Source organism: Mesorhizobium sp. 131-3-5 (assembly GCF_016756575.1).
Taxonomy (GTDB): domain Bacteria; phylum Pseudomonadota; class Alphaproteobacteria; order Rhizobiales; family Rhizobiaceae; genus Mesorhizobium; species Mesorhizobium jarvisii.
In genome coordinates this window covers 57,672-115,342 of the sequence record NZ_AP023256.1, presented here as the reverse complement: position 1 = coordinate 115,342, position 57,671 = coordinate 57,672, and the positions used below count along the sequence as shown (strand labels likewise).

The 57,671-nt window shown below is 59.7% G+C and carries 47 protein-coding genes and 3 pseudogenes (1 of these 50 only partly in view); 31 read left to right on the top strand and 19 right to left on the bottom strand.

The window, feature by feature from the left end:
* Positions 1–377 precede the first annotated feature (377 nt).
* The 3 genes from JG747_RS36125 to JG747_RS36115 all read left to right on the top strand — a co-directional run bounded on the left by JG747_RS36125 (position 378) and on the right by JG747_RS36115 (position 4,088).
* Positions 378–1,037, top strand: coding sequence for a response regulator (locus JG747_RS36125; RefSeq protein WP_199202032.1), 660 nt, complete (start codon positions 378–380; stop codon positions 1,035–1,037).
* Between the two features lie 283 nt (positions 1,038–1,320).
* Positions 1,321–1,635: a DUF982 domain-containing protein gene (locus JG747_RS36120; RefSeq protein ID WP_199202031.1), complete on the top strand. Its 315-nt coding sequence runs from the start codon at positions 1,321–1,323 to the stop codon at positions 1,633–1,635.
* Between the two features lie 374 nt (positions 1,636–2,009).
* Complete coding sequence (locus tag JG747_RS36115) at positions 2,010–4,088, top strand: sensor histidine kinase (RefSeq protein ID WP_244748525.1); 2,079 nt, start codon at positions 2,010–2,012, stop codon at positions 4,086–4,088.
* Between the two features lie 126 nt (positions 4,089–4,214).
* Here the strand turns inward: JG747_RS36115 and JG747_RS37465 are convergent.
* A pseudogene (locus JG747_RS37465) lies at positions 4,215–4,355 on the bottom strand (sigma-70 family RNA polymerase sigma factor); the annotation flags it as partial.
* Between the two features lie 298 nt (positions 4,356–4,653).
* On the opposite strand from JG747_RS37465, the gene JG747_RS36110 reads away from it, so the two are divergent.
* Both JG747_RS36110 and JG747_RS36105 read left to right on the top strand, forming a co-directional pair.
* Positions 4,654–5,178, top strand: coding sequence for a YciE/YciF ferroxidase family protein (locus JG747_RS36110; RefSeq protein ID WP_019863975.1), 525 nt, complete (start codon positions 4,654–4,656; stop codon positions 5,176–5,178).
* A gap of 630 nt (positions 5,179–5,808) precedes the next feature.
* Positions 5,809–6,297 carry a hypothetical protein gene (locus tag JG747_RS36105; RefSeq protein WP_202362425.1) on the top strand — a complete coding sequence of 163 codons (489 nt, stop codon included), beginning with the start codon at positions 5,809–5,811 and terminating at the stop codon, positions 6,295–6,297.
* A gap of 147 nt (positions 6,298–6,444) precedes the next feature.
* On the opposite strand, the gene JG747_RS36100 is transcribed toward JG747_RS36105, so the two are convergent.
* Positions 6,445–7,275, bottom strand: coding sequence for a PRC-barrel domain-containing protein (locus JG747_RS36100; protein ID WP_342215596.1), 831 nt, complete (start codon positions 7,273–7,275; stop codon positions 6,445–6,447).
* 311 nt (positions 7,276–7,586) lie between these two features.
* Between JG747_RS36100 and JG747_RS36095 the strand changes: the two genes are divergently transcribed.
* The gene (locus JG747_RS36095) at positions 7,587–9,365 is read left to right on the top strand and encodes a PAS domain S-box protein (protein ID WP_199202029.1); all 1,779 of its coding nucleotides are present in this window, start codon (positions 7,587–7,589) and stop codon (positions 9,363–9,365) included.
* 413 nt (positions 9,366–9,778) lie between these two features.
* Here the strand turns inward: JG747_RS36095 and JG747_RS36090 are convergent, their stop codons facing one another.
* The gene (locus tag JG747_RS36090) at positions 9,779–9,964 is read right to left on the bottom strand and encodes a hypothetical protein (protein ID WP_027047917.1); all 186 of its coding nucleotides are present in this window, start codon (positions 9,962–9,964) and stop codon (positions 9,779–9,781) included.
* A gap of 556 nt (positions 9,965–10,520) precedes the next feature.
* On the opposite strand from JG747_RS36090, the gene repA reads away from it, so the two are divergent.
* The 5 genes from repA (at position 10,521) to JG747_RS36065 (ending at position 15,198) form a co-directional block, all read left to right on the top strand.
* Positions 10,521–11,723, top strand: coding sequence for a plasmid partitioning protein RepA (repA, locus tag JG747_RS36085; RefSeq protein ID WP_019863972.1), 1,203 nt, complete (start codon positions 10,521–10,523; stop codon positions 11,721–11,723).
* Between the two features lie 77 nt (positions 11,724–11,800).
* Positions 11,801–12,766 (top strand): plasmid partitioning protein RepB, encoded by a 966-nt coding sequence (gene repB, locus JG747_RS36080; protein WP_019863971.1) that lies wholly within the window; start codon positions 11,801–11,803, stop codon positions 12,764–12,766.
* Between the two features lie 153 nt (positions 12,767–12,919).
* Positions 12,920–14,125, top strand: a complete 1,206-nt coding sequence (gene repC / locus JG747_RS36075) for a plasmid replication protein RepC (protein WP_199202028.1) — start codon at positions 12,920–12,922, stop codon at positions 14,123–14,125.
* 168 nt (positions 14,126–14,293) lie between these two features.
* Positions 14,294–14,683, top strand: coding sequence for an MbcA/ParS/Xre antitoxin family protein (locus JG747_RS36070; protein WP_027047916.1), 390 nt, complete (start codon positions 14,294–14,296; stop codon positions 14,681–14,683).
* Entirely contained in the window at positions 14,680–15,198 is a 519-nt protein-coding gene (locus tag JG747_RS36065; RefSeq protein WP_019863968.1) for an RES family NAD+ phosphorylase, read from the top strand. Before JG747_RS36070 ends, JG747_RS36065 begins: the two co-directional genes overlap by 4 nt.
* A gap of 39 nt (positions 15,199–15,237) precedes the next feature.
* Here JG747_RS36065 and JG747_RS36060 read toward each other — a convergent pair whose 3' ends face one another.
* Positions 15,238–16,362, bottom strand: coding sequence for a site-specific integrase (locus JG747_RS36060; protein WP_199202027.1), 1,125 nt, complete (start codon positions 16,360–16,362; stop codon positions 15,238–15,240).
* Between the two features lie 297 nt (positions 16,363–16,659).
* Between JG747_RS36060 and JG747_RS36055 the strand changes: the two genes are divergently transcribed.
* On the top strand, positions 16,660–17,616 hold the full coding sequence (locus JG747_RS36055; RefSeq protein ID WP_199202026.1) for a DUF1403 family protein: 957 nt from the start codon (positions 16,660–16,662) through the stop codon (positions 17,614–17,616).
* Between the two features lie 2 nt (positions 17,617–17,618).
* Complete coding sequence (gene scpB, locus JG747_RS36050) at positions 17,619–18,338, top strand: SMC-Scp complex subunit ScpB (RefSeq protein WP_199202025.1); 720 nt, start codon at positions 17,619–17,621, stop codon at positions 18,336–18,338.
* A gap of 259 nt (positions 18,339–18,597) precedes the next feature.
* Here the strand turns inward: scpB and JG747_RS36045 are convergent.
* Positions 18,598–18,831, bottom strand: a pseudogene (locus JG747_RS36045) (hypothetical protein); the annotation flags it as partial.
* 469 nt (positions 18,832–19,300) lie between these two features.
* Between JG747_RS36045 and JG747_RS36040 the strand changes: the two are divergent.
* Together JG747_RS36040 and JG747_RS36035 are read left to right on the top strand one after the other, a co-directional pair.
* Positions 19,301–20,560: a metallophosphoesterase family protein gene (locus JG747_RS36040; protein WP_199202024.1), complete on the top strand. Its 1,260-nt coding sequence runs from the start codon at positions 19,301–19,303 to the stop codon at positions 20,558–20,560.
* Entirely contained in the window at positions 20,557–24,027 is a 3,471-nt protein-coding gene (locus JG747_RS36035; protein WP_199202023.1) for an ATP-binding protein, read from the top strand. The genes JG747_RS36040 and JG747_RS36035 overlap by 4 nt, the downstream gene beginning before the upstream one ends.
* A gap of 184 nt (positions 24,028–24,211) precedes the next feature.
* On the opposite strand, the gene JG747_RS36030 is transcribed toward JG747_RS36035, so the two are convergent.
* Entirely contained in the window at positions 24,212–24,439 is a 228-nt protein-coding gene (locus JG747_RS36030; protein ID WP_199202022.1) for a hypothetical protein, read from the bottom strand.
* A 551-nt stretch (positions 24,440–24,990) separates the two neighbouring features.
* Between JG747_RS36030 and JG747_RS36025 the strand changes: the two genes are divergently transcribed.
* The 4 genes from JG747_RS36025 (at position 24,991) to JG747_RS36010 (ending at position 26,928) form a co-directional block, all read left to right on the top strand.
* A complete protein-coding gene (locus JG747_RS36025; protein WP_199202021.1) occupies positions 24,991–25,470 on the top strand; it encodes a YidB family protein in 480 nt (159 codons plus the stop codon).
* Positions 25,463–25,885: a DUF4112 domain-containing protein gene (locus tag JG747_RS36020; protein ID WP_199202020.1), complete on the top strand. Its 423-nt coding sequence runs from the start codon at positions 25,463–25,465 to the stop codon at positions 25,883–25,885. The genes JG747_RS36025 and JG747_RS36020 overlap by 8 nt, the downstream gene beginning before the upstream one ends.
* Before the next feature lie 121 nt (positions 25,886–26,006).
* Positions 26,007–26,258 carry a GlsB/YeaQ/YmgE family stress response membrane protein gene (locus JG747_RS36015; RefSeq protein WP_199202045.1) on the top strand — a complete coding sequence of 84 codons (252 nt, stop codon included), beginning with the start codon at positions 26,007–26,009 and terminating at the stop codon, positions 26,256–26,258.
* A gap of 193 nt (positions 26,259–26,451) precedes the next feature.
* Positions 26,452–26,928: a YciE/YciF ferroxidase family protein gene (locus JG747_RS36010; RefSeq protein WP_064982071.1), complete on the top strand. Its 477-nt coding sequence runs from the start codon at positions 26,452–26,454 to the stop codon at positions 26,926–26,928.
* Positions 26,929–27,089: 161 nt separating this feature from the next.
* On the opposite strand, the gene JG747_RS36005 is transcribed toward JG747_RS36010, so the two are convergent.
* Positions 27,090–27,248: a hypothetical protein gene (locus JG747_RS36005; protein WP_202362424.1), complete on the bottom strand. Its 159-nt coding sequence runs from the start codon at positions 27,246–27,248 to the stop codon at positions 27,090–27,092.
* A 703-nt stretch (positions 27,249–27,951) separates the two neighbouring features.
* Here JG747_RS36005 and JG747_RS36000 point away from each other — a divergent pair.
* From JG747_RS36000 to JG747_RS35990, 3 genes are read left to right on the top strand one after another with little or no spacing between them, the layout of a single operon-like run.
* Complete coding sequence (locus tag JG747_RS36000; protein ID WP_019863758.1) at positions 27,952–29,901, top strand: PrkA family serine protein kinase; 1,950 nt, start codon at positions 27,952–27,954, stop codon at positions 29,899–29,901.
* A 19-nt stretch (positions 29,902–29,920) separates the two neighbouring features.
* A complete protein-coding gene (locus JG747_RS35995) occupies positions 29,921–31,231 on the top strand; it encodes a YeaH/YhbH family protein (RefSeq protein WP_199202019.1) in 1,311 nt (436 codons plus the stop codon).
* A gap of 12 nt (positions 31,232–31,243) precedes the next feature.
* Positions 31,244–32,779 (top strand): SpoVR family protein, encoded by a 1,536-nt coding sequence (locus tag JG747_RS35990; RefSeq protein ID WP_199202018.1) that lies wholly within the window; start codon positions 31,244–31,246, stop codon positions 32,777–32,779.
* A gap of 159 nt (positions 32,780–32,938) precedes the next feature.
* Here JG747_RS35990 and JG747_RS35985 read toward each other — a convergent pair whose 3' ends face one another.
* From JG747_RS35985 to JG747_RS35975, 3 genes are all read right to left on the bottom strand, one after another.
* Positions 32,939–33,349, bottom strand: a complete 411-nt coding sequence (locus tag JG747_RS35985) for a hypothetical protein (RefSeq protein WP_019863754.1) — start codon at positions 33,347–33,349, stop codon at positions 32,939–32,941.
* A 644-nt stretch (positions 33,350–33,993) separates the two neighbouring features.
* A complete protein-coding gene (locus tag JG747_RS35980) occupies positions 33,994–34,440 on the bottom strand; it encodes a pyridoxamine 5'-phosphate oxidase family protein (protein ID WP_199202044.1) in 447 nt (148 codons plus the stop codon).
* A 522-nt stretch (positions 34,441–34,962) separates the two neighbouring features.
* A complete protein-coding gene (locus tag JG747_RS35975) occupies positions 34,963–35,175 on the bottom strand; it encodes a hypothetical protein (protein WP_199202016.1) in 213 nt (70 codons plus the stop codon).
* 411 nt (positions 35,176–35,586) lie between these two features.
* Between JG747_RS35975 and JG747_RS35970 the strand changes: the two genes are divergently transcribed.
* Complete coding sequence (locus tag JG747_RS35970) at positions 35,587–37,779, top strand: FdhF/YdeP family oxidoreductase (RefSeq protein WP_244748523.1); 2,193 nt, start codon at positions 35,587–35,589, stop codon at positions 37,777–37,779.
* Here JG747_RS35970 and JG747_RS35965 read toward each other — a convergent pair.
* Positions 37,733–38,692: a c-type cytochrome gene (locus tag JG747_RS35965; protein ID WP_244748522.1), complete on the bottom strand. Its 960-nt coding sequence runs from the start codon at positions 38,690–38,692 to the stop codon at positions 37,733–37,735. The genes JG747_RS35970 and JG747_RS35965 overlap by 47 nt on opposite strands.
* Before the next feature lie 840 nt (positions 38,693–39,532).
* On the bottom strand, positions 39,533–39,916 hold the full coding sequence (locus JG747_RS38005; RefSeq protein ID WP_199202015.1) for a response regulator: 384 nt from the start codon (positions 39,914–39,916) through the stop codon (positions 39,533–39,535).
* A 440-nt stretch (positions 39,917–40,356) separates the two neighbouring features.
* Between JG747_RS38005 and JG747_RS35955 the strand changes: the two genes are divergently transcribed.
* The 3 genes from JG747_RS35955 (at position 40,357) to ligD (ending at position 44,120) form a co-directional block, all read left to right on the top strand.
* On the top strand, positions 40,357–40,845 hold the full coding sequence (locus tag JG747_RS35955) for an Hsp20 family protein (RefSeq protein WP_199202014.1): 489 nt from the start codon (positions 40,357–40,359) through the stop codon (positions 40,843–40,845).
* 243 nt (positions 40,846–41,088) lie between these two features.
* The gene (locus tag JG747_RS35950; protein ID WP_199202013.1) at positions 41,089–41,241 is read left to right on the top strand and encodes a hypothetical protein; all 153 of its coding nucleotides are present in this window, start codon (positions 41,089–41,091) and stop codon (positions 41,239–41,241) included.
* A gap of 227 nt (positions 41,242–41,468) precedes the next feature.
* Complete coding sequence (gene ligD, locus JG747_RS35945; RefSeq protein ID WP_199202012.1) at positions 41,469–44,120, top strand: DNA ligase D; 2,652 nt, start codon at positions 41,469–41,471, stop codon at positions 44,118–44,120.
* 122 nt (positions 44,121–44,242) lie between these two features.
* Here the strand turns inward: ligD and ku (JG747_RS35940) are convergent, their stop codons facing one another.
* The 5 genes and pseudogenes from ku (JG747_RS35940) to JG747_RS35920 all read right to left on the bottom strand — a co-directional run bounded on the left by ku (JG747_RS35940) (position 44,243) and on the right by JG747_RS35920 (position 50,231).
* The gene (gene ku, locus JG747_RS35940; protein WP_199202042.1) at positions 44,243–45,052 is read right to left on the bottom strand and encodes a non-homologous end joining protein Ku; all 810 of its coding nucleotides are present in this window, start codon (positions 45,050–45,052) and stop codon (positions 44,243–44,245) included.
* A gap of 11 nt (positions 45,053–45,063) precedes the next feature.
* Positions 45,064–45,930 (bottom strand): non-homologous end joining protein Ku, encoded by an 867-nt coding sequence (gene ku / locus JG747_RS35935; RefSeq protein WP_199202011.1) that lies wholly within the window; start codon positions 45,928–45,930, stop codon positions 45,064–45,066.
* A 329-nt stretch (positions 45,931–46,259) separates the two neighbouring features.
* A complete protein-coding gene (locus JG747_RS35930; RefSeq protein WP_199202010.1) occupies positions 46,260–47,114 on the bottom strand; it encodes an alpha/beta fold hydrolase in 855 nt (284 codons plus the stop codon).
* A gap of 582 nt (positions 47,115–47,696) precedes the next feature.
* A pseudogene (locus JG747_RS35925) lies at positions 47,697–47,968 on the bottom strand (WGR domain-containing protein).
* A gap of 1,267 nt (positions 47,969–49,235) precedes the next feature.
* Positions 49,236–50,231: a L,D-transpeptidase family protein gene (locus tag JG747_RS35920; RefSeq protein WP_019863674.1), complete on the bottom strand. Its 996-nt coding sequence runs from the start codon at positions 50,229–50,231 to the stop codon at positions 49,236–49,238.
* Positions 50,232–50,977: 746 nt separating this feature from the next.
* Between JG747_RS35920 and JG747_RS35915 the strand changes: the two genes are divergently transcribed.
* On the top strand, positions 50,978–51,265 hold the full coding sequence (locus tag JG747_RS35915; protein ID WP_244748521.1) for a DUF427 domain-containing protein: 288 nt from the start codon (positions 50,978–50,980) through the stop codon (positions 51,263–51,265).
* A gap of 873 nt (positions 51,266–52,138) precedes the next feature.
* On the opposite strand, the gene JG747_RS35910 is transcribed toward JG747_RS35915, so the two are convergent.
* Entirely contained in the window at positions 52,139–52,342 is a 204-nt protein-coding gene (locus JG747_RS35910; protein ID WP_199202041.1) for a CsbD family protein, read from the bottom strand.
* A 490-nt stretch (positions 52,343–52,832) separates the two neighbouring features.
* Here JG747_RS35910 and JG747_RS35905 point away from each other — a divergent pair, with 490 nt between their 5' ends.
* From JG747_RS35905 to JG747_RS35890, 4 genes are all read left to right on the top strand, one after another.
* A complete protein-coding gene (locus JG747_RS35905; RefSeq protein WP_199202007.1) occupies positions 52,833–54,113 on the top strand; it encodes a calcium-binding protein in 1,281 nt (426 codons plus the stop codon).
* A gap of 592 nt (positions 54,114–54,705) precedes the next feature.
* A complete protein-coding gene (locus tag JG747_RS35900) occupies positions 54,706–55,095 on the top strand; it encodes a hypothetical protein (protein ID WP_064982017.1) in 390 nt (129 codons plus the stop codon).
* Positions 55,096–56,133: 1,038 nt separating this feature from the next.
* A complete protein-coding gene (locus JG747_RS35895) occupies positions 56,134–56,877 on the top strand; it encodes a DUF4142 domain-containing protein (RefSeq protein WP_199202006.1) in 744 nt (247 codons plus the stop codon).
* A gap of 21 nt (positions 56,878–56,898) precedes the next feature.
* Positions 56,899–57,498, top strand: a complete 600-nt coding sequence (locus JG747_RS35890; protein WP_019863684.1) for a hypothetical protein — start codon at positions 56,899–56,901, stop codon at positions 57,496–57,498.
* A gap of 57 nt (positions 57,499–57,555) precedes the next feature.
* Here JG747_RS35890 and xth read toward each other — a convergent pair whose 3' ends face one another.
* On the bottom strand, positions 57,556–57,671 hold the final stretch of the coding sequence (gene xth, locus JG747_RS35885; RefSeq protein WP_064982020.1) for an exodeoxyribonuclease III. Its footprint extends 676 nt past the window's final position; 116 of the gene's 792 nt are visible here — the last part of the coding sequence; its start codon lies off the right edge, out of view — the gene reads right to left on this strand; the stop codon is at positions 57,556–57,558.

Sequence of the window (57,671 nt, the reverse complement as noted above, 5' to 3'; positions counted from 1 at the left end):
GGCATCTGGTCGGCATGCCTCGCAAGCGACCGACCGGTGTCGGGGACTTCCAATCGTTGCGCTCCCGCCCACCGGCGCGTTTCTAGTCCCCGATTATAGGCGCTATGCGCAGGATCGACATGCTAGCGCAGCAGCGGCCGGCAATCACACCCCTGCCAGTCTCTGTTGTGGCAATGCACAGCCAAGACCCTTGGCCTAACCGGCTTAGCGGCGGCGCGGAGACTTCAAATAACCCCGTAGTTTTAGCCGTTCAGAGACGATTAGTTGTGTATGGTTTCAGATTGGGCGCCGAGAGAAGGCTAGAGGCATCGCGCGGCCATTTGAAATTGGCCGCAAGGCACGCGATTGGTGATCAGTCTTTCGGTCGAGGAGCAAGCATGATTGGCACTATCCGCATCGCTATTGTCGACGATCATCCGCTGTTTCGCGAAGGCGTGACGCGCAGCCTGTCGGAGATCGGAGGTTTCGAGATCGTCGGCGAAGGCGCGACAGCGCAAGATGCCGAACGCATCGCCTCGACGATGCAGCCTGACATATTGCTGCTCGACATCTCCATGCCGGGTGGCGGCCTGTCCGCGGTCGCAAGCATCCTTGCCGCCCATCCCGCCCAGAGGATCGTCATGCTGACCGTTTCGGAGACCAATGCCGATGTAACCACGGCGCTGAACGCAGGCGTGCAGGGCTATATCCTCAAGGGCGTCGGATCGCGCGCGCTCGCCGACATCCTGCGCAATGTGGCTGCCGGCGAGGGCTACCTTACGCCGACGCTGTCGGCACGGCTGCTTTCCGATCTCCAGTCCCCGCAATCTGCCAACGGCGTGGCGGACCGGTTGCGGCAACTGACTGAACGGCAGACGGAAATCCTGCGGCTGGTGGCGGAGGGGCTCAGCAACAAGGAGGTTGCCTTGCGCCTGGAGCTGCAGGAGAAGACGGTCAAGCACCACATGACCGGGGTGCTGTCCAAACTCAATGTGCGAAACCGCACGGAAGCGGCGCTCATGATGCGCGAGACGCGAGACCACCAAAGGAGCCAGTGATAGAGCAGTTTCGCGCGTCTCCTCGAAAAAACGCCTTGAGCTTGATCTCTTAGAGCCAGGGTGTCCGGGATGGAATCAAGAGGGAAAAGACGCCTCTGGCGACTGCAATCCGGTGCCGTCGAGGTTCAGGCCAGTCCTCTCTCGAGGTCCTCTTGAACAGAGCGCCATCGTTCCCAATCTTTCTTGATGTACCGAGCGCGGTGCCACGTGACGTATCAGAGGGATGGTCCCTGGTGCCTAACTGAGGAAGCACGATGGTCTGCCTTAGGTTCAGGAGGTGGCAATGGAAGGCGATATGTTCAATCAGCCGATCTTTGTAATCGACGAGAGCAATGTTGCCCGCAAGATCTCTTCGCTCATGGATGCAATAGAGTTCCTAGAAGAATGGCCTGTCGAACGGCATGGGCTGCTCCATGCGGCGGCTTCTGACGCCTGTTATTCTGCCTATGATGGGCGAACGTCGGTCGAGGCGGCGCGCAAGGCCTTTGCAACTTGGGTCCATCGGGTGAGGGTGATAGAGATTGTGCCCGCAGCTCCGGTGTGGATGACAGAACCTGAGATTGGCAAGGCCGCCCCTATTCAAGAAGGTCAAGTCTAAATTGTGCAAACGTCGGCGCAGGCAGATCGATGCCCATGCAAAGCTCCAATATCGGTTGCCTTGGGACCCTTGTACGCGGCTCCGATCCTACTTGGTTTCGTATGGTGCTTGTCGGGAGACCTCCTGCAGTACCGTTTTCGCTTCATAAGAGACGGCAGACAAAGCTTGGACTCCAGCATGCGTTTGAGAAAACTGGTGCAAATTTTTCCCTCCGCATTTGAGCGCTGACTGCGCCTGTCTTCACTTGCCTGAGGCAAGTGGTGGTTCGACGCGCAAGACACTTCTGAAGCGGGCAAGGCCCTGTTTGCGCCGGCGGGAGAGTCTTAGAGGCTTCCGTCATGCCACGCTAGCCCAAAAGGCTTTCCAACATTCGCTTGAACAAGCCTTTGCTGTTCGGCGCCTTGGCACTATGGTTGGCATCATCCAGAGGCGGCGGAGGGTTCGGCTTGCAACCTCGATCCGTTCGATTGCACCTGCTTGGACTGATCGCTGCTGCGATCGTGCCGGTCTGGTTATTTGCGGCCTATTTGCTGGTCCAATTCGCGCTTCGGGAGCGAGACCGCATCGAAAACGAAGCTGTGCAGACGGCCAGGCAGGTTTCGCTCGTGGTTGAAGGCGAGCTCTTCAATCTCCAGACGGTCCTCAACGGCTTGTCAAAATCGGCTGCTCTTTCCAAAGGCGATTTGCAGGCCTTCCACGACCAAGCGGTCAATCTAGTATGGGGTACTGACCGTGTCATCGTCCTACGCGATCTCGGCCGCAACCAGCTGATGAACACCGAAATTGGCTACGGGACTAGGCTCCCACCCGTAGAACCGATCACCGACCATGACCGCCAAAGGTTGCAGACTTCGGGTCTTTTCGTCAGTGATGTCTTCGCCGCCGCGGGGTCGAAGGACTATCGCGTTGCCGTCGGTGTGCGGGTGCCGGCTCCCAAAGGCGAGGACCTTATCCTTTCAATATCTGTCCCGACTTCGCGCATCCGCAATGTAATGATGCCGGCAGTGCCAGAGGGCTGGACGGTCGGGGTTGGAGACCGTGAAGGCCACTTCGTGGCCCGTTCCAAGTTGCATGAGGAGATGACCGGCAAGCCCGGATTGCCCGAATATGTTGAGAAAGTTGTCGGGCGGTCCGGCAGCTTTACATCTCGCAATCTAGAAGGCATCACTCTTCTGGCTGGCTACTACAGGTCTTCGTATTCCGATTGGTTCTTTACAGCCAATTTGCCGCTCTCAACGGCAAAGGCTCCGCTCTGGCGCTCCTTAATCGCAATTTGCGGTATCGGCCTTCTGTCGCTGCTTGTCTCCATGGCGCTGGGATATATCTTCGCCAAACGCTTCATCGGGGCTACGGCCCAACTGTCGGCGCGCGCCCAAGCGCTGGGCCACGGACAAAAGGTCGAACCTCTGCACTCCTCAATCGCCGAGTTTGCTACCATTGCCGATGCAATGGTTGATGCAGAGCGGGCCATTGCCACACGCAGAACCGAGTTGGAAGCGGTCTTGGATACTGTGCCTGCAGCAGTATGGTTCACCTATGATCCGAAAGCGCTTCAGGTTATCCGGAACCGCTTCGCGGCTGAACTGATGGGTTTGCCGACAGAAGCGTCAAAATCCTTTGGCCAGCCAGAGCACGTAATCGACACAGTGGCGGTTAAGGATGGTCATGTAGTCAGCCGAGAGGATCGGCCGCTGAGCCGTGCAATGCGCGGAGAACTGGTCGACCAGGAAGAGTTTGCTTACACGCTCCCGTCGGGGGTCGAACGCTTCCTGCTCTCAAGCGCACGGCCAATTCGCCATCCCGGTGGCGCGATCCTTGGCGCAGTACAAATCAGCCTGGACATTACCGAGCGCAAGCGCGGCGAAGAGCACCGAAAACTGCTGGGCAATGAACTTAACCACCGCGTCAAGAATACGCTTGCCGTCGTCCAATCCATTGCGGCTCAGACCATCCGCAATGCCACCAGTTTGACCGAGGCGCAACGAACACTTTCTAGCCGACTTATCTCGCTGGCAAAGGCACACGACCTCCTCACGCAGCAAAACTGGAGTGGGGCTGACCTGAATGACCTGATTTTGGGATCGATCATGCCGCACGCCCCGATTGAGCGATTCCAAATCAGCGGCGAGCCGGTGTGGCTCCCGCCGAACATCGCCCTTTCGGTAGCTTTGGCATTTCATGAGCTTACGACCAATGCGATCAAATACGGGTCGTTGTCGAATCCCACGGGCCGGGTTTGCATCCGCTGGAGTCTCGTCAGTCACAAGCAGCATCGCTGTCTAGATCTGGATTGGCGCGAGACGGGAGGTCCACGCGTTGGCCCAGGCGGCCGCAAGGGCTTCGGGACACAGCTCCTCGAGAGGGTATTTGATTCCGACAAGTCAGGCAGCGTAGCGCTGAAATTTGAAGAATCGGGATTGATCTGCGAGTTTCGGGTAATCTTGTCTCATTAGATGGATAAGTGAGCGGACCGAGGAAGCGGTCGTCACGGCCGAACGAGCGCACCGCCCAATTGCGCCCACAGTCGATCACAGTCTCTTGACCTAAGACTTGGAGTTCCCGGTTCGCCATAGCGTGGCAATGCTGGCGAGTCCCTTTGTCAAGGTCTCCTGCACGAGTTCGTCGGCGTCGTCGGGGATGCGGCAGAAGGTGCGCGCAAAAGCCCGCAGGGCAGGTATGAGATCAACGATTGAAACCTCGTTGGTTCTCTCATCGGCCAAACGGTACCTTTCGGATGACACCGGCGAGCTCCAAAGGCTGTCCAATCTAGGCCCCTTAATGCAGGGGAATTTGGATCGTTCCTCAGCTCGCGACACCTCCTGGAAATTTACCAACGGGTTCGCATGTTGAACGTCAAAACCGGCGCTGCCCGGCATGAACTCCCTGGCTGTTCGGAGTCCGCGACGTCAAGTCGCCCAGCAAAAGGCCGACCCCCGTCAATTGCTGTGGGAACCTCGCGGGCCCGATGAAGTTGGGAACCTTACCCGCAACGGGTTCACGAACAAGGAGAACATCGCAATGGCAGCTACGAAGAAGGCAATCGCCAATAAAGGCCTTGAGGACATGTTTCTCGATGGCCTGAGAGATATCTATTATGCAGAGAAAAAAATCCTGAAGGCGTTGCCGAAGATGGCAAGGGGCGCGGAGGACCAGCAGGTCACCGCCGCCTTTGAAAAGCATCTTGCGGAGACCGAAGGCCAAGTCGAACGGCTGGAAGAAGTATTTGAGATTCTCGGCACGGCGGCCCGAGGCAAGACCTGTCCGGCCATCGATGGCATACTCGAGGAAGGATCCGAGATTCTCGAGGACTACAAAGGCTCGGTCTCTTTGGACGCCGGGCTGGTTGGCGCCGCGCAGGCCGTCGAGCACTACGAGATCGCCCGCTATGGCACTTTGATTGCGTGGGCGACATCTCTTGGTAGGGATGACGTCGCGGAACTGCTCAACGCCAACCTGGAAGAAGAAAAAGCCACCGACGAAGCACTGACGTCGCTTGGCGAGGCGGGCGTGAACGACCGAGCTGCCGAACAGCAGGCCGCCTGATCCGGTCATTCGAGGGGTCCCGTTTGGGGCCCCTCCCCGCCGGATTCGTTTCGTAGGCCATTCCGCGTCGACGGACATCCTCCACGTAGGCCCGGGGCAGACGCGATGAGACAAACGACCATCGGCTCACCTAGTAGTCGCGGTCGACGCCCAGTCCTTGCGCCACGGTCGCTGGCGGAAGTCATCTCGTCGAGGCCCTTTTCGGTAGCAGGACTTACCGGCAGCACGGTCCCGATCGACTTTCCGGCCTGGCAGACCCTGCACCGTCCGATGCTTAACGCAGATTGCGCCGGCCGCCGCGAACAACCCGCAAATAAAAACAGCCTGCGACTTTCTCCGAGGTGTGGCGGCACCGAGGCTGGTATCGGACGCCCAAAGGGAACTTACCCTCGGGGTCTACGTTCAATGCCGTGCGGCGTCTTTCCTGGTGTCGCCGCTGGCATGCTCGGCCCGCGCTGTGCTGGGAGCGCGGGCCACCCAGGACACTAAAGGCGCGGCTCGACTGACCAATGCGGCTTTCCAGCCCCGGCGCGAGGAAGCGGCTATTCCCTTCTGCGTCCAAGCCAGCTGACTGCGCGATCGGAGCCTTTCATGCAGAGCGTGATTCGTGGTGCCAAAGGATCTAGCGCCTTGAAGCTCGACAACGAAGTTCCCCACACCTCCGAGGAGGTGGATGATCGCGTCCTGGCTGACGTCGTGACGGCACTGTATAGGCGCGTCAACATTAGCCACGACTACGACATTCCATATATTGCCGGCTACAGCGACGACGCGAAGACCGTCTACATCGACCGGCACCTGCCCCGGATACTGTCTTGGAGGGGACGGAACTTCAGGCTAGCGCGGTTCTTGGTAACGCACGAAGTCGTCGAAAAAGCCTTGCTCGACGAGCTACGGCTCCACTACCTGCACGCGCACCAGATTGCGTTGCGCGCCGAGCGCGACGCCGTGCGAGGGGCGGGTCTAGCATGGCGAGCCTACCAACGATTGATGAAGGCCCATGAAAAGCCAATCGACCAGGAAAAGCTGACACGCGTCCCGGCCGACTTGGATCTGACGCCATACGAGGATTTGGACGACTTCAGGACGCTTGAACGGCTTGTCAGAGCGGCGCACTGATGGAAGACGAGTCTTGGAGGAAGCGCGGTACCTCGCCTCCGAAGTTTCGCGAAGCGCAATACTATTCGCCCCCCGAATGATCACCCGCGACCCGGTCGGTACGAACCGGGCCGCGAAGATCTACTCAACGGATAGACCAAAGAAACTTTAGTTTGCAATCATCCGTTGTTTGTCGCGCGCGCTTGCGTAAGTGCCTTTTTCATAGGCCGGCTGCGCATTGAACTGCTCTTTTGTAAAATTCGTATATAGGTACCTATTTCCCGACTTGTCCGTCATGAACTTGAGGTTGTCCATGCCAATGGCCACCTCCTTGGCGCCTATCCCGAGGAACCCACCGACATCGATAAGGACGGCGTCGACTTTCTTGTCGCCCGTCAGGACAACGTCGCCGATCTTTCCAACCTTGACGTCGTTGGCGCCATAGACAGTCGTGCCGACCAGATCCTCGGCCCGGACCTTGTCGATCGGGACGGCGGTCAATGCCGTCTTGTCGACCGCCCCGGTGGTGGTTGAGTCAGGCGCCACTGTCGTTGGCGCGGGGGCTGTGTTGGAAGCCGTGGTTGGATCGTAGGCCTTCGAATCGAAGTTCGGCTGAGCCTGGAGATCTTCCTTGGTGGTCTTGATCACGAGCCAGCGCTTGCCGTCCTTTTCGGCCCACTGGGCCTTGTTGAAGTCGAAAGCGACATTCTTTTCGCCGATGCCGAGAAAGCCCCCGACGCCGATGATGAGCGACTGGGCCTTGCCGTCCTTCGCAAGGAGTACGTCATTGACCTTGCCGATCGTCTGAGCATTAGCATCCGTCCCGTTATAAACTGAAGCGCCGATTATTTTGGAAGCAAGGCTGCCATTTGGGGCAACCGCGGCGGTTGTCGCAGCATTGTTATCCGCGGGCGCCGATGTCACGATGTTCGCGGCAAAGGCCCCTGAGGCAATAAGGGTTGCAAGTGCGGTGGCGGCAGCGAGAGTTTTGTAGCTCATTGTGGTTATCCTTTGTGTGGTTGTCGCGCGCGCCCTGCCCGTTTTCCAGACAGGACGGCAACTTGATGCATCACAACGGAATGCGTTGATCGAGGTTCCCACGACACCCGGCAGCCGAAGAAGGGGTCCCTGTCAGGCGCTGGCCCGAGGAAATGGGGAGCCCCCTCAGCACAAGTTGCGCGCATATCGAGAACGTTCCGCCAAGTCGTGCTTCACCCCTGAAGGTGGGTTCTTGGCAAATCGTATGCAGGCAGCGACTTGGAACGATCGTTTATACGGCGCGTTAGGTCCGGTTACGTCGGGGACCTGTTATGAGTGAACTGCCGCTGACTGAACTACCACAGGCGGGAACGGTCCCAGACAGTAACCTCGACTATCAGGATTTTTTTGAAAACGGGGCCATAGCGCTCCATCTGGTGAGCGCGGATGGCCTAATCTTGCATGCCAACAAGGCGGAGTTCGATCTCCTAGGTTATCGTCCAGAGGACTATATCGGCCATGACATTACGGAGTTTTATCCCGACCGGGACGTTATCGTCGACATTTTGAGTAGGCTTTCCCGTGGTGAGAAGATTGCCAGATACCCGGCGCGTTTGCGAGCCAGCGATGGATCCATCAAGCACGTCGAACTCACGTCGAGCGGTCACTTCCGCGACGGTAAGCTGGTCAACACCAGATGCTTTACCGTCGATGTAACCGACCTTGAGCGGACGCGCAAAGAACTCAGGCGGCAGGACAACACCTATCACCAGATTCTCGATGGCCTTCCGGTCGCCATCTACACGACTGACCAGAATGGGATCATTACCTACTACAATCGAGCCGCTGCCGATCTGGCAGGGCGGGAGCCTCAGGTCGGCAAGGACAAATGGTGTGTCACGTTCAAGCTGTTCACCACCCACGGCAAGGAGCTGCCGCACGACGAATGCCCGATGGCGATCACCCTCAAGGAGAACCGGCCGGTCCGCAACCAGCAGGCTGTAGCGCAGCGTCCCGACGGGTCCTTTTTTCCGTTCATGCCCTACCCCACACCGCTGCGCGATGAGCAGGGCCGCCTCGTTGGCGCGGTGAATATGCTGCTCGACTTGACGGACCGCCAGCGTGCCGAAGAAACCAGGCAGCACCTTTCGGCGATCGTGGAATCCTCATTTGACGCTATCATCAGCAAGGATCTCAACGCGGTCATAAAGAGCTGGAATAGAGGCGCCGAAAAGCTCTTTGGCTATTCCGCCAGCGAGGCGATCGGCAAGTCGGTCACCATGCTTATCCCTGATGACCACCTGGACGAGGAACCTCGTATCCTCGAGCGCCTCCGCCGTGGGGAGCGCGTCGACACATATGAAACGATACGTCGGCGCAAGGACGGCAGCCTGGTGCCGGTATCGCTGACCATATCGCCTGTGCGCAACGCAACAGGGCAGATCGTCGGTGCCTCAAAGATTGCGCGCGACATCACATCGGCTAGGGAAAACGAGCAACGTATCCGCACGTTGATGCGCGAGGTCAATCACCGGGTGAAAAACCAGTATTCTGTTATCCTGTCGATGATACGGGAGACCAACAAACGATCGGAGACGCCCAGGCAATTTGAATCGCAGGTGCGCGAGCGCATCATGGCGTTGTCGCGCTCCCACGACCTGCTTGTTTCGGCCGACTGGAAGGGCGCGGCCATCAGTGAGCTGTTGGCGGCGCAGGCCCAGCCATTCCCACGCGGTGAGATCATCAATATGTCGGGCCCGTCGTTTGTGCTTGGTCCCAATGCGGTCCAATATCTCGGAATTGCGTTCCACGAACTCGCGACCAACTCGGCGAAATACGGCGTACTCTCGGGCGATGACGGTCAGATTTCTGTTACATGGAGTATCACGGGTTCGGGAGCAAAGCGGTTGTTTCACCTGACCTGGGCCGAAACCGATGGGCCGCGTGTCGGCACCATCGCACAGGATGGCTTTGGAAGCGTGGTCCTGAAACGGGTTGCACCTGAGGCTGTGGGTGGGCAGGGAAATCTTGAATATGGTCCGCAGGGGATCACATGGAACCTGGAAGCGCCGTTGGCCGGAATGGATCCTTCCGTTGCCAATCAGGACTAGATGCATGAAGTGACCTTCCTGGCGATGGGCATCCTTCACTCGTTTCGCCATGCGGCGTCGCCAGCCGGGACCCGACGCCGCCCTCTATCAAAGTCGGTCTGCCGGCCGTCCAAACGGCTGAGAATTAGAAACCCACTATAAGCTCAGCGCTTGACTGCCAGGAAATCGTCGACGCCAGCTGCGCAGCGGTTGCGTTAAAACGCAGAACCTCGCGCCCGATACCGCCCCTGTCCGAGAGTGAGTCGCCGACAAGACCGGCGAGCCAGCGACGAAGCAGTGGTAACGGCTGTAATCGCGAACTCAATGCCAATGACGGGCGGAAAATCATGCTCTGCTCCACGGCGTCGGAAATGGCCTTGTCCCTGGGCCAGAATCTCTTGGCGCGGCTTCTCCAGATAAAGCGCCCCTGCCCGTCAAAGCGCCGGCCGACAACGGGCTGTTGAGGCCGGAAGCGACAATCCGCGAGGGTCTTCAGGGCCTTTGGCCTTGGCCCGACTATTCTGGCTGCCGTCCAGCACCGGCAGAAGCTCACCCTGGTCGGCGATTGGGCGCTCGATCGCCATCTTCGTCTGCGGCGATTTCGGAATGGCGATCGTCACGCATCATTTGCGTTGCAACGGTATGAGGTCCAGTCGGGCTCAAACTTTTGCGCTATATACCGGCAAATTTCTCATGCCCTAAACGACTGCGGACGTGCCCGTCCCCGTCCCCTTCCCGAACCTTGGCTCTGCAAGAACGCAGCGGCCGCCTTACACATTGGCGACCTTTCGGCATTCGACGCCGCCAGTGCCGAACTGCCGAGACAAATCTTCACACGCAAATCCTGCCCTCCCCGCCAATTTCAAAACCGAGACCTCCGCGACATCCGTCGCTGAATCCGCGTCAACGTAGCGTCCTGGCAACATCATCGCGGCTGCGATCCCGTTGCTTATCGAGTGGTCGCTTCCAGCCCGCGCAAATCTCTGTTTTCAATATCGTTCTGCGGTGTTTTTACTGCGGTAAATTTATGGAGGCGTTGCGCGCGATTGGCCGTTGTCTGGCCAGCGTTAACCTTTTGTTAACCCAAAACTTCTTGCCGGTAAGTCCGAATCGGAGCTTAATGGCGCTTCTTGTGGGCATTGCTAACAAAAAGCGCCAATTCAGGTTTCGACGAGAATGAATGTTTCCATGCGGCTGCCACGTTTCGAGTTCGATGACAAAATCCTCGAACAGGGCGCCGAGATTTCCCGGCGGTTGAACCAGCTTCGGATGGAGAAATTTCCGCCCAATGCGACCAAGACGCTGCGCACATTCTCGATGGCGGAGGTCGCTCACTACCTCGGGGTCTCGCAGAACAATCTGAAGCGTCTGCATCTCGAAGGCAAGGGGCCATTGCCTGACCAAAGTCCTTCCGGCCGTCGCTCCTACACGGCTACACAGATGCTCGAGCTCAGACAGTTCCTGGACCAGCATGGCAGGACCGAAGTCAAGAAATACGTTCCGCACCGCAAGCTTGGCGATAAGCTCCAGGTGGTTGCGGTGGTCAATTTCAAAGGGGGCAGCGGCAAGACGACCACGGCTGCCCACCTCGCCCAGCACCTGGCGCTGACCGGTCATCGGGTTCTTGCGATCGATCTTGATCCGCAAGCTTCGCTGTCCGCACTGCATGGCTTCCAGCCCGAGCTCGATCGCAACCTCTCGCTTTATGAAGCGATCAGGTATGACGATGAACGCAGATCGATCGCGGACGTGATCATACCGACAAATTTCCCCGGTCTCGACATCATCCCCGCCAATCTCGAGCTGCAGGAATACGAGTACGACACGCCACTCGCCATGCAGGACAAAACCTCCAATGCCGGCCGCCAGTTCTTCACGCGCATGGCCAAGGCGCTGTCGGAGGTTGACGACCGGTACGATGTTGTCGTTGTCGATTGCCCGCCCCAGCTTGGCTATCTGACTTTGACGGCAATGTCGGCGGCGACATCGGTCCTCATTACCGTGCATCCGCAGATGCTCGACCTCATGTCGATGAGCCAGTTCCTGCTGATGCTTGGCGGCATATTGAAGACCATCAAGGCCGCCGGCGCCGCGATCGAACTCGACTGGTTTCGCTACCTGATCACGCGCTACGAACCGACCGATATTCCGCAGGCGCAGATGGTGGGCTTCATGCAGTCGATGCTTGCCGGCCAGATCCTGGAAAACCCGATGTTGAAGTCGACGGCGATTTCGGATGCGGGCCTCACCAAGCAGACGCTTTACGAGGTGGAGAAGTCTGCCTTCACCCGATCCACATATGACCGCGCCCTGGAGTCGCTTGACGCGGTGAATGCTGAGGTCGTCACACTCATCCATCGTGCGTGGGGTCGCTCGTGATGGCGAACTTTACGGCAGTAAAAATGGGCTATTTTGTTCGTAAAATCAGATCGCTAGCCTTGTGTGGAGGCGGTTGAATGGCCCGCAAGGATATTTTCGGCAGTGTGATGGGTCCCGTCGCTGCGGTGGCCGATAACAAGGATGTATCGGGGTATGCCGTTCGTGGTGCCTCCCGTTCGATCATGCAATCCTTCGAGGAGCTCTCCAAGAGTTCGGTCGTCGATCTCGATCCTGCCATGGTTGACACCTCGTTCGTCTCGGACCGCCTGGACGAAGACGATCAGGCGTATCAGGAGTTGCTGTCGGCAATTCGGGAAAGAGGCCAGGATTCTCCGATCCTGGTCAGACCGCATCCGGAGGTTTCAGGGCGATTCCAGACAGTATTCGGCCATCGCCGCGTCAAGGTTGCCCGCCAGTTGGGAAGGCCGGTCCGCGCCGTCGTCAAGAAGATGGGCGACGAGGACCATGTCATCGCCCAGGGCCAGGAGAATGCCGCCAGGGCCAATTTGTCCTTCATCGAAAGGACCCTGTTTGCCGATCGCATTCTCAAGCGCGGCCACACCTCGGACACGGTGAAGTCCGCTTTGGCGCTCGATGACACGACCTTCTCGAAGATGCGCTCCGTGACCGGCAATATTCCCGAGCCAGTCATCGTGGCGGTTGGCGCGGCCAAGGCCGTCGGTCGGGACAGATGGTGGCAACTGGCCAAGCTCATGGAGCATCCAGGAAACGCGGGCAGGGCGGCAGACTATGTGAAGAGCGCTGGTTTCGCGGGGCTAAGCAGTGACGCACGATTTGCGCTCCTTTTCGACTTCCTGAGCGCGCCGGCGAAACGCTCGCGGGCTGCGCCCAAGACACGAGAAAAGGACTGGGCGCCGCAGGACAGCTCGGTGCGGGCCAAGATCACCGACACCGGAAAAGTGTTCACGCTTGCCCTGAAAGCGAGGGAAGCCTCGCCGTTCGGTGCTTTCATCACCGAACGGCTGGACGAGCTTTTCGAAGCTTTCCGGCAATCGGAAATGTCAAAGAAAACGGGAGACTGAAACCGCAAAAGAAAAAGGCCCCCGAACGTCGCCGTCGCGGAAGCCCTTCTCGTCTGTAGCAAGCTGAGAATCGCACTTCCCCGAATCACTGTCAAGAGTCGTGGCGCCGTTTCGGCGAGCAGGTTTCTTTTGCCTTCGTGAAAGGTGAGGGAAATGGAGAGTGGGTTTGCGACGACGCCCTTTGGGCGGCGGCCGATGACGCTTGCCTTGGTGAAGGCCAATGCCGCGTCGCGGCAGATTCCGGAAGGGGCCACCGTTGAGAAATGGCAGGTCTACCGGTGGCTATGCGAGGGCAAGTCGATTGTCGGCGTTGGCGATCGTGCCCTGGCGGTGCTGAGCGGGCTGTTGACGTTCTATCCTGACGACCAGATCAGCGAGGAAAACGGCTTGATGGTCTTCCCGTCGAACGCACAGCTATCTTTGCGGGCGCACGGCATGGCCGATTCAACGCTGAGAAGGAACCTGGCCGAGCTCGTGAGTTGCGGCCTGATCATTCGCCGCGACAGTCCGAACGGCAAGAGATTCGCTCGCAAGGGGCAGGGCGGTGCTGTCACGGAAGCCTTCGGATTCTCGTTGGCGCCTCTGCTGACACGGGCCGCGGAGTTTCAGCGCGCCGCCGAGCAGGTCCGCGCCGAGTGCCTGGCGCTGAAATTGATGCGGGAGCGGATCACGCTGCATCGCAGGGACGTCCAGAAGCTGGTCGAGGCGGCGATCGAGGAAGGGGTTCCTGGCGACTGGGGCGGCGTCTGGAGGCGGTTTCGGTCCATCGTGGATGCAATTCCGCGCCGGGCAGGGCGGTCACAGCTTGAAGGGATCGTTGCCGAGCTGACCGTACTCCATGATGAAGTGGATAGGATGCTGGAAAGCTTTACGAATTCCACGAATCCTGGCGGCAATGAGTCCCAAACTGAGCGGCAGCAATCTGATTCAAACACAGACTCCATTTTTGTGTTTGAACCGGCTTTCGAAAAAAGCAGGGCGGCCGTTGAGCCAAGACCGGCACCGGACGAGCGTTTGAAAAGCTATCCGATTGGACTGGTGCTGAGGGCCTGCCCCGAGATTGCGGACTATGCCGTCGACGGAATCGCCAACTGGCGCGATTTGATGCTCACCGCGGCCCAGGTGCGCGGCTACCTTGGCGTTTCACCGTCAGCCTATGAGGAGGCTTGCCATGTGATGGGTCAGGAAGTCGCCGCGATTGTGATTGCGTGTATTCTGCAGCGGGCACAGCACATCAATTCGGCCGGTGGCTATCTGCGCGTGCTGACGGAAAAGGCGAGGGCAGGGGAGTTCTCGGTCGGACCGATGCTGATGGCCGCGCTCAAGGCCAATGGCGCGGCAGCGAGGATGACGGGATGATTGGTTACAGGGTTCTTAGGGCAGGCTGCTCGGCGCTGCTCAAGGGCGCCTGGATAGGTTACGGCATGCGACCACCTATCGCCGGCGGGCTCCCGGGCTTGAAAGCTATCCGGAAATGCCATATCTTTTGCACAAGAAACATGACTCCCGATATGGTGGATAAAGGCTGTGGGCCAAGCACTCAAAATAGCCGAGCAGAATGGGCCTCTCATCTTGTCCTATATGGACCGGAACGGGAAGATTGCGATCGAGCAGGTGGCGGATGGGTTTGGCATGTCCAAGGGTCAGTTGGCCCAGACCGCCGGTCTTGCGCGTGAGACACTCTATCGCTCGGAGCGAAGTGCTGCGGTAAAGACCCAGGGGCGGCTGCGCGAAATGCTCGAGATCATCAGCCGCGTGAGCGATTGGGCGGGCGGCAAGGAACAGGCAATGGCCTGGTATCGGGCTCAGCCGCTTCCGGCATTTGGCGGACGCACTGCCGAAGCGCTGGTGAAGGATGGCAAGGCCGCCGCGGTCCGTGATTATCTCGATCACATGGCCGTTGGTGGTTTTGCGTGAGGTTCGTCAGAACCTGTTACAGGGCACACGATCCACGCTGGGCATTCAAGCCGACTTCCGGTGATGGAGCGGCGATGAGAGGCGCCCGATTCAACCCCAAAGGCGTGCCGGCCCTCTATCTGGGGCTGACAATCATGACGGCGGTCAAGGAAGCCAACCAAGGCTTTGCGCACCGGATCGATCCCTGTGTCCTTTGCTCCTATGAGGTCGACTGCGACGATATCGTGGATCTGACAACGGAAGAGGCCAGGGGTGAGTTCGCCATCGCGCTCGAGGACATGGCCTGCGCCTGGGCAACGGCTCTGGGCGACGCAGAGCGCCCGGCGTCGTGGTCCATCTATGACCGGCTGCGGTCTCGCCATGTTGCTGGAATTGTGGTCCCAAGTTTCGCGCCAAGTGCCCAGGACGAGGATCGTAACCTCGTCCTTTGGGACTGGGGTCCGGACCTTCCGCATAAAGTAACTGTCTTCGATCCGAGCGGCCGGTTGCCGAAGGACCAGTTGTCTTGGTCATAGCGTGCTCGTGGAAGGGCAGGGGAGGGGACTGGTCCCAGCCTATAATCCGCTTGCCTTGGTGAGGTTGACACGGAAACGGTCACGCCGGCGCTGATAGCGGCGGGTCATCTCGGCGGAGGCATGGCCAAGCTGCTTTTGCACATATCGCTCGTCGACCTCGGCCGAGGAGGCCAGACCAGCACGCAGCGAATGGCCTGAAAACTTCATTTCCCGCTCGCTTTCGGACAAATCGCCCCGCACGCCTGCGGCCAGTGCCGCACGCTTGACCAGCCGCGCCACTTCCTGGGCGTTCAGCCGTTCGGCGCCGACGGCCTTGCCTTTACCGGTCACGCGGCGGAAAACAGGCCCGTGCACGATACGCCCGAGCTTCAGCCAGGTCGTCACGGCAACCACGGGGCAGGTGCTGTCGGCCGATCCAAGACCGATTTCGACTTCGCGCCAACCAGTCTTGCCACGCAAGGTCACCAGAATGCCCTTGTCCAAAATCTCGAGCCAGCCGGACGAATCCTCAGTCTGGTCGCGGGCCACGTCGAGGCCGACGATTTCGGAGCGGCGAAGGCCGCCGGCGAAGCCCAGAAGCAGCATGGCCCGGTCGCGCAGACCGCGCAGGGTACCGCGATCCAGCGTCTCCAGCATCGCGATAAGATCCTCGGGCAGAATGGCTTCCTTCTGGGCCGGGGGTTTTGCGTGGGTATTGCGAATGCCGGCAAGCACGGTTGAGATGTGACGATCTTGTCGGTCGAGCGGGAGGCCACGCTGGGCAAAATTCCACGTTAGCGATGAAAGGCGCCGTTCGATCGTCGAAACCGCTTTCCTGTCCCCTCCAGATCCAGAGGCCAGGGCCGTGATATAGAGCCCGACGACCTGCGGATCCGGCGGCATGGTGTCAAAAGACTGACGCCGGCACCACGCCGAGAAATGTTTCCAGTCGGCAGCATACGCACGACGGGTGTTGGTTGAACTCGCCGCCTCGATATAGTCGCGGGCGCGGCCGGCGAGCGCGTCAAGATGGGCGGGAAGCCGCTCCATGCTGTCTGCCATAGGGGAGGGGGCTTTCTCCTGCTTCGCCGGGCGCCCCATCTCCATGACCAGGTCGATGATGTCGGGGAGATCGTCCTCTCCGGAAGCCACAGTGGCGTCCTGACCATCCTCAGTCATTGTCATGCCGCCTCGACATCTGTCTTGGAGAAGGCATTGCCGGCCTGGTGAACAGCCGCTGTCTTGATGATGCCCCGGCGGCGTGCGAGCTCGTCGGCGGGGGCGACGGTTGCGGATTTTGGATGTTCAGGGGCAAGACAGGCTCCTTGGGTCTACCTTTCCGGCAATTTCTACCTGAATCGGCAAGCTTGTCCAGAATGAGCGATAATGCAAGATTATCATCCGTTTTGTCACGCCGACAGGCTGTGCGTTTTGGTGCAACAATCATAGCAAAAAGCGCACCGGCGCTTTACTCTCCAGATCATGATTCGCCTCGATCCCGCGACCGCCAGCTCCTCTGCGCCGCCCTCCGTTCCGGCCTGGGCGATCACAAGCTCCGGCGCGCCGAGCGACGGCGGCGCCGCCTTCCGGGCCGGGGCCGCCCTGGGTGCTCTCGACACGCTCGCCCGCGCGCAGCCTGCATGGGCCGGCGCTTGGCGGCAGCGGCTGGCGCTTAGCTGCGCCGCCGCCAGCATGCGGCTTGCCGGCCGCGCCGAGGACGCCGCCGCCTTGCGCGATGCCTGGCATTTGCGTCCCCCAGGTGGTGATCCCGGCCCCGCCGGCGCCGTCTTTGGCGCCTGGCGGCAGTTGGCCAGGCAGCCGCCCGCCGCTACTGCTGACCGGCTCGGAAAGATACTTGACCAGCTTGGCCTCCATTGGGACGGCGGGGCGCTCGCCGATCTTTGCTCCCAGGTCGAAAAACTAGGGGTATCCCAGCGTCCGGCGCCGTTCGACGCCGCGGCGATCGCCGCTGAGGTCGTCGCGATGCGTCCCGATGCCGAACTCTTTGGCTGGTGGCTCGCCGACCTGGTGCTGGCGCAACGCCTGGGCTGGCCGCAGCCCCTGCCGCTCCTAATGGCGCAGGTTTTTGGACCATCCTTTCGCATCGGGGCCGGCGGTGGCCGGCGCATCCGGCCCGGGGACAAGAATTTTGAGCGGGCGGTTTGCGTCGCGCTCGTTGCTGCCGCCGCAGACGCCTGTCGGTTGGCCGCCGAGCTGGCACGCCGGGCCGAAAGGCTCCTGGCGGTGGCGCCGAAACTGCGCGCCAAAGGCGCTGGCGACGTAATCTTTCTGCTGCTCAGTGAAGACGCCATCTCTGGATCGCTGACGACGAAGAATCTGTCGCGTTTTGCATCGCGGCGGCTGTTCGAGCGGCTGCAACAACTCGAAGCCGTGCACGAGTTGTCCGGCCGCGCAAGCTTTCGACTGTTTGGGCTCTAGCGATGAGCGAGGCCGCCCGATCCGAACGCCCGCGGGGCAAGGATGATGTCCAGCCGATGCTGGTCGACACTGAGCTTGAGCACCTGCCGCAAGAACTTCGCTGGCGCGAATGGATGGGCCGCGTCGAAGCGGTGATCTTCGCGGCAAATGAACCGGTGCCGCGCGAGGTGCTGGCGCGCGTCGTCGGTAAAAGCTGCAATCTTGAGCTGATCATCGACGACATTCGTGCCGAGCTCGCCAGCCGCCCGTACGAGCTGGTTTCGGTCGCCGGCGGCTGGCAGCACCGGACCAAGAAGGTTTTTGGCGACGTCATACACGCCGCCTTCGGCCAGCGAAGCGGCAAGGGGGAAAAAGAGCTGTCGCAGGCGGAGGCGCTTGTCCTCATGTGCATCGGCTATTTTCAGCCGATCACCCGGGGTGAGTTGTCGAGCTTCTTTGGCAAGGAAGTGTCGCGCGATCTGATCGGCGTGCTGCGCGCGCAGGAACTGATCGCGTCGGGGCCGCGCAGCCCGCAGCCGGGCGCGCCTTACACATATGTGACGACCAAGAACTTCCTGTCGCAGTTCGGGCTCGACACGCTGCGCCAGCTGCCGGATTTCGAGGCGCTGGAGGATGCCGGACTGCTGTCGAAGGACAAGCTGCTGGCCGGCGATATCCCAGCCGGGCTGGCTAGCGGGGAGGGCGACGGTACGGACGATGTCGTTGGGGACCAAGCGCCGTGACGCGGGCGTCAGCTCATTGTGATCCCAGAGACAGTAGATCACTCACGGCCAGGACGACTGGTCGTGCGGCAGCCGGGGATCGGGATCATGGACCGTGACCTTATCGCCTTCGACAAGATTGGCCCGAACGGGACACATAAAGCGCTTCGATGCCAGGTAGGTTGAAACGACCGCCGTCCATCGCCGCGCCTGCACCGGAAAGCCCATTTGGGTGTCAGATAGCGATGGAAGATCTCGTCGGGGCCGACGCGGGTGACTTTCACCCGCGCGCCCCATTCTCGAGATCCCGGATGAAGGCCAGAACCGCTCCGACCTGACCGTCAGCGACGAGTTCGGCCGCCGTGTGATGGCCATAGTCAGCGATAGGGTCGTTGCGATACCAGTAGATCGCCTTGTCGACGGCGCCGGTGAGCTCCGTCGCGGCCGAGATCTCCTTCACCATTTCGCGCATCCGACCCTGCAAGCGCTCCGATGACGGGTTACGAAGCGTGTTGCCTTGGCGCTGGCCCGAACGGTTCCGCAGCATTTCTGTCCACACGTTTCCTGGGTCGCGAACTGCGCGCTCAATTTGATCGAATGTCGCGGTCGCCGCCGCACCCGTCGCGCACATGCCCGGCCTGTGAAGAACTCGTCAACGCTGGCATGGACGAGTGCGGGCTTGCCATTTTGGCCACGCGCACGGTCGGTTTTCCCTTCGTAGGGTTGTTGGCAGCGACATGGCGATCTCCGAGTTGTTGCGCCGGCTGCATGGTGGGGCGACACTCGAATTGATATCGACCTCCAGCAAGACGCTCGACGATGTCACCACCATCGCCGCGGGGGACCACCCCTTACGGCTTTGGACATCTTGCGGCCAGGACATAGCGGAGTGTACCTCCCTAGAGAACGGCTCAACTAACGCCGTCGTGAAATTCATTCAGCGAGCCGCAGAACATCAGTATGTTCAGCGACCGGAGATCTGAATGGCATTTCGATTCGTACACACCGCCGACATTCATCTAGACTCCCCGCTGCGCTCGCTGGCGTTGCGCAACGCCGAGCTTGCCGAGCTCGTCGGAGATGCCAGCCGCCAGGCATTCACCGCGATCGTGGATTTGTGCCTTGCGGAGCGTGTCGATGCGCTTGTGATCGCCGGTGATCTTTACGATGGCGACCAGACTTCGATGAAGACGGCACGCTTTCTGGCATCCCAGATGGCGCGTCTCCATCAAGCTGGCGTCACGGTCTACATGATCCGCGGCAACCACGACGCCATGTCGCGGATTACGAAGCAGCTTGTGTTGCCCGACACGGTGATCATTTTTGGCGGCCGCTGCCAATCCGTGATCCAGTCTGGCCCTGGGGTGGACGTTGCGTTCCATGGTCTGAGTTTCGCCAGCCCCAAGGCGCCCGAAAGCCTGCTGCCCAAATATGCCGCGCCGCAAGAGGGAGCTGCGAACATCGGCATTATGCACACGAGCCTGGCCGGCTCCCCAGGCCATGACGTTTATGCACCTTGCAGCGTCGCCGACCTGCACGGCCACGGGTTTGAGTATTGGGCGCTTGGCCACATTCACGTTCGCCAGGTGTATTCCGGTGCGAGCGCGCTCGTCATGCCAGGGATTCCTCAGGGTAGGGACGTCAACGAGGCAGGCGAGAAATCGGTCACGCTGGTCACTATCCGCGATGATCGCTCGGTCGAGATCGAGGAGAGGCTCACCAGTGTCGCGCAGTTCGAGCGGGTGAGTGTCGATCTGACCGGGGTGTCGGAATGGGGCGAGGCCATCATTCGTGTCCGAGCAGGGCTGGAGCAATTCCGGGAGGGTGCCAGGTCGCGCTACCTTGTTGCCCGCCTTCGCCTGGTCGGCACGTCTGCCCTTTCATGGTCGCTGATGCGCGACCGGGACTTGGCCGTCGCAGAAGCCGAGCAGGCAGCGGAGCAGGTGGGCGACACCTGGGTGGAGAAGCTGGAGTTTGATCTTTCGGCTTCCGCTGTCGGGGGTTTGGGCAATGTTGCGGATCCCACTTTGGAGCTCGCTCAATCAATGCGCTCCAATGCGAGCTCGGAAGCATTTCGCTCCGAAGCGCGCGAATTCGTGTTGAAGACGATCGCGGACCTGCCGCCCGATGCGCGGCGCTTCGCCGGCAAGGACGAAGCAGGGCTCGAACAGTTTCTCGACGATGTGCTTGCCGGAAGCGTAGACCTGGTCACGGCCCGGCTCAAGGCAGGCGCGACGCGATGAGATTGCGTCGCCTTGACTTGACCCGCTATGGCAAGTTTACCGATAAAGCGATCGACTTCGGGGAGAAGCCGTCTTCGGCCCCGGATTTGCATATCGTCTTCGGCCTGAATGAGGCCGGCAAGTCGACAGCGCTTTCCGCCTATTTGGATCTGCTCTTTGGCATCGAGGAGCGCAGCCGCTATAATTTTCTGCACGAATACAGCTCCATGCGCATCGGCGGGTTGCTGGAATTCGAGGGACGGACGCTTGCCGTCTCACGCACCAAAAGCCGCGGTAACTCCCTGCACGACGCTGAAGGCAGGCCGCTCAGCGAAATTGCCATTTCGGCAAACCTCACGGGCTTGTCCCGCGATGCCTACAGCAGCATGTTCTCACTCGATGACGAGACGCTGGAAGCGGGCGGCAGAGCGATCCTTGAATCGCGTGGCGATCTCGGCAAGCTCCTTTTCACTGCCAGCGCCGGGCTTGGGCATGCCAGCGACGTCCTGGCTGCACTGGATACGGAGGCAGACGGTCTTTATCGCAAACAGGCCCAGAGCACCGAAATCGCCTTGCTGAAGAAGCGGTTCGCGGAGCTCAAGTTACGCAAGGAGGCGATCGACACGCTGGCCTCGACATTCGAGGCGCTCGAGGCGGAAAGGGTGGAAGCACAGGACAAGTATGACCGCAGCCTGGCTGAACGCGCGGTCTTGTCGGCGCGGCTCGCCACGATCGAACGATATGCGCGCGCCGCGCCGCTCCTTGCCGAAATAAAACGCAAGGCAAGCAGGCTGGCTGAGCTGCCTGACATGCCGTCTCCTTCCCGGACCTGGAGTGGCAGCGTCGCGGAATTGATCGATCAGGATACCCGTTTGAGAACCCGCCTCCAGGCCAACGCCGATGAGATCGAGCGCGCGAAGGCAAAGATCGAAGCAATCGCTGTCGATGAAGCTGTGCTGGCGATCTCGGAGCAGGTGCGAGGACTTGCCGATCGCAAGGCGCGCTATCTGTCCGCGGGCATGGATCTGCCGACCCGCAAGATGGAAGTCCAGATGCTCGACCAGGTCGTGGCGACTTGTCTCGCCGCGCTCGGAAGGTCGGCCGAACAGGATCCGTCCCGGCTCACTCTGCCTGCCTTTGTGGGAGGCACCCTTCGCAATATGGTCGAGCAACGCTCCGGGATCACGACGAACCTGCAGATGGCCCGCGATGAAGCCGCTGCCGCGCTCGACCGGCTCAACGCTGCGCGAGGCCGAGTTGGCGAGGAGAGGGCAGTGCCCGAGCCCGCAAGAGCCAGACTGATGGCAGCCGTGTCGGGGGTGAAGCAGAGTAGTCACACACGCGAAATTCGAGAGGCGCGCGCCGTGGAGGCCGAGCGGCAAATAAGGCTGGCGGATGCGATGCGGCGCCTCCAGCCGTGGTCAGGAGATGTCGACCTACTTTCGAAGATGTCGGTCCCGCCGCCGACGCAGTTGGCTGCCTGGAAAACACTCGCCGCGGACCTTCGAAGGGACAAGGCAGTCTTCACCGAGCGTCTGGCTGAGTATGAACAAAGTCGGATAACTACTTCGTCATGGTTGGCTGCTGTCCGCGCCTCGGCCAATCTCGCTGACGATGAAACAGCCGCAGCCATACGACGTGAGAGAGACGAGGCCTGGCGAAGTCACCGGGCGGACCTCAAGGTTGAAACCGCGGACCTGTTTGCCACAGCATTGGCCAAGGATGATCATGTCGGGGCTGGACGATTGGCCCATGCGAGCGAGCTCGCAGATCTGCGCGCAGTGAAACAAAAGGTTGCCGAGACCGAAGCGGCAATTGAGCGCGCAAGCTGCCAGCTCGCCGGGGCGTCGCAGCGTGCAGAGATAGCGTCCGCTGAAATCAAGGAGGCAGCTAGCGCCTTACTTCAGGATTGCCAGGCACAGTCGCTCGACCTTTTGATAGGACTTCTCGAAGAGCGACTTTCCGCACGCGCTGACGCGCTTGCCTCTTGGGACGACATTCTGCTCGCACGCGCACGGATTGAATGCGCAATAGCCGAGGGAGAGCGGATCCATCTCGCATTGGCCTCGGCTCTTCAAAGCGTTGGAATTCAGCCGGACGCTGGTGAGGCCTTGGAAGCAACGGTTGTAGCCGCCGACCGCTTTCTCGATAGGCAGGCGAAGGTCGATGCCGAACGAGCTGAAGCGCTGAGGAGCATCGCCGCGAAAGAAGAGGAGCTGGCCGCCAGGCGGCTCGCTGTTGAAATTGCCGAAAGGCGAGAGGGTGCATGGCAGGCCGAGGTCAAGGAAACGCTGAAGGGCACTTGGCTCGAAGAAGGCATTGCCGGGACAGGACTTGGCAGTGTGCTCGACCAGTTGTCGGAGCTGTCGAGGGCCCTGCAGGATCGTGAGGCCATGCGCATCCGCATCCGCAAGATGGAGGCGGACAGGACTGCATTTGCCGAAGAGGTGGCCAGACTCGGTGCGAAGGGCGGCGAGTGTGTGAGCGACGAGGCGCCAGAGCAGGTTAGCGTCAGGCTGACAGAGCGTCTCGAGCAAGCTGAGCGTGCTCGAGAGGCGAGGGCAAATCTCCTCCTTGACGTTCAGACATTGCGCGAGGTTCGGGAGGCGCTGAAAGGCGAGGTCGCGGCAAACGACACGACGAAACAGGAAGTGCTGGATGCCTTTGGGGTAAGAACTCTGCCGGAGGTCTCAGAGCGCGATGAACAGCTTCGCGAGCGAGACGGCCTGCAGACCACCGTGGCCGAACTGGAAGAACGGCTGACGAGCGAGCTCGCCCTTGAGGACTTCGCCCAGGCGCGCTCATTGCTGGAGTGCCTCGATCTCGGCGAGTTGGCAATTGAAAAGGCCGAAATCGAGCGGCGCCTCGCTGACCTCGATGAAGCATTGCAACAGCAACTCGTCCGGCGTACCCGAGCGACCGACAAGCTCGACGCGATTGGCGGCGACAGCCAAGTTGCCCGCATCGATGCCGAGCGCCGCACCGTGCTTCTCGAAATCGAGGACAAGGCTGCCCGTTATATCGAGTTGAAGCTCGGTGTCATGTCGGCGGCAAGCGCGCTCCGGGTCTACCGCGAACGCCACCGCTCTGGAATGATGAGCCAGGCCTCCGACGCCTTCGCGCTGATCACGCGCGGCCAGTACACAGGCTTGACGACCCAGCCGGTAAAGGGCGGTGAGGTCCTCATCGCCACGCAGCGGGATGGCCAATCGAAGGTCGCAGACGCTTTGTCGAAAGGCGCGCGTTTTCAACTCTACCTGGCTCTGCGCCTCGCCGGATATTACGAGTTTGCCAAGCTCAGGCCGTCCGTTCCGTTCATCGCCGATGACATCATGGAAACCTTTGACCATCTCCGGTCGGAGGAAGTTTTCCGACTGTTCAGTGAGATGGCTAATGTGGGCCAGGTGATCTACCTCACCCATCATAAACACCTGTGTGAGATTGCGAAGTCGGTTGTCCCTAACGTGGTCATCCACGAGCTCCGGTAATTCAAACGGCATTGTTGCTGGCGCACATTCTCGAAAAAGTAGAATCGCCAATGACCGCTTTGCGCCACATGTCGGCCTAGAGATCAGTTTGGTCTAGTGCTGAAAGCAGACGGCGACAGCACCGGTGGCCGTAATTGCACCGGAACGGACGGCAGCCGAAACGCGCGCTGGTGGGCTTCCTGGCTTACTGTTTGATACTGGGGGAAGGCGGCTTCATCATCACGCGCAACTGCATCTTGTCGATAGTTGCGACGATGGCAGCCGCCAGCGCTTCCGCCTCATGGATCAACTCCGGCCCGTGAAGGCCGTTCACCGCTTCTTCGCTCGGCAGCACACCGGGCGGGCAGTGTTCCTCGATCGTGCGCCGGATCAGCATCAGGGCTGCCCGGCATTCATCGGCGTCGACCTTCATAACCTTCAAACATGCAATTCGTCTAAAATGTTCCGGAACTATTTTAGCGCAGCTCGGGCATGGCCCCTGGCGGCGGGCTCCAGGACGCGCGGCAAGAGTTGGCGGCGTGGACAGCGGGCAAGCTCGTCGCCGACGTTAGGGCGCTTGGCATCAAGCGGGCGAGATCGATGAAGAGGTCGCGAGGTGGGACGCGCGTTCATGTGCGGCCTCTATCCAAAATGGTTGACATACAAGGAGATGGCCCGCTGACTTTGGTCGGCGGGTTTTTCGTTGGCCTGCCAGCAGATGTGGGAGCACCTTACGTCAAGAGCTTGAAATAGGGCTCCAGTGTTGGGGGCCCACAGACTGGTCGGCCGGCCGATTGTGCGCCTTGCTCTGACGAGGCCATTGCGGCGATAGCGACACCGCTCGACGAACGCACGATCGAAGCACTGCCTCTGATCCCGCTTGCTGCGTTTGCGCTCCTGATGGTGAACCCCGTATCGACCGGGGTAGCGCTGACGGAACCTTTGTGGAGTTGAGCCCTTCTCTACTGAACGGTGGAGATACCAATGGCGAATCTCGGAAAATTGGCGCTCGCGATGCTCGGCGTTCTAGCCTACCAGAATCGCGACAAAATCGGCGAAATGATCCGTGGTGCGGGCGATCGTAATCCAAACGACCCGCAAGGCGGGCTTCTGGATCAGTTTTCCAAAGGCGTCTCGGGGACGGCGCTTCGAGATATCCTTGATCGGTTTAGAGGTGTGGGGGCAGGATCAAAGGTCGACTCGTGGGTAGGCACTGGGCCCAACCAGCCAATCAAGCCAAATGACGTGGAAGCGGCAATCGATGAAGACACACTGACATCGCTCTCGATGCAAACTGGACTTTCGCGCGAGGAACTCATCAGCAGGATCACCCGGGATCTGCCCGAGGCGATCAACAAGATGACGCCAAATGGTGAACTCCCACCCCAGCCCAAGCAAAGCTCAGATGCGATAACCCTACTCGACGACGTGCCCCCGAGTAGAACCGGGCAAAACGATGTCTAGAGTAACGACCATGCCCCGGGGAGACCCGCTGCCTCGTACGGGCTCGGCAGTTGATCTAACTGGGCAGGGCTATCATGGCGCCAAGGCGACAAACGTAGTTGCCGAATTGGCTTTGCTGGCTGCCTTACTCGATTCCCACTGGCGCATTCCGGGGACATCCATTCGCTTCGGATTGGATGCCCTGGTGGGTCTGGTGCCTGTCCTGGGAGATGCGGCGACAGGCATCGTTTCGGTTTACATCGTGTTGCGAGCCCGAAGCTGCGGTGCTCGAAAGACGTTGGTCGCCAGAATGTTAGGGAACGTACTGCTTGATACCATTGTAGGAAGCGTCCCTATTCTGGGCTCTTTCTTCGACGTGTATTTTAAGGCCCACAATCGCAATATCAGACTGCTTCGTCGCCACCTCCAACGTTAAGCGCGAGTTGGTGCCCGGCGGCCCGACCTGATTGCGGCTCAGTGTTCACCCAGGGAACCTTATTGGTTTAACGCACGTTTTCCCGCCGAACCAATTTCGGTTCCAAGGAGAAGGGGAAAATATGGAAAATCCAGGTGTCGGTTGGATAGCGGCTGTCGTCATCGGCGGTATCGCCGGATGGCTCGCCGAGATGTTCATGAAAAGCAACATGGGCGTGCTCATGAACATCATTCTGGGAGTCGTCGGCGCCATCGTCGCCAACGTCCTTCTTGGGTTGCTGGGTGTATCCTTGGCCGGCTGGCTTGGCTATCTTGTCTCCGGTTTCATCGGCGCATGTATTCTGATCGCCGTGGCCCGAATGATCAAGCGCTGAACCAAGCAATCGATCTTGCGTGCAGTCTGACCTATGATTGACGCGTGGTCCGGATCACGCGTGTTTTTCCCACCATCTGGCGATGTTATTCTACTTTGCCAGTGCACCCGGGCGGCATGACGAGAAAGGCACGGAACCTTTCGCGTTGCCGGCTCTTTCACTCAAAGCCAATTCGGGCAAGGAGCATTTTGTAATGAAAACTCTAGCCGATATTTTCGAGCATACACTGCAGGACATGTATTATGCTGAGAACGCGATTACCAAGGCGTTGCCCAAGGTGGCTGCGGCCGTCAAGGATATGAAGCTAAAGCAGGCAGCCGAGGACCATCTGGAGGAGACGAAGGCGCAGATCAAGAAGCTCGAGCAGGTGTTCAAGTCGCTAGGCATGAAGGCTTCTGGCGAGAAGTGCGACGCGATTGAGGGCCTCATCAAGGAAGCCGACGGGCTGATCGAGGAGGCCTCAGGAACGGCCCTCGATTCTGGCCTGCTGGCCGCCTGCCAGGCGGTCGAGCACTATGAGATATCTCGGTACGGCTCGCTACGGGAATGGGCAAAGGATCTTGGGCATGATGAGGCGCACAAGTTGCTCAGCGAGATCCTCGACCAGGAAAAAGCCACCAACAACAAGCTGACGAACCTAGCTGTTACTTCTATCAACAGGACAAATTGATCTCCGGCCTTTCCTGCTGTCCTAGCGCCTCCAGGGAATCGCGCAGGCCAGCCCGGTCTGCGAGGCAGGCGTTAACGGCATTGCTTTGATTGAAGAATGGATGATGCCGAATAGCCAGCGCCGCGGAATGACATATCATCAGATCGGGGACCGAGTACCGACTACCTCCACAATCTGGCGATCAGCTTGCGATTCGGGATGATCTCAAAGCCGGCGTCGATTGATCGACGTTCTCGGCTGCTCGAAATGCCGCTTTGAGCCGCATCGGCCTGGGGATCGGCGGTGGGAATGTCCTCAAGGAGCGCGGCCTCGACGATCACCCCTTCGACTTTGTGGTGCGGCGAAGCTGGTCAGCATCGATTCCGGACGCGATAACGGCGGCTTTAGCTAAGCCCAACGCCAGCCCTGAACATTCGCCCGCTTAGGAGCCATGTTCCAGAATGACCGCGATGTGCCGATTCCGGTCAAGCGGGCGTGCAAAGCGGCCCCTCACTCGTAAAGCGCCTTGTTGAGACATGCGGGCTTTGAGGGTGCGCTCAGGAGCCTTAATCGAGCATTGCGAATTGGACCGCGTGGCGATAGCCCACACCGCGTCCGATTTTCACGGGATTGTTTTTGAAGACGCGCGAAAGTCCGAAGATTGGGCTTCCAGCGGTCTTAACCCAACCGCCTCGCCCGCGTCCCTAGGCCAAACTTAAAGCCAGTGGGACAAGACAAACCTGATCCGCGGCTTCTCTACAGGCCAGGCGACTGGCGAACTTCAGGAGATCCTGGATGGCCGCTGCTGCCATGAGGCCAACGCGCTTGTCCTGGATATCGGCGAACGTCAGTAAGGATAGATCTTCTCTTCGGCAATGCCTTGAATTTGCCCCAGAGCCGGGATCGCCTGGCTCGAATGCACCGAGTCGCCGAGGTCGATGTCGCATTGCATGCGCTCTCCTTCACGTGAAGGGAACCGCAATGCTTCCCGGCAGTTAATATGAGTGGATGAGCCGATTGGCAGCCTGTCGAGGCAAAGGCATCATGCGCGAAAATCAATCAGACGTCTTCGATCTGTTTTCGGAGATTTATTCCAACGCGGCCCAGGAAGAGATCAGCCTCCAGCAGTATCTGTTAGCCTGCCGCGAGGACAAGGCCATGTATGCGTCGGCCCCGGAGCGCATGGTCGAGGCGATCGGCGAGCCAAACCTGGTCGATACCAGCAAGGACGAGCGGCTCGGCCGCATTTTCTCCAACCGCACCGTCAAGGTGTATCCCTCCTTTTCCGACTTCTACGGAATGGAAGACACGATCGAGCGCATTGCCGGATATTTCCGCTACGCCGCGCAAGGCCTCGAGGAGCGCAAGCAGATCCTCTACCTTCTAGGCCCGGTCGGCGGCGGCAAATCCTCGCTCGCCGAACGGCTGAAGAAGCTAATGGAGCAGCGCCCGATCTACACGCTCAAGGTCGGCAACCAGATCAGCCCGGTCTTTGAATCGCCGCTCGGCCTTTTCCATCCCGACCGCATGGGCGATCTGCTGGAAGACAAATACGGCATAGCTCGCCGCCGCCTGAACGGACTGATCTCGCCCTGGGCGGCCAAGCGTCTGGACGAACTGTCCGGCGACATCTCCAAATTCAGCGTCGTCAAGCTGTTGCCGTCAAGGCTGCGCCAGATTTCCATAGCCAAGACGGAGCCCGGCGACGAGAACAATCAGGACGTCTCGGCGCTGGTCGGCAAGGTTGACATCAGGCAGTTGGAGAACTTCAGCCAGTCCGATCCGGATGCCTATTCCTACAGCGGCGGCCTGAACCGGACGACGCAGGGCCTGCTCGAATTCGTCGAGATGTTCAAGGCGCCCATCAAGGTGCTGCACCCGCTGCTGACGGCGACCCAGGAAGGCAGCTACAACGGCACCGAGAATTTCGGCGCGTTCCCCTACCAGGGCATCGTCGTTGCCCATTCCAACGAATCGGAATGGCAGCAATTCAAGAACAACAAGAACAATGAGGCCTTCCTCGACCGCATTCTCGTGGTCAAGGTTCCCTATTGCCTTCGCGTCACCGAAGAAAGGCAAATCTACGAGAAGCTGCTGCGCGAAAGCGAGCTGGCGAACAGCCCCTGCGCGCCCGAGGTGCTGGACATTCTCAGCCGCTTCACCGTCTCGACCCGCCTTGCCAAACACGAAAATTCGCCGCTCTACACCAAGATGCGCGCCTATGACGGCGAGAACCTCAAGGAGATCGACCCGAAGGCGAAGTCGGTCCAGGAATATCGCGATGCCGCGGGCGTCGATGAAGGCATGACCGGCGTCAGCACGCGCTTTGCCTTCAAGATCCTGTCGCAGACCTTCAACTACGACACCAAGGAGGTCGCAGCCGACCCCGTGCATCTGATGTACATCCTCGAGGAGGCGATCAAGCGCGAGCAATTCCCGAAGGAGACGGAAGCCGCCTATCTCGAGTTCATCAAGTCGGAACTCGCAACGCGCTATGCCGAGTTCATCGGTCACGAGATCCAAAAAGCCTATCTGGAATCCTATAGCGAATACGGTCAAAACCTTTTTGATCGCTACATCGCCTACGCCGATGCCTGGATCGAGGATCAGGACTACAAGGATCCCGATACGGGGCAGATCCTCAATCGCGAGGTCCTGAACAAGGAATTGTCGCAGGTCGAAAAACCCGCCGGCATCGCCAATCCCAAGGACTTCCGCAACGAAGTGGTCAAATTCACCTTGCGCGCCCGCGCGCGCAACAATGGCCGCAACCCGTCCTGGACGAGTTATGAAAAGCTTCGCGAGGTCATCGAGAAGCGCATGTTCGGCCAAGTCGAGGACCTTCTGCCGGTGATCAGCTTCGGCTCCAAGCAGGACAGCGTCACGGAGAAGCGGCACAACGAATTCGTGCAGCGGATGGTGGAGCGCGGCTATACGCAGCGGCAGGTCCGCCGGCTGGTCGACTGGTACATGCGCGTGAACAAGGCGGGTTGAGCGACGCCCGAACGGTGCCATGCCGATCTTCATCGACCGCCGCCTGAATCCGAAGGACAAGAGCCTTGGCAATCGCCAGCGCTTTCTAAGACGCGCGCGCGAAGAGCTCAAGCGCAGCATCCGCGACAAGGTCCGCGCCGGCGGCATCGCCGAACTCGACCGCGAGCATGTGGTGCCGATCCCTCGCAAAGGCACCGGCGAACCGAGCTTCGGCGACGACAAGGAAAGCGGCCGGCGTCAGCACATCCTGCCCGGCAACCGGACATTCAGCTCTGGTGATATTATCCCCAAGCCGGGCGGCGGCGGAGGCTACGGTTCGGCCGCGGGAACCACCGAATCCGAAGACGACTTTCGTTTCGTACTGTCGCGCGAGGAAGTGCTCGACCTTTTCTTCGAGGATCTCGAGCTACCCGATCTGGTCAAGCTCAACCTCAAGCAGGTACTGAGCTTCAAGCCGAGACGGGCAGGTTTCGCGGCAAGCGGGGCGCCGACCAACATAAATGTCGGACGCACGATGCGAAACAGCCACGGGCGGCGCATCGCGCTCAGGCGCCCCAAACAGGCGGAGCTCGACGCGATCGCCCGCCAGATTGCCGAGCTGGAAGCCAAGCCGGCAAGCGCCCTGGTGCGCGAACGCATCGCCGCCCTGCGCGAGGCGCTTGACCGGCTCGAGCGCCGGCGCAAGCGAATTGCCTATGTCGATCCGGTCGACATCCGTTTCAATCGCTTCGATCCCCAGCCTCTGCCCAATGCGAACGCGGTCATGTTCTGCCTGATGGACGTCTCGGGATCGATGGGAGAGCGCGAGAAGGATCTGGCCAAACGCTTCTTTGTGCTACTGCACCTCTTCCTGACACGGCGCTATGAACGCACCGACATTGTCTTTATTCGCCACACCCATTTGGCCAAGGAGGTGGACGAACATACCTTCTTCTACCACACTGAAAGCGGCGGCACCGTCGTCTCCACCGCGCTTGAGGAAATGCACCGCATCATCGAGCAGCGCTATCCGGTCGCCGAATGGAACATCTATGCCGCCCAGGCCTCCGATGGCGACAACTTCGCCGGCGACTCCGAGCGTTGCATAGAGCTGCTCGACCGCAAGCTCATGCGGCTTTGCCAATATTTCGCCTATGTAGAAATCATCGACGAACGGGAAAGCCACATTTTCGGCGCGACCGAGAACGGGACATCGCTTTGGCGCGCCTATAACGCCATCGACGGCAAATGGCCAAACTTCCAGATGAGGCGCATTGCCGCCCCGGCCGACATTTATCCGGTTTTCCGCCAGCTCTTCGCCAGGCAGCCTGGTCTACGCAAGAGCGCGTGAGGGACTTCGGCAATGGCGTGCACGTCCGAACTGCTGTTTTCCGGGTCGGACTGGAATTTTGCGAAACTGTCGCGAGTGTACGAGGAGATCGAGGCGCTCGGCCTCGAAGAGCTTGGTCTCGACATCTATCCTGTGCAGATGGAGGTCATTTCTTCTGAACAGATGCTCGACGCCTATTCATCTCTGGGCATGCCGTTGATGTATCGGCATTGGTCGTTCGGCAAACGTTTCCTCTACGACGAACTTCTCTACCGCAAGGGCGCTCGCGGCTTGGCCTACGAAATGGTCATCAATTCCAATCCATGCATCGTCTACCTGATGGAAGAGAACACCATGGCCCTGCAAGCCCTGGTGACCGCGCACGCAGCACTGGGCCACAACCATTTCTTCAAGAACAATCATCTCTTCCGCCAATGGACGGATGCCGGCGGCATCCTGAGCTATCTGGATTTTGCCAAGAGCTACATAGCGCGATGTGAGGAACGGCATGGCGTGACCCCTGTGGAGGCGATCCTGGATTCTGCCCACGCGCTGATGGAGCAAGGCGTCTTCCGTTACCGGCGGCCGCCGAAGCTGTCATCGGAACAGCAGCGCGAGGGGCTGCACGAACGCCTCGAATACGAGGAGCGTTCATTCAACGATCTCTGGAGAACGCTGCCGCCCTCGCCGGGAAAGAGCAAGCAGGACGCCACCGACCAAATCCTTGCAGAGCGGAAGAAGTCGCTCAAACTTCCGGAGGAAAACCTGCTCTATTTCCTCGAGAAGAACAGCCTCGTCCTTGAGCCTTGGCAGCGCGAAATCATCCGGATCGTGCGGATCATTGCGCAGTATTTTTATCCGCAGCGGCAAACCCAGGTGATGAACGAAGGCTGCGCCACTTTCGTGCACTACACGCTCATGAACACGCTTTTCGACCGTTGCCGCATCAGCGAGGGCGCCATGCTCGAGATGTTGCGCAACCACTCGAACGTCATCTTCCAACCGGCCTATGACGACCCCCGCTATTCCGGCATCAATCCCTATGCGCTTGGTCTGGACATGATGCAGGATATCCGGCGCATCTCCACCGCGCCGACTGCAGAGGACCGCGACTGGTTCCCAGACATAGCCGGCCGCGGCGACTGGCGCGATACCTTGCTCGATGCCTGGGCCAACCATCGCGACGAATCCTTCGTCCGCCAATATCTGAGCCCGGCTCTGATCCGGAAGTGGCGGCTATTCATGCTGGCCGACAACGCCGACGAGCCGCACTACGAAGTCGCGTCGATCCACAACGAGCGAGGCTATGCCAAGATAAGGTCAGCGCTTGCTCAAAGCTACGACGTGGGAGCGAGCCGGCCCGACATCCAGGTGATTGACGTCGATCTCCTGGGCGATCGGCGTCTGAGGCTTCAGCACACGGTGAAGAATGGTCTCATGCTCGAGGGCGGAAGCCGCGACGCGACCTTGCGCCATATCCGAAACCTTTGGGGCTACGATGTCAGCATGGTGGCGGTGGATGCTGAAACCGGTGCGATGCTCGGCGAACGCTCGACAAAGGAAGTTTGAGATCACAGCCCGCCACTTGTGAGCGGAGCGTTTTTGCGCTGCGACCACAGAAACAGGCCATAGCTGAGGCCAGAACGATTGCTCGCGCTAGAGCCGGTCAGCCTGTGCTTCCGGCTCCAGTGGCTCATGCCGGCCCTCATACTGCCGAGTTCCGCCGATTTAGCGTGTCGCGGTCGATAACCCAGACGCCACGCGCTCGCTTGCGCTTGAGAAAACAACGAAGGCGAATACCAGGACGGCGGCAGCCACGATCAGTGAACCTACGGCGACAACGGGCTCGATTGCCGTATAGCCTTGGTGAAGCATCAGATACAGAGCTGGCAGCATTACCACCAATCCGACGTTGTAGAGGCCGTAGTGGACCATGGCGGTTCTCCGCGCTGCCTTTGCCGGATTAAGAGCGTAGTAGCCGCCAAAGATTGCGCTTGTGACCCATCCGAGCAGATTGATGTGTGCATGTGCAGGAAATGCACCGTGGTCGCCCGAGATTGCCATCTGCAAGCCGGCGCCGATCCCCAGAATGAGCCATACGATAGCTGTCTTAAAGAAAAGATCTGAGACCTTAGGCATGACACTTCCTCCCCAGAATGCCGATTTCAACAAGCTGATATTAGGTGTTACTGAAAAAGCAATGCAATCGAAATCCAAGGACCCTTCCACAAAACCACGAAGGCAGGAAACTGGTGTGAGTTGTACCCCGAGATTGTCGAACTTACCTGACCGCGATCGAGTCTCAACGGCGACGCAGTCTTTCGGGTGACCTACAGGCCACCGAGCCTTGCCGGCACGCGACAGAGCAAACGCAACCCAAGCCTGGCAAGAAGCGTTACGACGCGCGGGGCGTATGGCCGGTTGCTAAAGGCCAAATATGAAAAGCCCGGCGCGGGGGAGGGCCGGGCTTTCGTTGTAGGAGAGCGTCGCACTACTCATAACTGGCCTGCGACGTCGTACAAAGTATATTAGAATTTATAAATAATCAGTTTCCGAGTTTCTGCGTCTACCGCACCCCGGCGGGTCGTTTAGGCATTCTTGCCAAATCGGCATTCCAGCGCGTCGGCATCCGCGCGCAAAGCAGCTCACGCATCATTATTCGGGCGGCGGACACTCGAGGTAGAGAGAAACTTGGCCGAGTTGGGGGCGGGCTTGGTCCGTCGAAAACGGACCGCGCCTGCGCAATTCTGGTCCCGTGCGACCGGCCACACGCCTGGCGGAGCCTACTCACTTGCTTCCCGGCCAGACATCTCTTCTACGAGAATCCGGAAGAAGACGTGTGGCAAGCTATGTGACGCGGGTGGGATCACAGGCTTGAGCGCACCGGGCTCCCACCAGTCCGCGTGCTTGCTCAACACTGACCATGCGTGATCGCGCTGAAGCTTGTGACCGATCTGGTCAGGCAGTTCTTCGAAGCGGCCGTCGACAATCACGCTTTTCCATCCGCGTCCCTGCGTGTGTTCGACAACGTGGGCGCACACCGAGGGGTTGGCACGCATCCAGTCGATCTTCTTTCCCGGTAAAGAGAACGCGTAGAGGCGACTGTCGGCGTAGGCGTAGTTGAAGCAGACGACGTAGGGTTGTCCGTCCTTAGCGCATGCCAAATGGCCGACACGATTGGCAGCCAGCAATTTCGTGCATTCCAAAGTAGAGAGCGTGCGGACCAGCATGATGCGACCCTCTATCCTGTTACATTTCACACCCTTGGCAGCTGAGCTCGCTATGACGTGGATCAAATTGTGCTAACTGAGCCGACATGCCTTTGCCGTGCTAACCAATCCTGTCGAGGGAGGCCGAGAGCAATGCTTGGTATGATCGCCACCTGCATGACATTGTAAGGCTGACGGGACTGGTTTCGGCCCATCGCTTCCCATTGAGCCCCGAGCAAAACCGCGGCGACACCTTATCAATACCTGGTGCTCTACGAGATCGAGACGAACAATCTGGCGGAGACTATCTGTGAGCTGAAAATAAGGACGGCCGCGATGAGATTCCGGCCACTATGGGCACGGGACAGTTGTGTGCTGGCGAGCTTCTTCGAACCTATCGGACCGTCGGTGAGCGCGGCGTTGAAGGGCACGAAAGGCTAGCCAGCAGTTGGCGCAAGCTTCGCCCCCGCAAGGTCGTGCCAGGAACAACGGCGCGCTACTGCTGGGAGCTTTAAGCGTTGCGCCGGCAGCACTCGGAACCTCTCAGCTGCCGCCGTCTACACCGCCGCTGCTTCCACCCGCTTGGCTAAAGACAACTGTACCGTCAGGTTTGCGAACTTCCACCGCCACGACGCCATCCTCCTGCTGTCGAGCGGCGAACGACGCCTGGACATGCTCCCTGGCCTCTTTCTCTGCATCGAAGGGCGTCATTTCAACTACGCCCTGCTTGCCGTACCAAATCACTGTGTAGACCATTGTTCAACGCTCCCAGTCCGCCGCACGCCAAACTATGCGCCCAGTCGCTGGGCCGGTCTATAGCGGGCCGCTGTTCGTTAGGATCCGTTCTGCTCTGACGGAGCCTGGGACGAAGCCCTCGCATCCGATCGCCCGGTCGTTCTCGAGGTCAAAACCGATCCAGAAGTGGAAGTGCCGCCACTCCCGCGCACTTCACTTTCAGCAGATCAGGAATCTGACCTAGTCCTCCCCAAGGACGGCGCCGAAGAGATGGGCGGTCATCCGTGGAACCGTCCGACAGGTGCCAAGTTCTATATTGCCGGGGCAAGACTGAATGGTCGGCGATTGGACGTCGGCACGTCCACGAACGAGGTCGTGACGCGCCAGTGAAGCGGGGCCGAGCGCGGCCTCGGCTACGCGAGCGAGGCGGAAATGACATCAAAGACACGGACGCCAACCATCCGACCATATGAGGGACCCGCTGGCGGCTGGGGGTCGGCAAAATCCGTGGCAGCGATTATCGCAAGAGAGCATGTCCCCTTGCGGGATCCAAAGCTACTTTCGATCCAGAACAAGCCTGAAGGGTATATGTGCGTCAGCTGCGCCTGGGCAAAGCCTGCTCAGCCACATCCGCTTGAGTTCTGCGAGAACGGCGCCAAGGCTACGGCGTGGGAGACGACGTCGCGTCGAGCCGGTCCGGCATTCTTTGCCAACCACACGCTGAGCGAACTGGAGACTTGGTCCGATCATGACCTTGAAGAACAAGGCCGCTTGACACATCCCATGCGCTGGGACGCGGGGAGCGACAAATACGTTCCGGTTGCTTGGTCTGATGCCTTTGATGAGATTGGGAGAGAGTTGCGCTCCCTCGATCCTAATCAGGTTGATCTCTACACATCCGGCCGTGCTTCGCTCGAGACCAGCTACATGTACCAGCTGTTCGCACGCATGTACGGCAGCAACAATCTGCCTGACAGCTCCAACATGTGTCACGAGAGTTCGTCCGTGGCGCTCCCGGAAAGCATCGGTTCATCCGTCGGAACGGCGATCCTGTCCGATTTCGAGAACACCGACTGTATTTTCTACATCGCGCAGAACGTTGGAACCTCGTCGCCTCGGATGCTTCATGATCTCCAGGACGCAGTGAATCGGGGCGTCAAGGTCGTCACCTTCAACCTGCTGCGCGAACGGGGGTTGGAGCGCTTTATCAATCCGCAGTCGCCACAGATGCTGACCGGGAAAGAGACAAAGATCTCGTCGGAATATTATCAGGTGAGGAACGGCGGCGATATCGCGGCACTGTTCGGGGTATGCAAGGCGCTGATTGAAGCTGACGACGCCCTCAAGGCATTAGGCGCAAGCCGCGTGGCGGGGCAGGATGGGAAGCCGAAGGACCAGGACAATGCGGCGATGGTCGCCTTTGCGGCCTCGATGGCCTCGGCAGACAACAAGCACGTGCTCGATCACGATTTTATCCAGGAACACACCACTGGCTTTGAGGAATTTGCTCAGGCCGCGCGAGCCCATCGGTGGGACGAACTCGAACGCGTCTCGGGGCTGAGCCGCGCGGAAATGATGCAGGCTGCTAGAACCTACGCGAACGCCAGCGCCGTGATGATGATTTACGGCATGGGCCTGACGCAGCACCTCATGGGTGTCGAGAACGTTCACATGGTCTGCAACCTGGCGCTGCTGCGCGGGAATATCGGCAAGCCCGGAGCAAATATCTGCGCCGTCCGGGGCCATTCCAACGTGCAAGGCCAGCGCACCGTCGGGATCACCGAGAAACCCGGTCTGGCGCCGCTGGACAAGCTTTCCCAGCTATACGGCTTTGAGCCGCCGACATGGACGGGCCGCTCGACGGTCGAAACCTGCGAAGCAATAATCAACGGCCAGTGCCGCGCGTTCATCAGCCTGGGCGGAAACTTCCTGAAAGCCATACCTGATACGGCCGCCATGGAAGAGGGATGGCGGAAGCTGCATCTGAGTGTTCAGATCGCGACAAAGCTCAATCGCAGCCATGTTCTGCATGGAGAGGTCGCCTATCTGCTGCCGTGCCTGGGGCGCATTGAAGTCGACCAGCAGGCAAGCGGTCCGCAGGCGGTATCGATTGAAAGTTCCATTGCTCATTTCCATGGCTCTCGCGGCAAGGCAAAACCGGCCAGCTCCGAGCTTCTTTCCGAACCTGCCATCGTTGCTGGTATCGCGAAGGCTACGCTCGGAGAAACGAAGGTTCCGTGGGACGCCTGGGTCGGGAACTATGGGCAGATACGAGACGCCATCGAGCGCACTTACCCAGAGACGTTCAAGGACTTCAACAAGCGGCTTTTTCAACCTGGCGGATTTGCCAGGCCGTTGCCCGCGCGAGAACGCAAGTGGGTGACGAAAACGGGAAAGGCCAACTTCATCACGCCGCACAGATTGTTTCCCGAGTTCTCGACATCGGGGAGAGCCGACGTCCTGCATCTTTCGACACTGCGATCCAACGACCAGTTCAACACCACGATCTACGGATACAGCGATCGATTTCGTGGCGTTGAAGGCACCCGTCGGGTCGTGTTCATGAACGGCGAGGATATTAGCCGGCTGGGCTTCGTCGATGGCGAATCGCAGGAAGCGCCTTGACGTAGCGCGCGATCGCCTGGCGGTCGCTATCAGGCAGCATCGCAGAGTTCGTTATCACATCGGCCATGGATGATCCCACGCGGCCATGATTGGGCGTCTCGCCCGTCTTGAGCATCGTTGCGATATCCGCCTCGTCCCAGCTGCGCAATCTCTGCTGAGTTATGTTGGGCACGAAACCCGTACCCTGCGGATCGATGCCACCTGCAAAAAGGGTGGTGGATTTGATCGCTCCGAACGCGTTGCGGCTCGAGTGGCACTCTGCGCAGTGCGATACCGTTTCAACGAGATAAGCCCCGCGATCACGCGTTGATATTTCGCCGCTGTCTGCGGCCGGTCGACCTTCGCGAAAGAACAGAAGTTTCCAGAACCCGATTGACCGGCGGACCATAAACAGAATTTTGGGATCGTGGGGCGGCGCCCGGCCCGAAACCGCCGGAAGCGTCCGCAGGTAAGCATACAAATCCTTTATGTCCGCAACGGTCATTCCCGTAAAGCTCGTGTAGGGAAAGGAGGGATAGTAGTGCTCGCCGCTTGGCGAGACGCCCCCGACAAGTGCATTCGCCAAGTCGGCCGCGGTCCACCTCCCTATACCGTCGACCGGATCGGGAGAAATGTTTGGTGGGCGGAAGGTGCCGAATGGCGAGCCAAGTGCCATCCCGCCGCCGACCTTCAGCCGGTCCGATTGCCCTGGCGTTGCATGACAGGACGCGCAATCGCCGGCCGCGAAGACGAGTTTGCCTCGCGAGGCATCGCCGCCGTCAAATTGCGGATCGCTTTGAGAAAATGGCGGGCGCGCCGCCGTCACGTACCACGCCATCACCGCCGCGGCACATAAAACCAATAGAGCAATAAGCGCAACAAGAACATCACGCCGTGGCGTGTCGCCATGAGAAGGATGTGTACCGCCGCGCATCACGGTTGATCGTTATGGGGCTCCTTACTCCGGGCGATCATACGAGCCAACTCGGAGAAGGAGGGGATTTCGGTTTCGCCTTGCGCGTGGTTGGAAATATGCAGGAACCATGGTTGGCGGGCGACATGTCTTCGAACAGGCGCTCTTCGCCGGCCAGGTTAGCCTCGGCAGTTCGCAGCGGCGGATCGATTTCGTCGATGTTGAGAAGGCCTTTGTGTGCAAGGGCATTGTTAATCGATGCGACCGCCAGAATTGGGCCCTGAAGCTGGAGATCCGCGACGTTCTTTGGCAGGTTACGTCCTGGTGTGGACGCCCGCTGACGCCCTGGGTGTCTAGCGAAGCTGCCGAGGAAGCTGTGATTACCCTCCCTCGGTACTGGTCGGTGTCCATGGCCTGCTCCTCCGCCCTATTTTTGATTCAACATCCACGGTCACGTCGAGTTCCACCGTGCTGTAGCGCGCAAATTCGTTTGGTACCTCCGCGCAACTTCATTTGGCACTAAATCGTGCGATGTTTGGGCCTTAGTATCGGGCGACGTTCAGAAAGCGGCGGCGACCGCGCCGCTGGAACTTGAGGCCCTGCACTTCTTCCGGCTTAGTCGACTTCGATAATTTTCCGCGCCGGTTTTTTGGCGGGCGGCCGGCGCCTTTTAACCGGGGCTGACCGCTCCGCGGGCTGTGCCGAAAGACGTAGCGCCCGCAATCGCGCCGTCTTTGCATTTCGCGCCTTCCTCTCCGCTTCGACTAACTGCTTCGCCTCTCGATCGGCGCGCTCGATGCGCTCTTTGTCGACTTGTCGTTGGGTCAAGATAGCCCTCCCTTGGCTAACTGACCTATGAAATTATCGCTCGCTTAAATTGTTCCCTCGTTGGTCCCCGGCAGCCAATTTCGTGACCGCACCGACGATATCGAGAATCCCCGCTGGCTTGGCTAGGAACGTACCCGATCGGAAAGCGTCGTCGACCTCTGTCCGTGCCAAAGCCGAATGCACAACGAAGGGAACGTCATCTGCATGAAGTTTCTTCGCTACATCGACGCATTGGCGGTCGCTAAGAAGTACGTCCAGAACTGCGACATCCGGCCGACGAGTAGCTAGCAAATCAGCGGCTTGGGCACATGATCTCGCTGTTGCGACGAGATATCCGACTTCCGCCAGCGAGACCTCCAGGTCCCAACTGATCAACTCTTCGTCTTCAAGTACAAGCACAAGGGGCGCCGGTATCATAGAGATAGAGGTAGCTTGTCGCGGGAAGGGGTCAAGACCCTCTGGTTTCTTTCACCGCCGCTTTATTGTCGTCTGTCTCATGGACATCTGCACCGGACGCATCGCGCCGCCTGTTTTCGCCTCGGAGCTAGCGCACACGCGGCTTGAAACCGGGCTTGAGCCATTCCACTTCCGGGCCCGTGACCGCTTCCGGGACCCTCTACCTATTTCGCATTTGTTTGGTAAGCGCGATGGGGGCAGGGCCGAGCATATTTGCCGTCGCGGGGGGACGGAAATCATGCACCCGGGGTGTCGATCAAAAAAATAGAATCTGCCCTCTTGAACCGGATTTCGGGTTTTCCCAAATCGTTCTGCGTCGGGGCTTCGGCCCGACAGATTGGGCGTCGCAGAGACGCTGCGACGCTGCTTGTAACCCATGTTGCTTTACGGAGGATATGGCTATGAGAAGCTTCGATTATACCCCTCTCTACCGCTCGACGGTCGGCTTCGACCGTCTCTTCGACATGCTCGACAATGGCGTGGGTTCGGAGTGGCCGCCCTACAACATCGAAAAGCTCGGCCCCGACGACTACCGCATTACGATGGCGATCGCCGGGTTCAGTACGGGCGAAGTCGAGCTCACCCAGCACGGCCCCGAGCTGATTGTCACCGGCCAGAAAAAGCCGGAGGAGGGCAACCGCCAGATTCTCCACCAGGGATTGGCCATCGGCAATTTCAGGCAGGCTTTTAAGCTGGCCGATCATGTCAAGGTAGCACGCGCCACGCTCGAAAATGGCCTGCTTTCGGTTGACCTGGTGCGCGAGATTCCTGAGGAGCTCAAGCCTCGCCGCATTGCCATCGGCTCGACCGGCAGCGCCGCGTCAGGGGACGAGACGGCGAAGAACAAGCACATCAGCCAGGATACGGATCGGCAGCGCAGTGCCGCCTGAATTCCACGCGAACCTCAAAGCTGCGATTTGCCTCCCGGCAGGGTCCGGGAGGCACGGATTGCGGAGAAACGGAGATGACAGGCTTTATTGGCTTTCCAGACACAAATCTCGGGACGCAGATCGATCTCCGCTATTCCAGCAGCCCGATGAAATCCTCAACGATCCGGCAATGAGCCGTGCGGAGAAGCGGGCGCTGCTGGCTTCCTGGGCATCCGACGCCCGCGCGGTTCCTGGCCGGCCTCGTTGCGTCAGCTGGAAGACGGCTCCCGCATCGAAGTGGATGAGATTCTCCAGGCGCTCAAGGCGCTGGATGCGGACATCTGCGCAAGCACCAGCCAGCAAACACCGGGACAGTCGCCGGCGCAGCGTCGCGCACGGCTGTCCTTCCCACATTGAGCGCGCATCGTGGGCCATCGTCGGCGCGATGACGATGACGACCCGCCGCCTTGTCCTGTCTTTGCAGCCCGTTCCGGCCAGAACTGGCGGTGGCGGTGCCTTTGCTTATCCCGAGTCCGCGCTGGCATGACGCCAGCGCGGGCGTGCCAGCCCCTCGGGGGGAACATGTCGCCACTCCGAACATTCCTGCCTGTAGGCCGATGTGGTCCGTGGTCCGAGGGCATCGAATGGCGAGCGACAAGCTAACAACATACAAGGCCAAGCGCGATTTCAAGAAGACGCAGGAGCCGAGCGGTCAAGGGTCGGTCAAGCCATCCAACCGCCGTCGTTTCGTCATTCAGAAACATGACGCGACGCGGCTGCATTACGATCTGCGACTCGAGCTCGGCGGCGTTTTCAAATCCTGGGCCGTGACGCGCGGTCCCTCTCTCGATCCTCATGACAAGAGGCTCGCGGTCGAGGTGGAAGATCATCCGCTCGACTACGGGGATTTCGAAGGGACGATTCCAAAAGGCCAGTATGGCGGCGGCACGGTCATGCTGTGGGACCGCGGCTATTGGGAGCCCGAGGGAAAGAACAGCCCCGAGCAGGCGCTGGCCAAGGGCGATTTCAAATTCACGCTCGAAGGGGAGCGGCTGCATGGCAGCTTCGTGCTGGTGAGGATGGCCAACGACCGCGAACGCGGCAAACGCACCAACTGGCTGCTGATCAAACATCGCGACGAATATGCCGTCGAGACAAACGGGGCTGCAATCCTCGACAAGAATGACACCTCTGTCGCATCCGGACGCAAGATGGAGGCAATTGCTGCCGGCAAGGGCCGCAGCCCGAAACCCTTCATGCTGCAAGGCGGCAAGGCCGAGGCAGATGCGGTGTGGGACAGTCGTACAGGCTTGGCGGCGCAGGAACGGAAAACAAACGTTCGCGCAAAAAGGAAGAAGCACGGGACTGTCACTGCCGCCGATCTTCCCGACTTCATTGCCCCACAGCTCTGCCAGACGCTGGCGCGGCCGCCCTCTGAGAACGGATGGCTGCACGAGATCAAGTTCGACGGCTATCGCATCCAGATGCGCGTCCTGGGCGGCGAAGCTATCTTGAAGACCCGCAAGGGTCTCGATTGGACGGCCAGATATCGCGCCATTGCCCGAGCCGCCGGCAATCTGCCCGATGCGATCATCGACGGCGAGATCTGCGCGCTTGACGAAAACGGCGCCCCGGATTTCGCCGCCCTCCAGGCAGCGCTGGCCGAGGGCAAGACCGATGCGCTTGTCTACTTCGCCTTCGACCTGCTGTTCGAAGGCGCTGAGGATTTGCGTGTCTTGCCATTGAGTAAGCGCAAGGCGCGATTGCGTCAGTTTCTGACCGACACGGGTGAGGACGATCGCATCCGCTTCGTTGAGCATTTCGAAACTGGCGGCGAGGCAGTGCTTCGCTCGGCCTGCCGGCTGTCCCTGGAAGGCATCGTTTCGAAGCGCGCCGATGCGCCCTACGTTTCCGGCCGTACCGAGACGTGGGCGAAGTCAAAATGCCGTGCAGGCCACGAGGTCGTCATCGGCGCCTATGCCACAACGAATGGCAAATTCCGGTCGCTTCTGGTCGGCGTCTATCGCGGCGATCACTTCGTCTATGTCGGGCGCGTGGGCACAGGCTATGGCGCAGCCAAGGTCAGGGACCTGCTGCCGACGTTGAAAGCTGCCGCGACCCGGAAATCACCTTTCACCGGCATCGGCGCGCCAAAGAACGAACCCGGCGTTGTCTGGCTGAAGCCGGAACTGGTGGCCGAGATCGAATTCGCCGGCTGGACGTCCGACGGGCTCGTGCGCCAAGCCGCCTTCAAAGGCTTGCGTGAGGACAAACCGGCCGAGGAGGTCGAAGCCGATAAGCCTGCCTCGCCGGAAAAGACCAAGGTGCCCCAGCCGCGGGAGCCGACCGCAGCAGCCAAGCCTTCCCGCAGCCGCGGCAAGGTCGATGTCATGGGTGTGCTGATCTCGAATCCGAACAAGCCGCTGTGGCCGGATGCCAATGATGGCATCCCCGTAACCAAGGAAGATCTCGCCCGCTATTACGAAGCTGTCGGTCCCTGGCTGATCGAGCACATCCGCGGCCGGCCCTGCTCAATCATCCGCGCGCCGGATGGATTCGGCGGCGAGCAGTTCTTCCAGCGTCATGCGATGCCGGGAACGTCAAATCTTCTTGAACTGGTGGAGGTGTTCGGCGACAAGAAGCCCTACCTACAGATCGACCGTGTGGAGGGTCTCGCCGCCGTCGCCCAGATCGGTGCGCTGGAATTGCATCCCTGGAATTGCGAGCCACAGCAGCCCGAGGTGCCGGGCCGGCTCGTCTTCGATCTTGATCCAGGTCCCGAGGTCCCGTTCAAAACGGTTGTCGAGGCGGCTAAGGAAATGCGCGCGCGCCTCGACGATCTTGGGCTCGTCAGCTTCTGCAAGACGACTGGCGGCAAAGGGCTGCACGTCGTCACGCCCTTAGCGGTCACCAAGCGCAGCAAGCTCACCTGGCCGGAGGCAAAAGGGTTTGCTCATGATGTCTGCCTGCAGATGGCGCGGGACAATCCCGCCCTCTACCTGACCAAGATGGCGAAGAACCAGCGCATCGGCCGCATCTTCCTCGACTATCTGCGCAACGATCGCATGGCGACCGCCGTGGCTCCGCTGTCGCCGCGGGCCAGGCCCGGCGCGACAGTGTCCATGCCGCTCACCTGGGCACAGGTCAAAACCGATCTCGATCCGAAGCGCTTCACCCTGCGCACCGTGCCCGGGCTGCTGGCAAAGAGCACGGCCTGGAGGGACTATGGCGATGGCCATCACCTCCTGGAAGCATCCATCAAGCGACTGGCAAGATCGATGCGGCGGGCGGCATGACGCGCGACGGGGCGTTTCCAACCATACGAAGTCACCGAGAATGTGAGATTGCAGGACATCACCGCCTAGCTCCCGGACATGGTCTGGCCAGCCAGTCCCTTGAAATGGCTCTATCCCGACGTCTAGCGCCTGCCGGGACTGTTCTGCGCTTCGACGGACTTGCGCAGGGCGTCCATGATATTGATGACGTTGTTTGGCGTCGCCGTCGGCCCGGAGGCCTTCGCCTTGGCCGGTCTCTTTGTCTTCTTCCGCTTAGCCTCGATGATGTCCAGCAGCTTGTCCTGCACAGGGTCGGAGACGAGCTTGCTGTCCCAATGGCGGGTCTGCTTCTTGATGAATTGCTGGATGAGGGGCATCATCTCGGGATCGGATTTGTCCGCGTCGATCCCATCGAAATAGGCGTCCTCGTCCCTGACCTCGTCGCCATAGCGCAGGGTCCATAATACGATGCCCTTGCCGCGCGGTTCCAGCATCACCGCGCGCTCGCGCCGCGAGATCACCAGCCTGGAGATACCGACCATGTCTTCTGCTGCCATGGCGTCGCGGATGACCGAGAAGGCCTCCTGGCCGACCGGATCGTTCGGCGACAGGTAATAGGGCGTGTCGAACCAGATCCATTCGATGGAATCGCGCGGCGAGAACACATCGATATCGATGGTCCTGGTGCTGTCCAGGGCGACGTCCTCCAGTTCCTCGTCTTCGAGAATGATGTAATCGCTCTCTCCACGCTGATACCCCTTGACCTCGTCTTCCTCCTTGACTTCCTTGCCCGTGACGGCATCGACGTAGTGGCTGACCACGCGGTTGTTCGTCTCGCGGTTGAGCGTATGAAAGCGGACCTTTTCGCTCTCCGACGTTGCCGGCATCATCTGCACCGGGCAAGTGACCAACGAGAGCTTCAGATATCCTTTCCAATAGGGACGAACGGCCATGATGGTCTCCATCAGGCCGCGCGTTTGGAGTTGGCGACGCGCTTGGGCTGCTTTCGGTTGCCGTCGGTCTTCGCGGCAGCAGCGCGTTTCGGCTTCTGGTCGGGTACCAGTCCGGCGCTCCTGCGCAAGGTCTCGAGAAGATCGTTAGGCTTCGACGGTGGCGGCGCCTTCTTCTTCGGCAGTGGCCTACCTTCTATCTTTGCCTTGACGAGCTCGGCCACCGCTGCGTCGTAGCGGTCGTCGAAGGTCTTGGCGTCAAACGAGCCTTTCTTCGTATCGATGATGTGTTTGGCGAGATCGAGCATCTCACCCTCGATCTTGATCTCGGGAATGTCCGCGAACGCTTCCTTCGCCGAGCGCACCTCATAGTCGAAGTTCAGCGTGGTGCCGATCAGGCCGTTGCCATGCGGGCGGATCAGCACCGTGCGCAGCCGCCGAAACAGGACCGTACGCGCCAAGGCGGCGACTTTCGCCTGTCGCATGCCGTCTCGCAGCAGCTTGAACGCGTCGGCGCCCATCCGGTCCGGCGCGAGATAATACGGCTTGTCGAAATAGACGTCGTCAATCTCGTCGCAGGGCACGAACGCCTCGATCTTAAGCGTCTTGTCGCTCTCCGGGACGGCGGCAGCGACTTCCTCGGGTTCGAGCACGACGTAGTCGCCGTTCTCCATCTCGTACCCCTTTACTTGATCGTCGCGCTCGACCGGATCGCCAGTCTCGCTATCGATAAACTCGCGGCGGACGCGGTTACCAGTGGCGCGGTTGAGCGTGTTGAAGGCGATGCGCTCGGACGACGACGCGGCGGCATAGAGCGCCACCGCGCAGGCAACCTCGCCGAATTTGATGTAACCCTTCCAATTCGCTCGCGCTGCAACCATGACACTCACACTCCGGCACAACCTTTGCGAGTCAATAAGCCGCCGGCCGCCGATATGGTTCCAGAGTCAAAAAGAATCTGAATTCAACGAGTTGGCGGCGTCGGTCGATAGGATCGAGAGGCGTCATCCGGCAGGCGTCGACAAGCGCATGTGGGGCGCCCGCTCGGTCCCGGAGCCGGCTGATTTGGCGGGAAGCGGAATGAACTGGAGGCGAGACCGCTGCATCGCTCTGTGCCGAGCGATCGCTCAGCCGATCTGGCGAGTGTTGGCGACCGGGATGCTGAATTCCCGCTCCCGCGTGGGGGCGTCGATGAGTTTCGCTGCGGTCTTCAGAGAAAGGCCTTGAACGCGACTGCGAGAGCAGCTGGATTTTCTTCGGCGACGTGGTGCCCGCTCTCAATCCCGTAGCCTCCCACATTGTCGGCCCAGTGCTTCCAGATTGAGATCGGATCGCCATAGATCTGCTCTAAATCATCATTGAGCGACCAAAGACACAGCATCGGACAGCGCACCCTTCGGCCGGCATCTCGATCTTCGCAGTCATGACGATGGTCGATCCTGATTCCTGCGCGATAGTCTTCGACCATGCCATGGATGACGGTGGGATCATGGATGAGCGTGACCAGCTCGTCATAGGCATCGCGCCCCATCTGATCCGGCCGCAAGGCGCCGTACCACGCGATAGGGTCTGCCAGAATGGCACGTTCGGGTTTCTCGGGCTGCGCGAAAAAGAACCAATGGTACCAATCGCGGGCAAACTTCCAGTCAGCGCGTTCGAGATGCTCGACGACGGGCAGTCCGTCCATGATGATGAGCTTTCGCACCAGCTTGGGATGGTCCATCGCCATTCTGAATGCGACCAAACTCCCACGATCATGTCCAGCGACGAAGAAGGTGTGATGGCCCAGGCGCTCCATTGCCTCCACCAATGCCGAGGCCTTTGCCCGTTTGGACGAGAACCTGCTCTCTGTGTCGTCCTTCGGAATGTATGAGCGCCCAAAGCCCGGAAGGTCGGGGCACACGATCCTGAAATCTGCCGAGAGTAGGTCCGCAACTTGCCCCCACGTCATATGTGAGCGCGGATGGCCATGGATCAGAAGAAGGGGTGGCCCGGATCCGCCATGCCGAAGCCTTATCGGCCCGGCTTCGGTTTCCATCATCTCGAGCCGGAAATTGTCAAACATCCGCCATCCTCAAAATAGACGCATATCAGGTTGAGGAACTCTCGAAACCTATATTGGTTCGGCATGGGTCGGTCGCGACTACAGGCGCGTTGCCTTCCTGATAGCTTTCAGTCTGCAAGCCCTGTCAGGCGCAGCGGTTCGGGTACCATCAAGGATCGTGTGCCGAACGAAAAATGGCTCTCGTTCAAGGTCATGCTAGCGCGGCCGTCCCGCATCGGCCCGTCGCGGCGTTCTGCCCTGCCGGCTGCGCCGTCATCCCTCGCGGCACAACAAAGCCTCTCCTCGCCGTCTTTCGCTTCGCTCCGGCCTGCAGTGCGCCGTCGATCGCCTCCGACTGTCCCCATCGAGATCGCAATGGTGCGCCGCGAAACATGCTGGATCAACGAGAACCAACATTGGCGAAATCGTCACCCTCAGCGTAAAGGCCCGCGGCGGCGCCATCGTCTCCGAAACGCGTACCAATTGTGACGACGCCCAGTTATCTGTCGATCTTTCTATCGTTAAGCTGGAGCCGCCGATCGGCGCGGTCAGCAAACATTGATTTTTGCCGCTGCTGCGCGAGTTATCGCGCGCCGAAGCCAGTCACCGAGGTAAATCGGCGACGGTATTGCCCGGGTCAACATAGCCTCGCCGTCGCTTTGCGCGCTCAAGCCGAGTGAACGCGCAGTCGACATCTTGTGGCTCATCAAAGGTCTCGATTTTGATTTGGCCCTTTGTCCCGATCCGTCCCCAGTTGCGGACGAGTGATGCGCCACCGAAAAGGTCGGCTGAATAGTCAGCGAATAGAACCTGGCCATGTTGCGGGCGCCGTCAATGCGGTGCAGATGAGCCGGTCGTGTCTGCGGGATTAGCATGCTGCGGACTCTCGCTCGCGAGCGCCGAAGCGTCCAATGAGTTCGATGAATCGACCACACGCAATTGATTCACAATTCTGATGGGTTTGAGGGGGTGCGTTTGTGGCGCTCCCCACGCCAAGTTGAGCCGTCCATTGTGGATCAATGCTTGTGAACCTAAACGCTGCGGAAGGCGTCCGTTGCAACGAACGATCAGGACGATGGGACGCTCGAACGCTCATCACGTGCCACGGGGAGGGGGACGCTCCCGGCGGCGACGCCAGCCTTGGATTCGATAGAATGGCTATCGCGATGTAGGCGCGCCTTTCTCCGAGCGAGGTGGAGGGACGAGCGCAAGAGTTCGCTCGTCCCCGGAAAGACGGCCACTCGGCCGATCGATCGATGGTTGGCGCAAGAGGCAGAGTAGTTCGCTCTCCACGGCGACAGTAAGGGTCGTGATGTTTTCGATCCGATCTCGAGCTCATATCCGGAGGTTTCCGATGACCTGCCTGTTCGCACGCCTTGTTCGAAGACCGTCCTTGAGGAATTGCGGGCAATCCCGTGGGCAAGTTGGGACGACGAGCTGCGAGGCCTAGCGGGTGCCGTTCCGTTTCGTTTGAGGAGCTTCGGCGCCGATGGCCGAGCATCGAAAAGGCTGCCCGACATGCCGAGCCCGAAGAAAGGAAGCGACGCCGAGCAGCCGCAAGGGACACTGAAGCTCGCAAGGCCTCGAAAAAGTGGATTGCCGACGTCGGCGTCATCGCTATCCACTGCCAGCCGAGATTTGCCGCCGCTTGGTCGGCCGGTTGCGACAGCGCAATACGGTATCGTCGTTTTCATCCAAGTCACGGGTGAACCTGTTGAGACATTGGACTTGATGGCTTCCTATCCAAACGCAATGCGTCGAGAAGGCAACTGCATTTGGGGTAGGTGGCGTTCGGCTACGCTCGCCGAGTTGGTTAGGACATGGCCCACACCCCATCGCCAGGAGCGGACGAACTTTTGCGCGGCAGGTGGCAGCCGGCGCTTGCCGAACTGAGGTCGCCCGTCGAAATGCCGGGAGCCTTGAGCGGAAAAATCCATGTCGCAAGCTTAAGACGACTGGCTGACTTGCAGTCTGAACGAGACGGATCATATCGGGCGTTCGGTAACTGTCCGTGTTCACATGTGGCGAGGCAGGAACACAGGTTCTGGAGCAGAGATTACGAACAGCGGTGGGCAAAAATATGAACTTTTTCGTATGCTCATGAGCCGGCCAGCCGTTGGCCGAGCATCCTTGTGCTACGAGCTACTCGCCGCCTGCGCTCGCCGTCTCGTCCTTGAAGCTGACTTTCGTGCCTTTCTGCACCATGGACGCGAGGTCCTCGGCATCCCAGTTGGTCAACCTGATGCAGCCATGCGAGAAGGTCGCGCCGATCTTGCCCGGTTCGGGCGTGCCGTGAATACCGTAGCTCTCGATGGACAGATCGATCCAGACCGATCCCACGGGATTGTTCGGTCCGGCCGCAATCGTGAACGGCCGTTTGGCTTTGACCCCCTTGAAAGCGAAGTTCGGATCGTAGTGATAGGTGGGGTTGCGCGCGACGCGTTTGACCTCCGCCTCGCCACTCGGCGCCGGCTTCTCGGCGCTGCCGATGGAAGCGGGAAAGACCGCGAGCCATTTACCGGAAGGATCAAGAACGCGCACCAGGCGTGCGCCCTTGTCGACCTCGATGCCGGCAATCCTGGCTGGAGATTCCCCCCGATCAATATCCGGAACCAGCAACTTAGTGCCGGCCTTCATGAACCCGATCCCCGGATTGAGCCTCCTGAGCAATTGCTCGCTTATGTGGAAGCGCTCGGCCAGTTTCTCCGTCACGTTGTGATAGCCGAGCGTCCGCAGGCGGGCCATCTTCTCCATGCGCGCCGGAATGCGCTTGGTAAAGGGTCCGCTCACATCCTTGCGTGTCAGTTCGTAGCTCACCACGACTGGGTTGGTGGAGGTTGCCGTCAGCCTGTCCCAGGTCTCCGGCGTAAGCTTGCCGTCGGAGGACAATCCGTTCGCAGTCTGAAAGGCCCTAATGGCCTTTGCGGCGTTGTCTGAGAAGCGGCCCTCGATCATGCCTGGCGAGAAACGGGCGCGATCCAAAAGTATCTGCGCCTTCAGGATAACCGGGCTGAAGCCTTTCGATCTTTCGGGTGAGAATTGCGCTTGATTGACAGTGGCGGAGTCGAGCTTGGCCGCCGCTGTCCCGTCGCAAGTGAGGGCAAGCGCCGCAGCCGCGACGAGAAGGAGCCTGACCATCGATGCCTCCACCAGAACCTGTTTCTATGACGCATCAACGCCGATATGGTTCCGGCCCATGAGGCTCCTCCAACGGCTTAACGGGCCTCGGATACGCTGGGGCTCTGGCCAGGCGCTTCGCTGTCAACCAGAAGGTGGTCATGATGGAAGAGGCGAGCATCGCTCGCCGACCTGCCTGCCGGCCCGAAAGAACCGGCATCGGCGATGCTCGCGATTCTGGAGGCCGCGGTCAATTGTCGCTTTCCGCCGCAAAATGACGCTGTCGCACGACGCTGCCTCTAGGCCACCTCGAGGAAGAATGAACCGGACCATCAGAGGCGCCATCCTCAAGACCATCAGAGGCGCCATCCTCAAGCGCTCTTACGACGACGAGAGCCAAGCATCGTCGCGCCACGTCGTCGTCGCTTTACAACTTCGCTGCATGAGCCGCACCTCGAGGTCTGACCTGCGAGTCCGATGGGGCAATCGACAACGGGATGGTTTCGAACTCGACCTGATCCAGCAAAGTGCCGGTACTGAACATCTAGGAACAGAGGTAGTGTAAGGTTTTGCGCCAATTGCGCCGTTGGCAGGAACTGGCACGGCTGCACGACGTTTCCAGGACACGCAGTCAAGGGAGTGCTAGAATGCAAACCTCACCAGCGAGTCCCGAGTATCCTCCGACCGCGCCTGCCATCCTTCCCTTTCATGGTACGGTGACGGTCAGATTCTCTGACGCCATTGTTGCGTCAAGCGAGTGCGCAAAAATGCTCTACGAAGACGGGCGAGATCCAGTCTTTTACATCCCGTTCGAGGACATCTATTTCGAGCTTTTCGAGAAAACCAACGCCACCTCGGAGTCTGCATGGGGCACGGCCGGCTATTGGCGCGTGCATGCAGCCGGTGCATCGGCTGACAATTTCATGTGGGCCTACGAGACTCCCGAAACGGCCGCCCTGGCCGTCGCCCGGCACGGCGCATTCGACCCGCACAAGGCCCGCATCGACGCCGATCCGGCCGAGGACAAGCAGCATACCCCGCACCTCCCCGAATAGTCATGTAATGGGGAAGCTGATAATGCCGGACATGTTTTGGCATGTGGACGCAGCAAAGGAACTAATCAATGCGCCCAAAATCATCGCGCGATATTCCGGGACAAAAGCCTCGCAACGACAGGGATCGGACCAGCCGGAAGGCCGCTGCTAAAACCCCGGATAAGACCAACGACTGGGATCGAGATGCAGTCCACGGTGAGGGCGAGTCGATCGGAATAGAGATTGAGCAAGTAGAGATTGAGCAAGGGATCGAGTCGAAATAGGCGTTTATTCAGGATTGTCGAAGGGCCGAATTGAGCCACTCGTACAGGAATCCCTGCGCGTCCTCGAGATCAGCAATTTCCCGTACCAGATTATCGGCGCTCTCACGAAAACAGGGCAGTCGAAAATCCGATTGTTTTTAGGATCCTGCAAGTCAACGAACAACTGAGTTTTTGATGCAGGCCAGCCATTGGTCAGCGGCCGAGCGCGATAAGAGGATTTTGTGCGTCAAGACGGTCGAAACGTGCGTGGGAGAAATCAACGGAACGGTTGGCTTCCACCTCCACATATCCTCCGGCGTTCGTGACCGCTGTACTGAATGATGACGGCACGCTTTCCTAACTGCCCGCGCGGCACCGCTTTGCGCGACGGGTCCGCATTTGGAACACAGTCATGCTGGAAAATTGGGGCCGCACTTGTCCCCTTCTTGCTTCTCCGTGAGAACTTGCAGGCGGCGGGCTTTTGCCTATCGCTCTGCTAGGACCGCCGCCGGCACGGATTCAAATAGGATTTGTATTAATCTGGTGCGCCCCGCAGGACCGGCTTGGGCTTGCTGCAGGTCTCGACGCATAGCAGATAAGCCGCCGCCACAGAGGGCGGCGGGCTGCTATCCTACCAGTCTTGCCTGGTGTACCAGTCGTCGATATCCCTACGCGCGCGGTCGCGTTCGACGCCGTAGCGCTCCTGGATCTTACCTTCGAGTTGATCGCGTTTGCCAGCGATGCGATCAAGGTCATCATCAGTGAGTTTTCCCCACTGTTCTTTGACCTTGCCTTTGACCTGCTTCCAGTTTCCCTCAACGCGGTTCCAGTCCATCACGACCTCCTTCATTCGAAAAAGGATCGAACGTCGTTTTGCCGCGGAAGTTCCAGGCAATCGGGGGTGCCGAGCCCGATACACGAAAGTCCCGCGTATTGCCGAATGAATCATGGGCAGCGTGTATTCGTCTATCGACGAAGCCGTCAACCTTCCTCCCCATATGTTGACCAGCCCGGGATGCGGGAAGCGCCCCTAAATTGCCCAGGTGTGTCGCATCGTTAATAGCCGCTACAGCAATAAGTAGCATAACATACATTATGGAACTTGAAAATACTCAATACAATCAATATGGTAAGTCCTCATTAGGCCGACCTTGGCGGTGGCCGGGACACTGGTCTGCTATCTAACCCTTCGCACACCTAAAACCTATTTTGTGGCCTTCTACGATCAACGATTCTGTCAAAGAGCGTCTGTATTTGATTGTACGCTAATGTACGTTTTCAGCTAGGCAAGCACGGGGGCTATCGAATCCGACGAAGGAAATTGGATGGCCACTCTCCATTATGCATCAGGCGGATCAGCGACGGACGTCGCAACCGCCGGATTCAATCTTGTCGACGTTTCATCCGTGGACGAACTCAACGCCTTGCCGGCTGGCACGAAAGGTCTGGTTTGGCTGGATGAAGCCAATGGCGCAACCTCGTCTTTCATTGACAAAGTCACGCCCTTCATCGGCAACCCGAAGGTGTTCGGCTTCTTCCTCGTCGACGAGCCCGATCCCACGGGCAAATGGGGAACCTATGCCACGGCCGACAATCTGAAGGCGGAATCCGACTGGATCCACACCCACCTGCCCGGCGCCAAGACCTTCATCACCATGATGAACATGGGGTCTTCGGCTGATCCCGATTTTTCAAACACTTTCAATCCCGCCAACACGCATATCGACTATTACGGCGTGGATCCCTACCCGGTGCGCACCGGCACAAGCACCGTCGACTACAATATGATCGACAGGACCGTGGCCGCGGCGGTCGCCTCTGGCGTTCCGCTCAGCCAGATCGTTCCGGTTTATCAGACGTTCGGCGGCGGCAACTACACCACCGATACGGGCGGCCAATATGTCCTTCCCAGCGTCGCCCAGGAGCAGACCATGCTGGACCACTGGGCCAAGGTTGCGCCATCGCCCGCCTTCGACTATGCCTATGCGTGGGGCTCTCAACAGGGCGACACCGCGCTTGGCGACTCGCCGGAGCTGCAGGCCTTGTTCCAGCAACATAACCTCAGCAGCGCCGCAAGCGCCCCGGCAACCCCTACCCCGAGCACCTCCCCCAGTACGTCCGGTACGCAGGGGAGCCCTGGCACCGCTAGTACACCGAGTACTCAATTTGTCGCCAATCCTAGCGATGGTAGACATCATAATTCTGATGGTGCCGATTTGATCCACGGAACCGGTGCCGTCCATCACCTCGCGAATGCCAGCCACTGGGTGACAGAGTCGGCCGGTGTCGGCAGGGGCATAGGACTTGCCTCACTGGCCGATGCCGGCAGCGATGCCTTCGCATTCGATGCAGGCGCTCTTGCGGCCCGCGGTGCCGACCGCCCTACGGACTTCAGCGTCTCCCAACAAAAGTTTCATCTCGACCACGCTTTGGGGCTTCACACGGGCGCTCCACCAAATGGCGCTCTCGTCGCCGGCATGGGCTCGCATGATGGTAGCGACCATATCATCTACAACAGTTCGACCGGAGCGCTCTCTTTCGACAACCATGGCACCGGAGGTGCTCATCACATAGAATTCGCCCATTTTCCCGCTGCCTTAATCTGAAAAGGCCTTTAGAACGGCCGCCATTGACCGAAGCCCCGCAAATCACTCAGACCAAGTCTGTGGCCCTCGAAGTGCGTCTCAGAAGATGATTGGTGCCTGGGAATGATCAAGCGCGTGACCGACGATCGCATCAGCGTTGAATTCCCAGCTACAATTTCCCTCATTCAATTATCGAACGGCCAAGTTGTTGAAGGGCCAACAGAGCCGCGTTTGGCGGACTAGAAAGAAGGCGCTGATCGATGAGCCGGATTGACAAACCATGACTAGGCCTTCCGACGTTGGCCGGCCGTTCCCCTTCATCGTGCTCATCGATTGGCGCTGCCGTTCACGAAAATTCATCATTAGCAACTAGGTGGAATGTTGGGCCGGAACCTTCCGCCCGCGTCCCGCTGTCCGGGGGAACCTCACCCGCTTCCGACAGCGCTGGAAGTTGATTTGTAGCTGTCCGGCAAAGCCTCAGTTCAAAAACGAAGGTGGACCATCCGCACCATGGGTTTGAGCGATCCCTCGCCAGAATAATTAACCGTGGATGCTGTGTGGATATCCCCGCCGCGCCCATTGCGAATCGAGGTGATGCGGGCACCTTGGCCGAATGGTCGCAGGATATGTTGAAATGGTGCTATTCGAGCAGTCGCTTTGCGACGGCGACGGTATGCATCGGCCATTCGCCGATCGCGTCGCTGACGCTGCGGCGAAAACATCCGGAACGGTCTTGTTCGACGTTCGTATCGATGGTGACACCCAAGTCCAACGAATGGCCGCTATCGGATATGACGACGCTGGCACCGCAATAATTTTGATGGAGAAGACCGGAGACTTGAGGTGCGCGTCGGTAAACGGCGAGACCGCCGTGTTGGTAGCGGAGCTGGCCGCTTGGGAATCATCTCCTCTTAGCGAGCATGCGCGCGTTGATTTCCGAGGGACGGCAGCGATGCTGTTGGCAAAGCTTCGCAGTTCCGGTCACTTCGGCCGATCCATTTGATCCTCTGCAGCACACGGGGCACGTTTGGTGCGGCGCCCTCCGTCCAGCCCAGGTTAAGTGCGAGGGAGCTCTGAGCGTCGTGCAGCATCGTTCGAGCCTGACAATCGTATCTCGAACCAAATCGTGAGCGCGGCTGCTCTCTCCGAGACACATTGCCGCCTCGCATTCACCTAACACAGCGACAGCGTTCTGAATCTCTCGCTTGAGGTCATCGGTCTTTTTGCTCATTATCAATTATAGTCCCTTCGAGCCGTCGCCGCAAATCGTTGCCCTGAAGGCGTCAGGTTATCAATCGCGGGCCGCAGGTCTCGCCATAGGCGATAGAATTCGACCAGGATGTTCGTCTTCGGCTGCTCGTACCTCCAGGGAGAGGCCGCACTTTCACCGGATCTGGAAGCTGCTATATTGGTCTTTTGGTCATTGCCTGCGCGCCATACGGTCCTCCTCGGGAACAGTTTCACCGAACAAGCTGGTCAGCAATCAGCGTGAAGCGATAGGTTCTGCCCCAACCTGCGAGTTCGTCGGATTTCTTTAAGCGGGCTCACGGCGATTTTGTGGGCTGCTGCCCTCCCAGCGCGCCTGGCGATCATCGGCGCTACGCGAAGGTTAAGCTTGGTTTTTAGGGTGACCGGTCGTTGCGGGCGTGCAGGGGCCATGGCAAAGGACGCCGCCCTCGATCTGATGGCAAAGCCAAGCTTTCGCCTCGCTGAAACGGGACCGAATAATTGATCCTGGTTGGTGCCAATTCCGACGCACGAACCATGGCAGGTTCATCCGGCGAGGCGCCAGATCGATAAAGCACTACGCTCACTGCAATCTCACTGCGACTTCCCAAGACAGCGCCTACACGTCGCTCATGTCGTCGCCTGACAGAACGGCGGGTTGTGGCACTCGTCAGGCATCCTTCCGCCTGGCCTTCCGCGTCCGCTCCCGATCCTGCGCGCCAGCTTCACATCGACTCGATCTGTCTGCCATTGGAACCAAGCAATCGCCGGGAGGTTTGGCTCTCATCGTCGTCTCCAACAAAGGAGTAGCTGCATGAGAAATACCTTTCGCCTAACGTCTCTGTCGCTTGCCACCTCACTGGCGTTTGCATTGCCGTCATTCGCCGCCGAGACTGCGCAAGACTTCGTAACCAAGGCCGCGATTGGCGGAATGTTTGAGGTCCAGTCGAGCAAGGTCGTCCAAGGCAAGCTTCAGGACCAGGCGCTGAAGGACTTCGCCCAGAAGATGATCTCCGATCATGGGGCTGCCAACGCCAAGCTCGAAAGCATCGCCGGCGAACAGAAATTGCAGGTGCCTGCCGATCTCGATGCTTCTCACAATAGCGACCTCGACAAGCTGAAATCAGCTTCAGCACCAGTCGATAAGCCATATGCGGTCATGCAGAAGGCTGCTCATGCCGATGCTGTTAGTCTGTTCGAGGCGTACGCCAAGGATGGCGACAACGCCGCCCTGAAATCCTTCGCTTCTGAGACATTGCCTACACTCAAGATGCACCGGGACATGATCCAGAAGGCTGAAACCAAGGCGCCTGCCAACGAAAGCACAACGCCCGCAGTCTCAACCAGCGGCGTCAATAATCCCGCAGCTCCGGTACCCGGCGCCAACAGCTTCACCGAAGACCAGGCAAAAAGCGCGATCCAGAAGGCCGGTTATACCGACGTCTCTGCACTCAAGAAGGACGACAAGGGCATCTGGCGCGGGACGGCGAGCAAGGACGGCAAGTCGACTCCAGTCGCTCTCGACTATCAGGGCAACGTCGTTGCCGACACTCAGTGATCAAAAGAAAGGATAAATGCGATGCAAACCGTAACGGGATTGTTCGACGACTATGATGACGCCAACGATGCCGTAGGCGAACTTGTGGCAACTGGCGTGCCTCGCGATGAGATCAGCCTCGTGGCCAACAACGCGACCGGGTGGTACAAAGCCGACGACGCCGAGGCGGGTGAGGATGCGGCCACCGGAGCTGGCCTTGGCGCCGTCGTGGGCGGCGCCGGCGGCCTGGCGACTGGCCTCGGGTTGATGGCCATCCCTGGCCTTGGACCTGTCGTTGCGGCTGGATGGCTGGCGGCCACGGCTGTCGGCGCGGTCGGTGGTGCCCTGGTTGGTGGGGCCGCAGGCGGCATTATCGGGGCTATGACCAAAGCCGGTGTCCCGGAAAACGATGCCCATGTCTATGCGGAGGGTGTCCGTCGCGGTGGAACGATGGTCACAGCCAGGGTCGAGGACAGTCTTGTTCCGAACGCCGAACAGATCCTCAAGCAATACAACTCGGTCGACATCGCTGACAGGCGCTCTGCGTATGAAGCCGCCGGCTGGACCGGTTTCGATCCCGCGGCCGACGTCTATCCTGACGACGACCTCCGGCGGGGGACCCGGGCGCGATCTCTGATGTAAACCGCAGGGCGGCGAAGCCGCCCTGTTCTTCTCTTAGATGGGATAGAGCCAATGCGCCTAAAGCGGCTCGCGACCGCTGAGGTCAACCCAGGCGGGAGCATGGTCGCTTGGTTTCTCCCATCCGCGCACTTCAACATCGACGCCAGCTGAGTGTATCCGACCGGAAAGTGAGG

What these genes read in the sequence shown, in the direction of transcription:
- JG747_RS35920 (WP_019863674.1), bottom strand. Translation starts at nt 50,231, where the DNA reads ATGGTCAGGCTCCTTCTCGTCGCGGCTGCGGCGCTTGCCCTCACTTGC.
- JG747_RS35900 (WP_064982017.1), top strand. Translation starts at nt 54,706, where the DNA reads ATGGTCGCAGGATATGTTGAAATGGTGCTATTCGAGCAGTCGCTTTGC.
- JG747_RS36010 (WP_064982071.1), top strand. Translation starts at nt 26,452, where the DNA reads ATGAAAACTCTAGCCGATATTTTCGAGCATACACTGCAGGACATGTAT.
- JG747_RS36000 (WP_019863758.1), top strand. Translation starts at nt 27,952, where the DNA reads ATGCGCGAAAATCAATCAGACGTCTTCGATCTGTTTTCGGAGATTTAT.
- JG747_RS35955 (WP_199202014.1), top strand. Translation starts at nt 40,357, where the DNA reads ATGAGAAGCTTCGATTATACCCCTCTCTACCGCTCGACGGTCGGCTTC.
- JG747_RS35975 (WP_199202016.1), bottom strand. Translation starts at nt 35,175, where the DNA reads ATGGTCTACACAGTGATTTGGTACGGCAAGCAGGGCGTAGTTGAAATG.
- JG747_RS36055 (WP_199202026.1), top strand. Translation starts at nt 16,660, where the DNA reads ATGATTCGCCTCGATCCCGCGACCGCCAGCTCCTCTGCGCCGCCCTCC.
- JG747_RS36110 (WP_019863975.1), top strand. Translation starts at nt 4,654, where the DNA reads ATGGCAGCTACGAAGAAGGCAATCGCCAATAAAGGCCTTGAGGACATG.
- JG747_RS36095 (WP_199202029.1), top strand. Translation starts at nt 7,587, where the DNA reads ATGAGTGAACTGCCGCTGACTGAACTACCACAGGCGGGAACGGTCCCA.
- JG747_RS36040 (WP_199202024.1), top strand. Translation starts at nt 19,301, where the DNA reads ATGGCATTTCGATTCGTACACACCGCCGACATTCATCTAGACTCCCCG.
- JG747_RS36030 (WP_199202022.1), bottom strand. Translation starts at nt 24,439, where the DNA reads ATGAAGGTCGACGCCGATGAATGCCGGGCAGCCCTGATGCTGATCCGG.
- JG747_RS35930 (WP_199202010.1), bottom strand. Translation starts at nt 47,114, where the DNA reads ATGTTTGACAATTTCCGGCTCGAGATGATGGAAACCGAAGCCGGGCCG.
- JG747_RS38005 (WP_199202015.1), bottom strand. Translation starts at nt 39,916, where the DNA reads ATGATACCGGCGCCCCTTGTGCTTGTACTTGAAGACGAAGAGTTGATC.
- JG747_RS35895 (WP_199202006.1), top strand. Translation starts at nt 56,134, where the DNA reads ATGAGAAATACCTTTCGCCTAACGTCTCTGTCGCTTGCCACCTCACTG.
- repC (WP_199202028.1), top strand. Translation starts at nt 12,920, where the DNA reads ATGGAGAGTGGGTTTGCGACGACGCCCTTTGGGCGGCGGCCGATGACG.
- JG747_RS35990 (WP_199202018.1), top strand. Translation starts at nt 31,244, where the DNA reads ATGGCGTGCACGTCCGAACTGCTGTTTTCCGGGTCGGACTGGAATTTT.
- scpB (WP_199202025.1), top strand. Translation starts at nt 17,619, where the DNA reads ATGAGCGAGGCCGCCCGATCCGAACGCCCGCGGGGCAAGGATGATGTC.
- JG747_RS36020 (WP_199202020.1), top strand. Translation starts at nt 25,463, where the DNA reads ATGTCTAGAGTAACGACCATGCCCCGGGGAGACCCGCTGCCTCGTACG.
- ku (WP_199202042.1), bottom strand. Translation starts at nt 45,052, where the DNA reads ATGGCCGTTCGTCCCTATTGGAAAGGATATCTGAAGCTCTCGTTGGTC.
- JG747_RS35965 (WP_244748522.1), bottom strand. Translation starts at nt 38,692, where the DNA reads ATGCGCGGCGGTACACATCCTTCTCATGGCGACACGCCACGGCGTGAT.
- JG747_RS36060 (WP_199202027.1), bottom strand. Translation starts at nt 16,362, where the DNA reads ATGACAATGACTGAGGATGGTCAGGACGCCACTGTGGCTTCCGGAGAG.
- ku (WP_199202011.1), bottom strand. Translation starts at nt 45,930, where the DNA reads ATGGTTGCAGCGCGAGCGAATTGGAAGGGTTACATCAAATTCGGCGAG.
- JG747_RS35985 (WP_019863754.1), bottom strand. Translation starts at nt 33,349, where the DNA reads ATGCCTAAGGTCTCAGATCTTTTCTTTAAGACAGCTATCGTATGGCTC.
- JG747_RS35995 (WP_199202019.1), top strand. Translation starts at nt 29,921, where the DNA reads ATGCCGATCTTCATCGACCGCCGCCTGAATCCGAAGGACAAGAGCCTT.
- JG747_RS35890 (WP_019863684.1), top strand. Translation starts at nt 56,899, where the DNA reads ATGCAAACCGTAACGGGATTGTTCGACGACTATGATGACGCCAACGAT.
- repB (WP_019863971.1), top strand. Translation starts at nt 11,801, where the DNA reads ATGGCCCGCAAGGATATTTTCGGCAGTGTGATGGGTCCCGTCGCTGCG.
- JG747_RS35915 (WP_244748521.1), top strand. Translation starts at nt 50,978, where the DNA reads ATGCTCTACGAAGACGGGCGAGATCCAGTCTTTTACATCCCGTTCGAG.
- JG747_RS36125 (WP_199202032.1), top strand. Translation starts at nt 378, where the DNA reads ATGATTGGCACTATCCGCATCGCTATTGTCGACGATCATCCGCTGTTT.
- JG747_RS36120 (WP_199202031.1), top strand. Translation starts at nt 1,321, where the DNA reads ATGGAAGGCGATATGTTCAATCAGCCGATCTTTGTAATCGACGAGAGC.
- JG747_RS36100 (WP_342215596.1), bottom strand. Translation starts at nt 7,275, where the DNA reads ATGAGCTACAAAACTCTCGCTGCCGCCACCGCACTTGCAACCCTTATT.
- ligD (WP_199202012.1), top strand. Translation starts at nt 41,469, where the DNA reads ATGGCGAGCGACAAGCTAACAACATACAAGGCCAAGCGCGATTTCAAG.
- repA (WP_019863972.1), top strand. Translation starts at nt 10,521, where the DNA reads ATGAATGTTTCCATGCGGCTGCCACGTTTCGAGTTCGATGACAAAATC.
- JG747_RS36035 (WP_199202023.1), top strand. Translation starts at nt 20,557, where the DNA reads ATGAGATTGCGTCGCCTTGACTTGACCCGCTATGGCAAGTTTACCGAT.
- JG747_RS35905 (WP_199202007.1), top strand. Translation starts at nt 52,833, where the DNA reads ATGGCCACTCTCCATTATGCATCAGGCGGATCAGCGACGGACGTCGCA.
- JG747_RS35970 (WP_244748523.1), top strand. Translation starts at nt 35,587, where the DNA reads ATGACATCAAAGACACGGACGCCAACCATCCGACCATATGAGGGACCC.
- JG747_RS35910 (WP_199202041.1), bottom strand. Translation starts at nt 52,342, where the DNA reads ATGGACTGGAACCGCGTTGAGGGAAACTGGAAGCAGGTCAAAGGCAAG.
- JG747_RS36015 (WP_199202045.1), top strand. Translation starts at nt 26,007, where the DNA reads ATGGAAAATCCAGGTGTCGGTTGGATAGCGGCTGTCGTCATCGGCGGT.
- JG747_RS36025 (WP_199202021.1), top strand. Translation starts at nt 24,991, where the DNA reads ATGGCGAATCTCGGAAAATTGGCGCTCGCGATGCTCGGCGTTCTAGCC.
- JG747_RS35980 (WP_199202044.1), bottom strand. Translation starts at nt 34,440, where the DNA reads ATGCTGGTCCGCACGCTCTCTACTTTGGAATGCACGAAATTGCTGGCT.